Origin of the sequence: Streptomyces sp. TRM68416 (assembly GCF_014596915.1) — a bacterium.
Taxonomy (GTDB): domain Bacteria; phylum Actinomycetota; class Actinomycetes; order Streptomycetales; family Streptomycetaceae; genus Streptomyces.
On sequence record NZ_JACVWU010000001.1, the window covers coordinates 1 to 57,671 of the forward strand.

The 57,671-nt window shown below is 70.3% G+C and carries 47 protein-coding genes, 2 pseudogenes and 1 riboswitch; of the genes and pseudogenes, 15 read left to right on the forward strand and 34 right to left on the reverse strand.

The window, feature by feature from the left end; all coding sequences use genetic code 11:
• Positions 1-72: 72 nt before the first annotated feature.
• The 6 genes from ICC28_RS00005 to ICC28_RS00030 form a co-directional block, all read right to left on the reverse strand.
• Complete coding sequence (locus ICC28_RS00005) at positions 73-795, reverse strand: endonuclease/exonuclease/phosphatase family protein (RefSeq protein ID WP_188286230.1); 723 nt, start codon at positions 793-795, stop codon at positions 73-75.
• Positions 796-869: 74 nt separating this feature from the next.
• On the reverse strand, positions 870-1,823 hold the full coding sequence (locus ICC28_RS00010; RefSeq protein WP_188286231.1) for an ROK family glucokinase: 954 nt from the start codon (positions 1,821-1,823) through the stop codon (positions 870-872).
• A 54-nt stretch (positions 1,824-1,877) separates the two neighbouring features.
• Complete coding sequence (locus ICC28_RS00015) at positions 1,878-2,366, reverse strand: DUF5304 domain-containing protein (RefSeq protein ID WP_188286232.1); 489 nt, start codon at positions 2,364-2,366, stop codon at positions 1,878-1,880.
• A gap of 57 nt (positions 2,367-2,423) precedes the next feature.
• Complete coding sequence (locus ICC28_RS00020; RefSeq protein ID WP_188286233.1) at positions 2,424-3,581, reverse strand: ArsA family ATPase; 1,158 nt, start codon at positions 3,579-3,581, stop codon at positions 2,424-2,426.
• Positions 3,582-3,756: 175 nt separating this feature from the next.
• Entirely contained in the window at positions 3,757-4,203 is a 447-nt protein-coding gene (locus tag ICC28_RS00025; RefSeq protein ID WP_188286234.1) for an SRPBCC family protein, read from the reverse strand.
• A 111-nt stretch (positions 4,204-4,314) separates the two neighbouring features.
• Positions 4,315-5,112, reverse strand: a complete 798-nt coding sequence (locus ICC28_RS00030; protein ID WP_188286235.1) for a metallophosphoesterase — start codon at positions 5,110-5,112, stop codon at positions 4,315-4,317.
• 307 nt (positions 5,113-5,419) lie between these two features.
• On the opposite strand from ICC28_RS00030, the gene ICC28_RS00035 reads away from it, so the two are divergent.
• A complete protein-coding gene (locus ICC28_RS00035) occupies positions 5,420-7,216 on the forward strand; it encodes an AMP-dependent synthetase/ligase (protein ID WP_188286236.1) in 1,797 nt (598 codons plus the stop codon).
• A gap of 13 nt (positions 7,217-7,229) precedes the next feature.
• Here ICC28_RS00035 and ICC28_RS00040 read toward each other — a convergent pair whose 3' ends face one another.
• Positions 7,230-8,810 (reverse strand): GMC oxidoreductase, encoded by a 1,581-nt coding sequence (locus ICC28_RS00040; RefSeq protein ID WP_188286237.1) that lies wholly within the window; start codon positions 8,808-8,810, stop codon positions 7,230-7,232.
• Between the two features lie 213 nt (positions 8,811-9,023).
• Entirely contained in the window at positions 9,024-10,166 is a 1,143-nt protein-coding gene (locus ICC28_RS00045) for a glycosyltransferase family 4 protein (RefSeq protein WP_188286238.1), read from the reverse strand.
• 118 nt (positions 10,167-10,284) lie between these two features.
• Between ICC28_RS00045 and ICC28_RS00050 the strand changes: the two genes are divergently transcribed.
• Both ICC28_RS00050 and ICC28_RS00055 read left to right on the forward strand, forming a co-directional pair.
• Positions 10,285-11,520 carry a glycosyltransferase 87 family protein gene (locus tag ICC28_RS00050; protein WP_188286796.1) on the forward strand — a complete coding sequence of 412 codons (1,236 nt, stop codon included), beginning with the start codon at positions 10,285-10,287 and terminating at the stop codon, positions 11,518-11,520.
• Positions 11,521-11,561: 41 nt separating this feature from the next.
• Positions 11,562-11,783, forward strand: a pseudogene (locus tag ICC28_RS00055) (PadR family transcriptional regulator); the annotation flags it as partial.
• Here ICC28_RS00055 and ICC28_RS00060 read toward each other — a convergent pair.
• The 5 genes from ICC28_RS00060 to ICC28_RS00080 form a co-directional block, all read right to left on the reverse strand.
• Positions 11,771-12,955, reverse strand: coding sequence for a hypothetical protein (locus tag ICC28_RS00060; protein WP_188286239.1), 1,185 nt, complete (start codon positions 12,953-12,955; stop codon positions 11,771-11,773). The pseudogene ICC28_RS00055 and the gene ICC28_RS00060 sit on opposite strands and share 13 nt — an antisense overlap.
• 43 nt (positions 12,956-12,998) lie before the next feature.
• Positions 12,999-14,021 (reverse strand): NlpC/P60 family protein, encoded by a 1,023-nt coding sequence (locus ICC28_RS00065; protein WP_188286240.1) that lies wholly within the window; start codon positions 14,019-14,021, stop codon positions 12,999-13,001.
• Between the two features lie 214 nt (positions 14,022-14,235).
• Positions 14,236-15,270, reverse strand: coding sequence for an NlpC/P60 family protein (locus tag ICC28_RS00070; protein ID WP_188286241.1), 1,035 nt, complete (start codon positions 15,268-15,270; stop codon positions 14,236-14,238).
• 210 nt (positions 15,271-15,480) lie between these two features.
• Positions 15,481-16,824, reverse strand: coding sequence for an NYN domain-containing protein (locus tag ICC28_RS00075; RefSeq protein ID WP_188286242.1), 1,344 nt, complete (start codon positions 16,822-16,824; stop codon positions 15,481-15,483).
• 68 nt (positions 16,825-16,892) lie between these two features.
• Positions 16,893-17,132 carry a hypothetical protein gene (locus ICC28_RS00080; protein WP_055541554.1) on the reverse strand — a complete coding sequence of 80 codons (240 nt, stop codon included), beginning with the start codon at positions 17,130-17,132 and terminating at the stop codon, positions 16,893-16,895.
• Between the two features lie 155 nt (positions 17,133-17,287).
• Between ICC28_RS00080 and ICC28_RS00085 the strand changes: the two genes are divergently transcribed.
• Complete coding sequence (locus ICC28_RS00085; protein ID WP_188286243.1) at positions 17,288-18,022, forward strand: rhomboid family intramembrane serine protease; 735 nt, start codon at positions 17,288-17,290, stop codon at positions 18,020-18,022.
• Positions 18,019-18,300, forward strand: coding sequence for an Lrp/AsnC family transcriptional regulator (locus ICC28_RS00090; protein WP_188286244.1), 282 nt, complete (start codon positions 18,019-18,021; stop codon positions 18,298-18,300). The genes ICC28_RS00085 and ICC28_RS00090 overlap by 4 nt, the downstream gene beginning before the upstream one ends.
• 22 nt (positions 18,301-18,322) lie before the next feature.
• Here the strand turns inward: ICC28_RS00090 and ICC28_RS00095 are convergent, their stop codons facing one another.
• The 6 genes from ICC28_RS00095 to ICC28_RS00120 form a co-directional block, all read right to left on the reverse strand.
• Positions 18,323-19,684: an aminotransferase class V-fold PLP-dependent enzyme gene (locus ICC28_RS00095; RefSeq protein WP_188286245.1), complete on the reverse strand. Its 1,362-nt coding sequence runs from the start codon at positions 19,682-19,684 to the stop codon at positions 18,323-18,325.
• Between the two features lie 91 nt (positions 19,685-19,775).
• Positions 19,776-19,891: riboswitch (SAM riboswitch) on the reverse strand.
• Between the two features lie 75 nt (positions 19,892-19,966).
• Positions 19,967-21,031 (reverse strand): anthranilate phosphoribosyltransferase, encoded by a 1,065-nt coding sequence (gene trpD, locus ICC28_RS00100; protein WP_188286246.1) that lies wholly within the window; start codon positions 21,029-21,031, stop codon positions 19,967-19,969.
• A gap of 137 nt (positions 21,032-21,168) precedes the next feature.
• Positions 21,169-22,803 carry a cytochrome b gene (locus tag ICC28_RS00105; RefSeq protein ID WP_188286247.1) on the reverse strand — a complete coding sequence of 545 codons (1,635 nt, stop codon included), beginning with the start codon at positions 22,801-22,803 and terminating at the stop codon, positions 21,169-21,171.
• Positions 22,800-23,855: a ubiquinol-cytochrome c reductase iron-sulfur subunit gene (locus tag ICC28_RS00110; RefSeq protein WP_188286248.1), complete on the reverse strand. Its 1,056-nt coding sequence runs from the start codon at positions 23,853-23,855 to the stop codon at positions 22,800-22,802. Before ICC28_RS00110 ends, ICC28_RS00105 begins: the two co-directional genes overlap by 4 nt.
• Positions 23,852-24,664, reverse strand: a complete 813-nt coding sequence (locus ICC28_RS00115; protein ID WP_188286249.1) for a c-type cytochrome — start codon at positions 24,662-24,664, stop codon at positions 23,852-23,854. The genes ICC28_RS00110 and ICC28_RS00115 overlap by 4 nt, the downstream gene beginning before the upstream one ends.
• 92 nt (positions 24,665-24,756) lie before the next feature.
• Entirely contained in the window at positions 24,757-25,377 is a 621-nt protein-coding gene (locus tag ICC28_RS00120; protein WP_188286250.1) for a heme-copper oxidase subunit III, read from the reverse strand.
• A 145-nt stretch (positions 25,378-25,522) separates the two neighbouring features.
• Between ICC28_RS00120 and ICC28_RS00125 the strand changes: the two genes are divergently transcribed.
• Positions 25,523-25,924 carry a response regulator transcription factor gene (locus ICC28_RS00125; RefSeq protein ID WP_188286251.1) on the forward strand — a complete coding sequence of 134 codons (402 nt, stop codon included), beginning with the start codon at positions 25,523-25,525 and terminating at the stop codon, positions 25,922-25,924.
• Between the two features lie 107 nt (positions 25,925-26,031).
• Here ICC28_RS00125 and ICC28_RS00130 read toward each other — a convergent pair whose 3' ends face one another.
• The 4 genes from ICC28_RS00130 to coxB form a co-directional block, all read right to left on the reverse strand.
• Positions 26,032-27,291: an Ig-like domain-containing protein gene (locus ICC28_RS00130; protein WP_188286252.1), complete on the reverse strand. Its 1,260-nt coding sequence runs from the start codon at positions 27,289-27,291 to the stop codon at positions 26,032-26,034.
• 131 nt (positions 27,292-27,422) lie between these two features.
• Complete coding sequence (locus tag ICC28_RS00135; RefSeq protein ID WP_188286253.1) at positions 27,423-27,821, reverse strand: cytochrome c oxidase subunit 4; 399 nt, start codon at positions 27,819-27,821, stop codon at positions 27,423-27,425.
• On the reverse strand, positions 27,818-29,554 hold the full coding sequence (gene ctaD / locus ICC28_RS00140) for a cytochrome c oxidase subunit I (protein WP_188286254.1): 1,737 nt from the start codon (positions 29,552-29,554) through the stop codon (positions 27,818-27,820). The genes ICC28_RS00135 and ctaD overlap by 4 nt, the downstream gene beginning before the upstream one ends.
• Entirely contained in the window at positions 29,551-30,510 is a 960-nt protein-coding gene (coxB, locus tag ICC28_RS00145) for a cytochrome c oxidase subunit II (protein ID WP_188286255.1), read from the reverse strand. Before coxB ends, ctaD begins: the two co-directional genes overlap by 4 nt.
• Positions 30,511-30,774: 264 nt before the next feature.
• On the opposite strand from coxB, the gene ICC28_RS00150 reads away from it, so the two are divergent.
• A complete protein-coding gene (locus ICC28_RS00150; protein WP_188286256.1) occupies positions 30,775-32,151 on the forward strand; it encodes a cysteine desulfurase/sulfurtransferase TusA family protein in 1,377 nt (458 codons plus the stop codon).
• A gap of 7 nt (positions 32,152-32,158) precedes the next feature.
• Here the strand turns inward: ICC28_RS00150 and ICC28_RS00155 are convergent, their stop codons facing one another.
• The gene (locus ICC28_RS00155) at positions 32,159-33,133 is read right to left on the reverse strand and encodes a carbohydrate kinase family protein (RefSeq protein ID WP_188286257.1); all 975 of its coding nucleotides are present in this window, start codon (positions 33,131-33,133) and stop codon (positions 32,159-32,161) included.
• Between the two features lie 133 nt (positions 33,134-33,266).
• Between ICC28_RS00155 and ICC28_RS00160 the strand changes: the two genes are divergently transcribed.
• Positions 33,267-33,470 (forward strand): hypothetical protein, encoded by a 204-nt coding sequence (locus ICC28_RS00160; RefSeq protein ID WP_188286258.1) that lies wholly within the window; start codon positions 33,267-33,269, stop codon positions 33,468-33,470.
• A 94-nt stretch (positions 33,471-33,564) separates the two neighbouring features.
• Positions 33,565-35,094, forward strand: a complete 1,530-nt coding sequence (locus tag ICC28_RS00165) for a hypothetical protein (protein WP_188286259.1) — start codon at positions 33,565-33,567, stop codon at positions 35,092-35,094.
• 153 nt (positions 35,095-35,247) lie between these two features.
• Here the strand turns inward: ICC28_RS00165 and erpA are convergent, their stop codons facing one another.
• Complete coding sequence (gene erpA / locus ICC28_RS00170) at positions 35,248-35,604, reverse strand: iron-sulfur cluster insertion protein ErpA (protein WP_188286260.1); 357 nt, start codon at positions 35,602-35,604, stop codon at positions 35,248-35,250.
• Between the two features lie 325 nt (positions 35,605-35,929).
• On the opposite strand from erpA, the gene nadA reads away from it, so the two are divergent.
• Positions 35,930-37,126 carry a quinolinate synthase NadA gene (nadA, locus tag ICC28_RS00175; RefSeq protein WP_188286261.1) on the forward strand — a complete coding sequence of 399 codons (1,197 nt, stop codon included), beginning with the start codon at positions 35,930-35,932 and terminating at the stop codon, positions 37,124-37,126.
• A gap of 21 nt (positions 37,127-37,147) precedes the next feature.
• Here the strand turns inward: nadA and ICC28_RS00180 are convergent, their stop codons facing one another.
• Positions 37,148-39,358, reverse strand: coding sequence for a protein kinase domain-containing protein (locus tag ICC28_RS00180; protein ID WP_188286262.1), 2,211 nt, complete (start codon positions 39,356-39,358; stop codon positions 37,148-37,150).
• Positions 39,359-39,499: 141 nt separating this feature from the next.
• Positions 39,500-39,907, reverse strand: a pseudogene (locus ICC28_RS00185) (efflux RND transporter permease subunit); the annotation flags it as partial.
• 267 nt (positions 39,908-40,174) lie between these two features.
• Between ICC28_RS00185 and ICC28_RS00190 the strand changes: the two are divergent.
• Positions 40,175-41,257 carry a hypothetical protein gene (locus ICC28_RS00190; protein ID WP_188286263.1) on the forward strand — a complete coding sequence of 361 codons (1,083 nt, stop codon included), beginning with the start codon at positions 40,175-40,177 and terminating at the stop codon, positions 41,255-41,257.
• A 429-nt stretch (positions 41,258-41,686) separates the two neighbouring features.
• Here ICC28_RS00190 and ICC28_RS00195 read toward each other — a convergent pair whose 3' ends face one another.
• The 6 genes from ICC28_RS00195 to ICC28_RS00220 form a co-directional block, all read right to left on the reverse strand.
• Positions 41,687-42,193: a hypothetical protein gene (locus ICC28_RS00195; RefSeq protein WP_188286264.1), complete on the reverse strand. Its 507-nt coding sequence runs from the start codon at positions 42,191-42,193 to the stop codon at positions 41,687-41,689.
• Positions 42,190-48,720, reverse strand: coding sequence for an RHS repeat-associated core domain-containing protein (locus ICC28_RS00200; RefSeq protein ID WP_223188165.1), 6,531 nt, complete (start codon positions 48,718-48,720; stop codon positions 42,190-42,192). Before ICC28_RS00200 ends, ICC28_RS00195 begins: the two co-directional genes overlap by 4 nt.
• An 832-nt stretch (positions 48,721-49,552) precedes the next feature.
• The gene (locus ICC28_RS00205) at positions 49,553-50,236 is read right to left on the reverse strand and encodes a response regulator (protein ID WP_188286266.1); all 684 of its coding nucleotides are present in this window, start codon (positions 50,234-50,236) and stop codon (positions 49,553-49,555) included.
• Positions 50,233-51,453 (reverse strand): sensor histidine kinase, encoded by a 1,221-nt coding sequence (locus ICC28_RS00210; protein WP_188286267.1) that lies wholly within the window; start codon positions 51,451-51,453, stop codon positions 50,233-50,235. Before ICC28_RS00210 ends, ICC28_RS00205 begins: the two co-directional genes overlap by 4 nt.
• Positions 51,454-51,803: 350 nt before the next feature.
• Positions 51,804-52,088, reverse strand: coding sequence for a PspA-associated protein PspAA (gene pspAA, locus ICC28_RS00215; protein WP_188286268.1), 285 nt, complete (start codon positions 52,086-52,088; stop codon positions 51,804-51,806).
• Between the two features lie 30 nt (positions 52,089-52,118).
• Complete coding sequence (locus tag ICC28_RS00220) at positions 52,119-52,901, reverse strand: PspA/IM30 family protein (RefSeq protein WP_188286269.1); 783 nt, start codon at positions 52,899-52,901, stop codon at positions 52,119-52,121.
• Positions 52,902-53,206: 305 nt separating this feature from the next.
• Here ICC28_RS00220 and ICC28_RS00225 point away from each other — a divergent pair, with 305 nt between their 5' ends.
• From ICC28_RS00225 to ICC28_RS00235, 3 genes are all read left to right on the forward strand, one after another.
• Positions 53,207-53,806: a DUF3043 domain-containing protein gene (locus ICC28_RS00225; RefSeq protein WP_317453941.1), complete on the forward strand. Its 600-nt coding sequence runs from the start codon at positions 53,207-53,209 to the stop codon at positions 53,804-53,806.
• A gap of 83 nt (positions 53,807-53,889) precedes the next feature.
• Complete coding sequence (locus tag ICC28_RS00230; protein ID WP_188286271.1) at positions 53,890-54,591, forward strand: class I SAM-dependent methyltransferase; 702 nt, start codon at positions 53,890-53,892, stop codon at positions 54,589-54,591.
• Between the two features lie 228 nt (positions 54,592-54,819).
• The gene (locus ICC28_RS00235) at positions 54,820-55,917 is read left to right on the forward strand and encodes a S1C family serine protease (RefSeq protein ID WP_188286272.1); all 1,098 of its coding nucleotides are present in this window, start codon (positions 54,820-54,822) and stop codon (positions 55,915-55,917) included.
• A gap of 52 nt (positions 55,918-55,969) precedes the next feature.
• Here ICC28_RS00235 and ICC28_RS00240 read toward each other — a convergent pair whose 3' ends face one another.
• Positions 55,970-56,182, reverse strand: coding sequence for a hypothetical protein (locus tag ICC28_RS00240; protein WP_188286273.1), 213 nt, complete (start codon positions 56,180-56,182; stop codon positions 55,970-55,972).
• Between the two features lie 144 nt (positions 56,183-56,326).
• On the opposite strand from ICC28_RS00240, the gene ICC28_RS00245 reads away from it, so the two are divergent.
• On the forward strand, positions 56,327-57,529 hold the full coding sequence (locus tag ICC28_RS00245) for a bifunctional adenosylcobinamide kinase/adenosylcobinamide-phosphate guanylyltransferase (protein WP_188286274.1): 1,203 nt from the start codon (positions 56,327-56,329) through the stop codon (positions 57,527-57,529).
• Positions 57,530-57,671: the final 142 nt, after the last annotated feature.

Below are 57,671 nucleotides of genomic sequence, written 5' to 3' on the forward strand. Positions count from 1 at the left end.
GGCGGCCGGTCGGTGGAGCCGTGGCCCCCCCCCCCCCCCCCCCCCCCCCCGCAGCGCCCCCCGCAGCGCCGCCTAGTGCGCCGGGATCCGGAGGGTGGCCAGGACCGGGAGGTGGTCCGTGGCTGTTCTCAGGTCTGTGTCGGTGATGCCGGGGAGGCCGAGGGGCACCCCGCAGCCGAGTACCTCGATGCCCTTGGTGGCGAAGATCGCGTCGATGCGCTGGTGGGGGTCGGCGGGGGTCGAGGTGTACTCGCCGCCGGAGGGGGCGGTGGCCCAGCAGTCCTGGAGGTTCTCGGCGAGGCGGGTGAAGGTGCGGCCGCCGGGGCGCTCGTTGAGGTCGCCGCCGGCAACGGCGTGCTCCACGCCCATCCCGGCCAGCCGGTCCAGGAGCATGCCGCCCTGGTCGTAGCGCTCGTCCTTGTGGAGGCTGAGGTGGCAGCTCAGTACGCCCAGGCGGGCGCCGCCGAAACGGACCACGGCGGTGGAGAAGCCGCGGCGGTGGTGGCCGGGGACGAGCGGGAGGAGGACGTCCTCCGTGCGCTCCACGGTGGCTCTGAGCGAGCAGAGGATCGCCGGGCCCGCGGCCGTGGCACCGCCCGCGAGGATCACGAGGCCCGACGCGCGGGCCAGGCGGGCCAGCTTCTTGCGCCAGCGGAAGAACCGGGGGGCCTCCTGGACCAGGACCAGGTCGGGGGCGCACGCGCCGATCACCCTGGCCAGGGCGTGGGTGTCGTCGCGCATCGAGCGGATGTTGTAGCTCAGGACCCGGACGAGGGCCGAACCGTCAGACGCCATGTCGATCAATTTACGCGCAACGACGAGGGGCGCCAGGTGCAGTACACCCTCGCGCCCCTCCTCGATGACGTGTCCTACATGATCGGGTCGGGCTCCCGGGCCAGGTCGGCCGCCCCGACCATGCCCGCTTTGTTGCCGAGCTGGGCCGCGATCACGTCGGCGACCGGGCGCCAGTTGCCGCCCACCAGCCAGCGCTTGTACGACTTGCGGATCGGGTCGAGAACCAGCTCGCCCTCGTCGGAGAGCCCGCCGCCGACGATGAACGCGGAGGGGTCGAAGAGCGAGGCGAGGTCGGCGAGGCCGGCGCCCGCCCAGCGGGCCAGCTCGCGGTAGGAGTCGACGGCGACCGGGTCGCCCTGCCGGGCGGCCATGGAGATGTGCTTGCCCTCGATGCCGTCGGGGGTGCCGTCGCCCAGGCCGAGCAGGACCTCGGCGTTCTCGGGGGTGGCGTTGGCGCGCTGCTTGGCGTACCTCACCAGCGCGCGCCCCGAGGCGTACTGCTCCCAGCAGCCCTGCGAGCCGCAGCCGCACAGCAGGCCGTCGGGGACCATGCGGATGTGGCCGAACTCGGCGGCGACGCCGAAGTGGCCGCGGCGCAGCTTGTTGCCGATGATGATGCCGCCGCCGAGGCCGGTGCCGAGCGTGATGCAGATGACGTTGCGGTGGCCCTTGCCGCCGCCGAACTTGTATTCGCCCCAGGCCGCGGCGTTGGCGTCGTTCTCGACGACGACCGGGAGGCCCACGCGGGCCTCGACCTTCTCCTTCAGCGGCTCCTGACGCCAGTCGATGTTCGGCGCGAAGTAGACGGTGGAGCGCTGCCGGTTGACGTAACCGGCCGCTCCGATGCCCACGCCGACGATCTCGTGACCGGTGCTCGCGCCCTCGACGGCGGAGGCGATGGCGTCCACGATGCCCTCGGGCGTACCCGGGGTCGGCACCTTGTGGGTCGAGAGGATGTTGCCTTCCTCATCGACCACGCCGGCCGCGATCTTCGTGCCGCCGATGTCGACGCCGATGGTGAGTCCCATGAATCCCTCAGTTTCGGTCGAGCCCCGCTACGGCCAACCGTACCCGAGCAGACTTCAGTCCAAGTCGATGCGTTCGCCGGGGCCCGCGTCGTCGCCCCGGTCCCGGCGCTCTTCCAGGTCGTGGTCGTCGCGGGTCGTCCAGCGGTGTTCCTGGGCCTGGACGGCGGAGCGGTAGGCGGCGAGCAGTTCGTTGCCCGCGGCCGCCAGGTGGTCGAAGACGTCCGGGTTTCGCTCGATCACGGGTTCGACGGCCGCCTTCGCCTGCTGCACGACCTGCCTGACCACCTGCTGGGCGGCGGGTCCGGCGACCGCGCCGAGCAGCGGGGACTGCAGGGAGGACAGTTTGTCGGCGACGGCGTCGGCGAGCTTGCGCAGTTCCTCGGCGGCCGAGCCCGGGGGCGGGCCGTACGCGGCGCGGCGGCGGGCCTTCTCGGCCTCCAGGTCCTCGGCGCACGCCGTCGCCCACGCGTCGGCGTCGGTCGCCCGCACCTCGTCGAGCGCCTCCGTGTCGGTGGCGTCGGACGGGGGGAGCTCTTCGCTCATGACGGACTCCTGACTACGGTTCGTCCCTACGACGTTACCCGAACGGGCGTAGCCGGTTCACCGGGTCGTCGGCCACAGCTCCGGGTCGGGTGCGAACCGGATGCGCAGTTCCCCCTCGCGCAGCGCCGCGCCGTCGACGGTGCACCGGCGCAGGGCGGACGGCAGGGGCACGATCCTTCGGAAGGGGCCGGCCGTGAGGACGAGTTCGTCGCCGCGGCGGACGAGGTCGAGTTCGTCGCGTATCGCGCCGGGCAGGGGGATGTGCCACACCAGCACGCCGTCCTCGGTGAGGCGGTCGACGACGGGCCACTCGACGGCGGAGGGCGCCTCGCCCGCGTCCGGGACGGCGAGCGCGGCGAGGTCGTCGGCGCCGCGGGGGTCGTGGCCGAGGTGCGCGACGGTCCGTACGTCGTACGTCTCCCCCCACTCCTCCAGGATCTTGCGCTGCTGGGCGACGAGGCCGGGGGACCATGCCTCCGGTACGACGCGGTTGGCGACCAGCATGTCGGGGCGCAGGCCGCGCAGGGCGAGGGCGAGGGTCGCGGTGCGTACGGCGTCGTCGCCGGCCGGGCCGGGTTCAGCGACCAGGCGTACGGCGGTGTCGCGGTCGGCGACGACGGCCTCCACGGCGGCGAGCTCGACGTCCCAGCGGGCTGCGGTCTCGTAGAGCCACTCGGCGGGCATGGGGACGCCGGCGAGCCGGCCGAGGACGGGGCGCAGGGCGCGGGCGGCCTGTCGCTCGGGCGGGAGCAGTCGGCGCAGGTAGCGGCGCAGCTCCTCCGGGAGGGCGAGGAGGGCGAGGGCCTGCGGGGTGGCCGGGAGGTCTACGACGAGCAGGTCGTGCCGCTCGGAGAGGGCGGCGTCGCGCAGGGCGCGCAGGAGGGTGAGTTCCTCGGCGCCGGGCAGGGGGGTGAGCTCCTCGGGGTCCAGGCGGGAGGCGCCGAGGAGTTCGAGGGCGGAGGTCGCGCGTTCCTGGAAGGCGGCGAGGTCGTCGCGGAAGCCGGCGGTGGGGTCGGGGCGGCAGGCGGTGAGGTGCGGGGTGACTGCCGTCGGGGTGGGGCCGGTTTCCGTGGCCAGGGCGGCGCCGAGGGTGTCGGTGCGGTCGGCGCTGAGCACCAGGGTGCGGCGTCCGGTGCGCGCGGCGGCGAGGGCGGTGGCTGCGGCGACGGCCGTGCGGCCGCCGCCGCCGGGGCCCGTGATCAGGATGGTGCGCATGAGGGTGAACGGTAACGGACGTCTGCGTTCAGCCCTGTTGCATCGGTGCGCGAGGGGGGCGTGGGGGGTGGGTCGCGCGGCCCGGCGCTTACGGGGTGCCGCCTGCGCCCACCCGTGCCGCCCCAGCGGCACGACTGCCCGCAGGATGGCGCCAGAGGCCCCCGACGCCCGCGTGCTACTTGGCCGCGCCCGATTCCACCCGCTTCTTCAGGCCGGCCAGGGCGCGGTCGATGATGACCTTCTCCGCCTTGCGCTTGATCATGCCGAGCATGGGGATCTTGACGTCGACGGTGAGCTGGTAGGTGACCTCGGTGGAGCCGGCGCCGGCCGGCTTGAGGATGTAGGAGCCGTCGAGGGACCGGAGCATCTGGGACTTCACCAGGGTCCAGGAGACCTCGTGGTCGCCGGTCCAGGTGTAGCCCAGGACCTGGTCGTCCTTGATGGCACCCGCGTCCATCACGAGCCGTACCTGCTCGGCGCGCCCCTGGGCGTCCGTCGCCAGGACCTCCGCCTCCTTCACCTCGCCGGTCCAGTCCGGGTAGCGGGCGAAGTCGGCGATCACCGCCATGACATCAGTGGGTGCCGCCTCGATCGTGATGCTCGAACTGGTGTGTTCCGCCATCGCCGTGGCTCCTCCAGATGCGGGCCGGTTGGGTCGTCCGTGCGCACGTGTGTGCAGCGTGAAGGCTACCGCGCACCCGACCGGCCGACTTCACCGCCCGTCCACGGACGGTCACCACTCCAGCGCCCACGGCTTCCCGGTGCCCGCGAAGTGCCCCACGTTCACGCACTCCGTCGCCCCGACCCGCATCCGCCGGGCCAGCGGCTGGTGGACGTGGCCGAAGAGCGAGTACCGCGGCCGGGTCCGGCGGATCGCGTCCAGCAGCGCCCGGCTCCCCCGCTCGAAGCGGCGCGCGACGGTGTCGTAGACGAGTTCCGGCACCTCCGGCGGGATGTGGGTGCACAGCACGTCCACCTCGCCCACCGCCTCGATCTTCGCCGCGTACTCCTCGTCGCTGATCTCGTACGGGGTGCGCATGGGTGTGCGCAGACCGCCGCCGACGAAGCCGAAGACCCAGCCGCCGATCTCCACCCGCTCCCCGTCCAGCACCGTCGTGCCCGGTCCGGCGTACTCGGGCCACAGGGGCGGCATGTCGACATTGCCGTAGGTGGCGTACGTCGGTGTCGGGAACGCCGCGAACAGCTCGGCGTACTGTTTGCGTACCGCTTTCTCGATCACCGCGCCCCGGTCCGCGCCGATGCCGGCCCACAGGCGGGCCCCGAACTCGCGCGCCTCCTCGTAGCGGCGGGCGGTGCGCAGCGCGACGATGCGGTCGGCGTTCTCCGCGCCGAAGAGGTCGGGGAAGATGCCGCGCGAGTGGTCGGCGTAGTCGAGGAAGAGGACCAGGTCACCCAGGCAGATCAGGGCGTCCGCGCCGTCACCGGCTCTGGCCAGGTCGCGGACGTTTCCGTGTACGTCGCTGACCACGTGCACGCGGGTCCTGCCGTTGCCGGCTGGTGTGGATGCCATGGCGATCAAGCGTAGGCCCGTGCGGCATGCGTGAACAGTGGCGGCCGGACCTGCGGTTACTGGCTAGTCATGAAAGGGGTCGACTACTGTGCGCAAGGAAGCATCAGAAGAAGTCCCCATCGTGTGACGCAGCGAACATCTCGCCGGGACCCCCTGTCGTAGAAGCCATACCGGCGGGTAACGTCCGGGCAGTCCAGTCGTGCTCAGCATTTCAACCACCGGATGCCTGAGTACCTGCCCGAGCCTTGGACCGCACCGTCGCATCACACAACGTCGTGGCGCCGGCGCCCTATGAGGAGCAGCAGTCTTGCGCGAGTTCAGCCTTCCGGCTTTGTACGAGGTCCCCGCGGACGGAAACCTGACCGACATCGTCCGCCGAAACGCCGCGCAGCATCCCGATGTCGCCGTCATCGCCCGCAAGGTCGGCGGCGCCTGGCAGGACGTCACCGCGACGGCCTTCCTCGCCGAGGTGCGGGCCGCCGCGAAGGGGCTCGTCGCGGCCGGTATCCAGCCGGGCGACCGGGTGGGCCTGATGTCCCGCACCCGCTACGAGTGGACCCTGCTGGACTTCGCGATCTGGTCGGCGGGCGCGATCACCGTGCCGGTGTACGAGACCAGCTCGGCGGAGCAGGTGCAGTGGATCCTCGGCGACTCGGGCGCGACCGCCTGCATCGTCGAGCTGGACAACCACACGGCCGCCGTGGAGTCGGTGCGCGACTCGCTGCCCGCCCTCAAGCACGTCTGGCAGATCGAGGCCGGCGCGATCGAGGAGCTGGGGCGCCTCGGGCAGGGCGTCAGCGACGAGACGGTCGAGGAGCGCAGCTCGCTGGCGAAGGCCGACGACCCCGCGACGATCGTCTACACCTCCGGCACGACCGGGCGGCCCAAGGGCTGTGTGCTCACCCACCGCAACTTCTTCGCGGACTGCGGGAACGTCGTCGAGCGGCTGCGCCCCCTGTTCCGTACGGGCGAGTGCTCGGTGCTGCTCTTCCTGCCGCTCGCGCACGTCTTCGGCCGGCTGGTGCAGATCGCCCCGATGATGGCGCCGATCAAGCTGGGCTGTCTGCCGGACATCAAGAACCTCACCGACGAGCTGGCCGAGTTCCGGCCGACGCTGATCCTCGGTGTGCCGCGCGTCTTCGAGAAGGTCTACAACTCGGCGCGCGCCAAGGCGCAGGCGGACGGCAAGGGCAAGATCTTCGACAAGGCGGCGGACACGGCCATCGCCTACAGCCGGGCGCTGGACAACCCCTCGGGCCCGTCCCTCGGCCTGAAGATCAAGCACAAGGTGTTCGACAAGCTCGTCTACAGCAAGCTGCGCGCGGTCCTCGGCGGCCGTGGCGAGTACGCCATCTCCGGCGGCGCCCCGCTGGGCGAGCGCCTGGGGCACTTCTTCCGCGGCATCGGCTTCACGGTCCTGGAGGGCTACGGTCTGACCGAGACCTGTGCCCCGACCGCGTTCAACCCGTGGGACCGGCAGAAGATCGGCACGGTCGGCCAGCCGCTGCCCGGCTCGGTGGTGCGGATCGCCGACGACGGCGAGGTGCTGCTGCACGGCGAGCACATCTTCAAGGAGTACTGGAACAACCCGGGCGCGACCGCGGAGGCGCTGGCCGACGGCTGGTTCCACTCCGGTGACATCGGCACCCTCGACGAGGACGGCTATCTCAGGATCACCGGCCGCAAGAAGGAGATCCTGGTCACCGCGGGCGGCAAGAACGTCGCCCCGGCCGTGATCGAGGACCGTATCCGGGCGCACGCGCTGGTCGCGGAGTGCATGGTGGTGGGCGACGGGCGGCCGTTCGTGGGCGCGCTGGTCACCATCGACGAGGAGTTCCTGGGCCGTTGGGCCGCCGAGCACGGCAAGCCGTCGGGGGTCACCGCGGCGTCGCTGCGCGAGGACGCCGATCTGCTGGCCGCGATCCAGTCGGCGATCGACGACGGCAACGCCGCGGTGTCCAAGGCGGAATCGGTGCGGAAGTTCCGCATTCTGCCCTCCCAGTTCACGGAGGAGTCGGGCCACCTGACGCCGTCGCTGAAGCTCAAGCGGAACGTGGTGGCGAAGGACTTCGCGGACGAGATCGAGGCGATCTACGCGAAGTGACCGGCCGGTTCGCTCATGGCGCGGTGTCCTCGGCGAGGACCCGCGCCATCGTGCGTTCGGCGAGCGCGGTGATCGTCACGAACGGGTTCACCCCGATCGACCCGGGCACGAGCGAGCCGTCGGTGACGTAGAGCCTGGTGTATCCCTTCACCCGGCCGTACGTGTCTGTCGCCTTCCCCAGCACGCAGCCGCCCAGCGGGTGGTAGGTGAAGTCGTCGGCGAAGGCCTTGTTGGACGAGCCGAACAGGTCGTAGCGGTAGATCGTGGCGTTCGCCGCGTTGATCCGGTCGAACAGCTTCTTGGCCATGGCGACGGAGACCGCGCTCTGGGCGGCGGTCCAGCCGAGCCGCATCGTCCCGTTCGCGTACGTCAGCGCCGCCCGCTCCGGGTTCTTGGTGATCGCCAGGTAGAGGCTGACCCAGTGCTCCAGGCCCGTGGGCAGGGGCGCGATCTCGGCGAAGACGGGGTTGGCGGCGTTGGCCCAGTCGTCGATCCCGAGCACCGGCATGGTCGACTGGTTCGCCCCGACCGTGTCCCACAGGTGGTTGGCGCGGGCCAGCATCACGTTGCCGTTGGTGCCCCAGCCGGTGCCGACGCTCCCGTCGAGGGCGGGCAGGGTGCCCGTCTCCCGTGCGCGCAGCAGGAGTTCGGTGGTGCCGAGGCTGCCGCCGCCGAGGAAGAGGTAGCGGCAGCTGTACTCCTTGGTCCGGACGACCGTTCCGGTGTGGTCGATCCGCTCGGCGGACAGCAGGTAACTGCCGTCGGCGGCCCTGCTGATGGCGGTCACCCGCTCCAGGGTGTGGAGGGTGACGTTCCCGGTGCCGAGGGCCGAGGCGAGGTAGGTCTTGTCCAGGGTGCGCTTGCCGTGGTTGTTGCCGTAGACCACCTCTCCGGCGAGCGCCGACTTCGTCGCCGTACCGGCGGCCTCGCGCTGCATGTACCCGAAGTCGTAGACGTTGGGCACGAAGGTGGTCCGCAGGCCGGTGTTGGCCGCGTGCTTGCGGGAGATCCGGCTGTAGCGGTACCACTCCGTGGACTCGAACCACCTCGGGTCGACGGTGTTGACGCCGAGCATGGAGCGGGCGCGCGGGAAGTAGGTGCCGTACATCTCGTCGGCGTCGACGGTCGGGAACTGCTCGGCGAAGTACGACCGCGGGGGCGTGACCGCCATGCCGCCGTTGACCAGGGAGCCGCCGCCGACGCCGCGGCCGACGTAGACGGACATGTTGGCGAAGTGCACGCGGTCCAGGACGCCGGGGTAGGGGCTGATGTTCCTGTTGACGACGTCCAGCCACAGGAAGGTGGCGAGCGGGGCCTCGGTGCGGGTGCGGAACCACATGGAGCGGTGGTCCGGGGTGGCGGTGGAGCAGAAGATCTTGCCGTCCGGGCCGGGGGTGTTCCAGAGGCGGCCCATCTCGATGACGATCGTGCGGATGCCGGCCTGGCCGAGGCGGAGGGCGGCCACGGAGGCGCCGTAGCCGGAGCCGACGACGATGGCGGGGGCGGATTCGACTGCGTCGGGCTCAGCAGCGTGGGCGGACTGGAGACCTACGCGGGTGAAGCCGAGGGTGGCGGCCGTCTGGAGGGCGGCCATTCCTAGGATTTGACGTCTCGTCAGGTGACGTTGTATCAGTTTTGCGTTCATGCTGCGCAGCATGGGCGGATTATTGGGTTCCGCGAAGGGGGTGCGCAGGCGCCAACCGGGGTACCACGAATCGCCGTTGGCGGGTGCGGGTGCTTCGTGGCTTGTCGCGCCCACGCGGCGGAGCCGCATATCGACACAGCCCCGCGCCCCTGAAGGGCGCTTCTACAGAAGCGTCTTCAAACGTTCCGCCAGCAGGTCCCACCGCCACCTCTCCTCGACCCACGCCCTGCCCCGCTCCCCCATCCTGCGGCGCAGTTCAGCGTCCCCGAGGAGGGCCGTGATCCGGCCGGCCGCCTGTTCCGGGGAGCCGCCGCGCACCACCCACCCCGTCTCGCCGTCGAGGACCGCGTCCGGCGCCCCGCCCGAGTCGCCGGCGACGACCGGGAGCCCGGTCGCCGAAGCCTCCAGGTAGACGATGCCGAGCCCTTCCACGTCCAGGCCCCGGCGCCGCGTCCGGCACGGCATCGCGAAGACGTCGCCGGCGCCGTAGTGGGCGGGGAGTTCGGACCAGGGGACCGCGCCGGTGAAGCGGACCGAGTCGGCGACGCGGGTGTCGTGGGCGAGGCGGCGCAGTTCCTTCTCGTAGGGGCCGCCGCCGACGATCAGGAGGACGGCGTCGGGCTCCTCGGCCAGGATGCGGGGCATGGCCAGGATCAGCGTGTCCTGGCCCTTGCGCGGCACGAGCCGCGAGACGCACACGACCACGGGCCGGTCGGTCAGCCCGAGGCGGGCCCGGACCTGGTCGCCCCCCGACCCCGGGTGGAAGGTCTTCTCGTCCACGCCCGGCGGCAGTTGCGCCATCCGCGCGGCCGCGTCCGGCGTGAGGGCGGCGGCGATCCGGGAGCGCGTGTACTCGCCGAGGTAGGTGATCGTGTCGGTGGCGTCCCCGATCCGGCGCAGGAGCTGCCGCGAGGCGGGGAGCTGCGCCCATCCGGCCTCGTGCCCGTGGGTGGTGGCCACCAGCCGCTCGGCCCCGGCCTTCCGCAGCGCGGGCGCCATCAGCCCGAGCGGCGCCGCCGCCCCGAACCACACCGACGTGCACCCGTGCTCACGCAGCAGCCCGACCGCCCGCCGGGTGGCCTGGGGCGTCGGCAGCAGCATGGTCGTGGAGTCGCGTACGACGGTGAAGGGCTGTTCGGCGTCGAAGGCGGCGGTGGCCGCGGCGCCCTCCCGGCCGCGCTTCCAGGTCGAGGCGTAGACGACCAGTCGCTCCGGGTCGAGCCGCAGGGCCATGTTGTGCAGGAACGCCTGGATGCCGCCGGGACGCGGCGGGAAGTCGTTCGTCACGATCAGCGTCTTGTGCATCGCCGCCGACCCTACCGAAGGCGTCGGCCGCAGCGCGTCACGGCCGCGCCTGTGGCCCGCGCACAGCTTCCCGGGACATCATGTTCCCCTCATGGCGATGCGAACGGCAGGGAACCAGGTGGAGACGAGCGGCACACGGCGGTCCCTGGCGGGACTTCTGGGGGTCTGGTCCCTGACCAGGCTGTTCCTGCTGCTCTTCGTGTTCAAGGTGTACGTCTTCCCCGGCCCGGACGTCACCACCGACGTGTCGGTGATCTACCAGGGCTGGTACGAGGTGCTGCGCGCCGGAACGTTCCCGCAGGACGACGTGACCTGGCAGTACCCGCCCGCCGCCGCCCTCGCGATCCTCTCCCCCGGGCTACTGTTCCACCTGGACTACGCCTCCGCCTTCTTCGTCCTCGCCTTCACCGCCGACCTGGCCGTCCTCGGCCTGCTGCTGTACACCGGCGCGCGCCCCGGGCGAACCCTGCGCGGCGCCTGGGTGTGGGCGGTGGGCGTACCGCTGCTCGGCCCGACCGTCTACGCCCGCTACGACGTGATGGTGACCGCGGTGGCGGTGGCGGCGCTGCTCGCCGGTGCCGGGCGCCCGCGTGTGATGGGCGCGCTGACGGCCGTGGCCGCGATGCTGAAGGTGTGGCCGGTGCTGCTGCTGGTCGCGGCGCGGCGCCGGTCGGCGTGGGTGTCGGCGGCGGTGACGGCCGCGGTGCTGGCCGGGGTGTTCGCGATGGCCATGCCGGGCGCGTTCGCCTTCCTGACCTTCCAGCGCGACCGCGGCACCGAGGTGGAGTCGCTCGGCTCGCTGGTCTTCCACGTGGCCCGGCACTTCGGCTGGGACGGGCAGGTGCTGCTGAACTACGGCTCGGTGGAGTTCCTCGGCCCGCACGTGGGGCTGGTGAGCAAGGCCGCGCTGGCCCTGTCCGTCGTGGCCTTCGGGTGGCTGCTGCTGTGGCGGCTGAGGGCCACCCGGTTCCTGCCGCACACGCTCGCGGACGCGGCGTTCGTCGCGGTGCTGATGTTCACCACCACCAGCCGGGTGATCAGCCCGCAGTACATGCTGTGGCTGGTCGGTCTGGCGGCGGTCTGCCTGTGCTTCCGCGGCAGCCGGATGGGGCGGCCCGTGGGCGTGGTCCTGGTGGCGTGCCTGGTGACGGTGCTGGAGTTCCCGGTCTGGTTCGGTCATGTCGTCGCGAGCGATCCGCTCGGCATCACCCTGCTGTTCGTCCGCAACGGCCTGCTGGTCCTGGCCACCGTCCTCGCCGCCCGCGCACTGTGGCGCTCCACGGTGCCCGACTCGGCCCCGACCCCGTTCCCGACTCAGCCCACCCGTGCCAAGGAGACCTCGCTACCCTCCTGACGCGGAACGCGCCGGAACATCACCAGCACCGCCGAAGAAGCCAGCACAAGCCGGACCGCCGGGAGCAGGCCGCGGTGCTGCGGCGGCGCCTGGACTTCCTGGAGACCCCGGCGAGCTTCTTCTACCGGGACGGGGAGCCGGTGCGGGTGGAGGAGGCCGGTGATTTGTTTCGGCAGGGGATGTTGCGGGTGGCGCGGGCGACCGGGCGGGCGGAGCGGGCCTGGTTCAGGGAGGCCGTGGAGCTGCTTGATCAGGCGAACTGAAGCCGCAGGTAGGCGCGCCACTGCTCGGTGAAGTCGGCAAGGTTCGTGGCGAGCACCCGCTCCAGCGCGTCCTCGACCGCGCCCTCCCGTTCGTCGTGGGCTCCGACGGCCCGGTAGAACTCCCGGAGCTTCTCCTCGCCCCACCGGTCGGCGATGAGCCGGCAGGCCATCCAGCCGCTCTCGTAGGCCTGCGCCAGCTCGGCCGCGCTGCCGGTGAACCCGAAGTCCTGGTCGGTGGGCAGCGTCGCCGGCACCCGCCCGTGGCTCACCGCCCGCCACAGCTCCGGCGCGGCCTGGGGCGGCGTGCGCCCGGCGGCGAGATAGCCGACCCAGTCGGCGAACCCCTCCGACAGCCACAGCGGGGTGGCGGCGGAGGTGTGGGCGCGGGTGGCGACATGCGTGGTCTCGTGGGTGAGGACGACCTGCTTGCCGGTGCTGCCGAGGACGCCGTACGCGACGGGGTTGACGATGATCCGGTCCGCGGGCGCCCGGGCCGGGTCACCCGTCTCGCCCGTGGTGACGGCGGCGATCCCCCGGTAGGAGGAGGCGGGCGAGCCGAGCAGTCCCGCCATCCCCTCCAGCGACTGCGGGACGAGGACGACCGTGCGCCGCGGCCACTCGGTGCCCCAGGCCCGCGTCACCTCCGGCACCGCCCGGTCCGCCAGCTCGGCGTAGGAGGCCAGTTTCTCGGCGGACTGCCCGACGCCCAGCACCAGGCTGCGCTCGCCCCGGGCCAGCAGTACCTCACCCTGGTCCCACAGCTGCTCGGCGGCCTTCTCCGCGGGCCGCTCGGCGTCGACGTACCACCCGCCCCCGGCGTCCACGCTGAGCCGCAGGGTGCGGCCGACGACGACCGGCGCCCGGTCGTGGCCCTCGATGCGGTAGCGCAGGTCGGCCTCGGCGGTGGCCGTGTCCCCGATGCGCCGCAGGCCGGTCACGCGGTAGGACCACTCGGCGAAGGGCACCGCGCGCAGCCGGTCGTAGCCCGCTCCCGTCCGGGCGAAGGCCGCCGCGTCCCGGTCGACGACCGCGGCCGCCCGCCGGTCGAGCACCCGCTGCACCGCGTCCGTGGCCGCGTCCGACGCGGGCCGGCCGCCGCACGCCACCAGCGAGACGAGCAGCAGACACAGTGCCACCACCGAGCACCCCGACGCACCCCGTCGACCAGCCATGCGGCGATCGTACGGCGGCCGCGCCGCGGAGGTCAGACCCCCGTCAGACCCTGGTGACCGTCGCGCCCGGCATCATGCCCACCGGGTCGTAGCGCACGGGCGCGCCGGGATAGGGCGCGTGGACCACCTGGCCGTTGCCCATGTACATCCCGACATGGCTGGCGTCGCCCCGGTAGGTGACCAGGTCACCGGGTTGCGCCTGGGCGAGCGGCACCTGCCGGCCGGCGTACCGCTGGCCCTGCGAGGTGCGCGGCAGGGAGACCCCGGCCTGCGCGTACGACCACTGCATCAGGCCCGAGCAGTCGAAGCCGTTGGGCCCGTTGGCGCCCCAGACGTACGGCTTGCCCACGGCGGAACGGGCGGCGGCGACCGCGGCGGCGGCACGGCCCGAGGACGGGGCGGCGCTCCCGAGGTCGGGCAGGTCGGAGCGGCCGGAGCGGGAGGCGCGGTCGTAGGCGTCCCGCTCGGTGGACGGCAGGGAGTTGAGCAGTTGCCGGGCCCTGGCGAGCTTGCTCTCCACGGTCCGCTTGTGGGAGGCGACGGCCTTGCGGCTCTTCTCCAGCTCGCCGAGCTTGCGGGTGGCCTCCGCGCGCTCCTGGGCGAGTTCGCGCATGGCGCCCTGGAGGTCCTTCAGCTCACCGGCCTGGTGGGCGGTGAGCCGGTCCAGGGCGGCGGCCTTGTCGAGGTAGTCGTCCGGGTCGTCGGAGAACAGCAGGGCCAGCGACGGGTCGAGGCCGCCGGAGCGGTACTGGGCGCCGGCCAGCGAACCGAGCGCCTCCCGCATGGTGTTGATGCGCTCCTGCTGCCGGGCGATCCGGTCCTGCGCCCCGCCGACCTGCTTGCGCAGCGCGTCGGCACGTTCGTCGGCCTTGTTGTACGCCTCGGTGGCCTTCTCCGCCTCCTCGTAGAGGCGGTCCACCTCGGCCCGGGTGTCGTCGGCCGGAGCGGCGACCGCGGTGGTGGCCGGTACGGCCCCGAGAGCGGCGGCCGCCGCTGACATGACGCAGAGCGCTGCGCTGGCGCCCCGGTCGAACCCGGACGGTACAAGGCGACGATGTGACCCCACGAGAAGCCGCACCCCATCTCACTGGCGGACAGGAAACGCGGCAGACAGTAACCCCGGGACGGGTCACCGGCCAACGACCGCCGTGGGCACACAACGTGACGCCCCGCCTATGACGCAGGTCATGGGCGGGGCGCGGGGTCAGTTCAGGTCGGCGCGATTCGCCCGAACGGGCGGTGCCGTGTCCTGATCTTGAAGGGGTCCCCCGAGGGGGTGGTCAGATCCGGACGCCGAACTGGAACGGCATGTTGTTGATCGACTCGTAGCGGACGACCGTGCCGGTGCGCGGGGCGTGCAGGATCTGGCCGTTGCCCGCGTAGAAGCCGACGTGGTGCAGGTCGCCGTAGAAGATGACCAGGTCGCCGACCTTGAGGTCGGACTGGCTGTAGATGCGCGTGCCGGCGTTGGCCTGGGCCTGCGAGGTGCGCGGGATGGAGACGCCGGCCTGGGCGAAGGCCCAGGAGGTCAGGCCCGAGCAGTCGAAGGAGGAGGGGCCGGAGGCGCCGTAGACGTAGGGCGAGCCGAGCTTGCTCTGGGCGGCCTGGTAGGCGGACATCACGCGGCCGGAGCCGGCGGGGGCGTCGCCGAGCTGGACGCGGTCGGCGGAGGACCGGCTGGCCCGCTCCTCCTTGGCGGCGAGGGCGGCCTTCTCGGCGGCGGTCAGCGTGTTGAGCAGCCGCTGCGCCTCGGCCAGCTTCGCCTGGACTTCCTTCTTGTTCTTGCCCAGCTCGGTCCGGGTGGAGGCGAGGTCCTTGAGCTTCTCGGTGGCCTCGGCCCGGTCCTGGGCGAGTTCGCGCTGCTTGTCCTGGATCTTCTTCAGCGCCTCGACCTGCTGGCCGCTCAACTGGTCGAGTGTGGAGGCCTTGTCGAGGTAGTCGTCCGGATCGGAGGACAGGAAGAGCTGGAGGGAGGAGTCGATCGACCCGGTGCGGTACTGGGCGGCGGCGGCCAGGCCTATGGAGTCACGCAGCTCGTTGAGGTCTTCCTGACCGCGCGCGACGTTGTCCTGGATGGTGGAGATCTCCTTCTGGAGCTTCTCCTGCTTCTCCTTGGCGCCGTTGTACTTCTCGGTCGCGTGCTCGGCCTCTTCGTAGAGCTTGTCGACCTTGGCCTTGACCTCGTCCTTGCTCGGCTTCTCACTGGGAGCGGCGTTGGCTGCCTGCGAGCTGATGGCCACGGCGGCTGCGGCGGCGGTGGTCAGCACGGTCACACGTGCACGGCTCGGCTGCTTGGGTCGACGGTGGGACGCCACGGAGGCGAACTCCTTCTTCTGAGTGATCTCGCGATCGAAGGTTCGAAGGCAGACCCTAGTGACACAGCTGTGATCAGTTCAAACCCGTGGGCGATTTACCCCGGTTACGGTCCGCATTTTTTGCCATCAACCCACGTGCAGTGATCTCGGATTGACGCTACGTCGCGTGACACTTCCGCCAATTCGGGCAATGCGTTTGTACGTTGACCTTCAGGACAGTCGCCTGAGAAGCACCGCAGAAGCGACCGGCCGGGCGCCCGCCCGGGCGACCCCGTCCGCCACCTCGCGGTCGGTCGAGACGACGATGACCGGCCGGCCGGGCGGCTCGGCGCGCACCAGCTGGCGAATCAGCTCGTCCGCCGTGACACCGGGCTTGGAGAACAGCACCCGGACCCCGCGCGGCGGCGCGAGCAGCACCGGCGCGGCCAGTTCGGCGCCGTCGAAGACGCACGTCACCTCGGCGCCGGTCTGCGCGGCGAGCTGCGAGAGCTGCCCGAGCAGCCTCAGCCGCTGCTTCTCCAGCGGCATCTGGGGATAGCCGGTCTTGGTGACGTTGTAGCCGTCGACGACCAGATGCGCCTGGGGCAGGGCGAGCAACTGGTCGAGGATCGCGGGGTCGTTCTCGGACAGCGCCCGCGCGGCGATGTCCTTCGGTGTCATACGTCCCGGTTCGACCGCGTCCACGGTCTGCGCCGGACGCACCGACACCGGTGGCAACGCCAGCTCCCGGCGCAGCCCTTGGGTGGCGTCGAGCAGGGTGTCGAGCAGCAGCCGGACCCGCATGTCCTCCACGCTGCGCCCCTCGCGGGCGGCCCTGCGGGTGGCCTCCAGCGCCGCCTCGGCCTCACCGAGCCGCCCCTTGAGCCGCCGGGCCTCGCTCTCGGCGGCGGACACCTGTGCGTGCGCCTCGGCGCGCATGGCCTCGATCTCGCCGTGCACCTTGCGCAGCGCGGCCTCGCCGCGCTTGACGTCGCTGAGGGCGGCGCGCAGCTTGCGGTGAAGCGATTCCGCTTCCTTCTTGGCGGCCTCCAGCTCGCCGCGCAGCCGCTCGGTCTCCGTCCGGGTCTGTTCCCTGGCCTGGGCGAGTTCCTCGCGCAGCCGCTCCAGCTCGGCCCGGCTCTCCTCGTCGGCCCGCTCGGCGTCGGCCCGCTGGGCCTCCTCGCCGGCCGCGGTCACGAGCTTCACCCAACCGGTGGGCCGCAGTACATAGGCCGCGGCCGCGACGTCGAGCGGATCCGCGGCCGGGGGTGGTGCGCCGGAGTCGAGTGCGCCGGAGAGTTCCGGCTGGGCCTCTCTCAGCTTCTCCCCGATGCGCTGCCGGAACAGTGGATCGGTCTCCAGTGCGGCGGCCATCGCGTTGCCCGCGAACTTGGCCCGCCGGTTCGGTGCGAACCGGGCGTACTGCCGTAGCTGGGCGGGCAGTTCACCGACGGTCAGCCCGCCGAAGCCGTCGGAGACGATCTGTACGACTCTTCTGCGCACTCCGTCGGGCAGCGGACGGTCGAGCACCTCGGCGGCGCCGTCGCCCGGCCCCCCGCCTGTGGTCTCCACCATCCGTTGTCACCCCAATGCCTGTGCGGATCCCCCGGCGAGGGGGATCGCCCGTGCGGGGCCCGCTCCGCTCAGGAGCCGGCGCCCGGCCTGTCCACGAGTTCCACCTGGTCCACGGCGTTGCACCAGCGGCAGCGGACCGACTCGATGGTCTCACTGACCACCTCGCGCTCCTCCACCTTCGGTTCGCCGGCCAGGTCCAGGTGGACGTACTCGACGACCTTCGACGAACGCGTCACGTCGAAGCGGGTGAGGTTGCCGCAGAGGGTGCAGCGCCACCGCGTGGTGGCGGTCGGCAGGGGAACCGTCATCGCGACTGTTCTTTCCTTCCAGTGTCGGTGACTCACCGGTGTCCCCGGTGCGTGTGGCTCGTAACCCTACGGCCTGGCGGGTACTCGCCGCTCGGGCGTCCACGGCGGCGAGGCAGTCTGTTCTATTCCATCCTGTTACGTCATGCTCTGTGTTCATGATCAGCACCTGGGGTACGACGGTCCGCCGAGCGATCCGGACGCCCGCGCCGGTGACATACGGACTGATCGCCCTGTGCACGCTGATCTTCCTGATCGGCCCCGCCTCGGGCCTCAATCCGGTCTACGGCGGCGGCGAGGAACTGCTCGCCGCGCAGCGCGCCCACTTCCGCCGCTGGGGCGTCGTCCCGGCCGAGCTGTTCGAAGGCTCGGCCCGCGCCGCCCTGACCCCGGCCACCGCCCTCTTCGTCCACGGCAGCTGGGTCCACCTGCTCGGCAACATGCTCTTTCTCTACGTCTTCGGCGTACTGACCGAGGAACGGATGGGCCGCGTCCAGTTCACCCTCTTCTACCTGGGCTGCGGCTACCTGGCCCTGCTGGGCTACGCGGCCGCCAACGCAGCGTCCCAGCAGTCCCTGGTCGGCGCGTCCGGCGCGATCTCCGCGGTCCTCGGCGCCTTCCTGGCGCTGTTCCCGCGGGCCCGGGTGACCAGCCTGCTGCCCTTCCTCTTCTTCCTGCCGCTGCGCTTCCCGGCGTGGGTCGTGCTGCCGTTCTGGGCGGCCCTGCAGTGGCTGGCGGCGGGGCGGGCGGCGAGCGGGCCCGGGGTGGCGTATCTGGCGCACCTGGTGGGCTTCGGCCTCGGCCTCTGCTTCGCCTGGGTGCGGTTCGGCCGTGGGACTAGAGTGAAGGCCACCCCAGCGACGCCGGCCCCCGAGGGAGAGAACCAGCCGTGATCACCGCGATCGTCCTCATCAAGACCAGCGTGGACCGGATCCCCGAGATCGCGGAGCAGATCGCCTCACTGGACAGCGTGAGCGAGGTCTTCTCCGTCACCGGCACCTACGACCTGATCGCGATGGTCCGCGTCAAGCAGCACGAGGACCTCGCCGAGGTCATCCCCGGCCGCATCAGCAAGATCCCCGGCGTGGAGGGCACGGACACCCACGTGGCGTTCCGCACGTACTCCCAGCACGACCTGGAGGCGGCGTTCGCGCTCGGCCTGGACTCCTGACCCGGATCCGCCGCACACCCCGTCAGACGGCCGGGACGCACCGCCCGTCCTCGGTCCGGTAGGTCCACTTCGCGCCCTCGGTGACGAGTTCGCGCACCGCGGTCACGAAGCGCTCCACGTGCTCGTCCGGGGTGCCCGCGCCGAAGCTGACCCGGATCGCGTTGAGGGACTTCTCGCCGGGCGCCGCCTCGGGGGCACCGCACTCGCCCTGGGTCTGCGGGTCGCTGCCGAGCAGGGTGCGCACCAAGGGGTGGGCGCAGAACAGGCCGTCGCGGACGCCGATGCCGTACTCGGCGGAGAGCGCGGCCGCGAAGTGGGAGCTGTTCCAGCCCTCGACGACGAAGGAGATCACGCCGACCCGGGGTGCGTCGTCGCCGAAGAGGGAGAGGATCTTCGCCTCGGGGACCTCGGCGAGGCCCGCGCGGACCTTCTCGATCAGGTACTGCTCGCGGGCGACGAGGGTGTCGAAACCGGCCTCCGTCAGCGCCTTGCAGGCCGACGCGATGGAGTAGGCGCCGATGACGTTCGGGGAGCCGGCCTCGTGGCGGGCGGCGCTGTCGTGCCACTCCACGTCCACTCCCCCGTCCGCGCGCCGGGTGACCCTGCGGCTGGCGCCGCCGCCCGCGAGGTACGGCTCGGCCGCGCGCAGCCAGTCGGCGCGGCCGGCCAGCACACCGGAGCCGAAGGGCGCGTAGAGCTTGTGGCCGGAGAAGGCGACCCAGTCGACGTCGAGGTCGCGCACGGACACCGGGTGGTGCGGGGCGAGCTGGGCGGCGTCGAGGACGATCCGCGCGCCGTGCGCGTGGGCGGCGGCGGCGAGTTCCCGTACGGGCCACAGCTCGCCGGTGACGTTGGAGGCGCCGGTGACGCAGACCAGGGCCGGGCCGTAGGGGTCGCGGTCGGCGAGGGCGTGTTCCAAGGTGGCCACGGCCTGTCGCGGGCTGCGCGGGGCGTCGAGGTAGGTGACCTTCGCGTCCTGCCAGGGCAGCAGCGAGGCGTGGTGCTCGGTCTCGAAGACGAAGACCTGGCAGTCGGCGGGCAGCGCGGCGGCGAGCAGATTGAGCGAGTCGGTGGTGGACCGGGTGAAGACCAGCTGGTCGTCCGCGCGGCAGTCGAGGAACTCGGCGACGGTCCGGCGGGCGTTCTCGAAGAGGTCCGTGGAGAGCTGGGAGAGGTACCCGGCGCCCCGGTGGACGCTGCCGTAGTAGGGCGCGTAGGCGGCCACGTCGTCCCAGACCCGCTGGAGGGCGGGGGCGCTGGCGGCGTAGTCGAGGGCCGCGTAGGTCACTTCGCCACCTGTGACGAGCGGGACGGTGACATCTCGCCCCAGAACGGGCAGCGGGGCACAAACGGTCAGATCGGCGGCAGCGGTGAGCGAAGACATGGGGGAACTCCCGTGAAAGAAGGTGGAAGAGGGTGCGCGGAGGTGGGGCTCAGCGGCCCTATCGCATTCGCTTGCTCACGGGAATCTCCTGGTCACGTGCTTGCCGTAAGCCTTCTGGCTACGGCCTGGTCCTCACCCGGGGCACCCCGCCACGGACGGAGGGTTGCCGGACAGTCGGCCGGGGCCTCATGACTGTCACTCATGACCTGGTTCAGGAACGTACGTGAAGTGATCGATGTCCCGCAACCCGTGTCCGGATCGCGGGACATCCCGGCGCGGACCCTACGCGTTGCTGGCCGCCACCCAGCGCTCCAGCGTCCGCTTGGCCGCGCCCGAGTCGATGGACTCGGCGGCCTGCGCCATCCCGGCGCGGATCTGCTCCGTCAGCGGGGCCCCGGTCGGGTGCAGGGCGACCAGCGCGGCCGCCGAGTTCAGCAGCACCGCCTCGCGCACGGGCCCCGGCTCGCCGTCGAGGAGCCGCCGGGCGACCTCGGCGTTGTACGCCGCGTCCGCGCCCCGCAGCGCCTCCACCGGGACCAGCTCGACGCCGACGTCCCGCGGGTCGAAGGGCTCCTCGGTGACCTTGCCGTCGCGCACGACCCACACCCGGGAGGTGGCCGTGGTGGTCAGCTCGTCGAGGCCGTCGTCGCCGCGGAACACCAGCGCGGACGAGCCGCGTTCGGCCAGCACGCCGGCCATGAGCCCGGCCATGCGGGTGTCGAAGCAGCCGATCGCCGAGGAGGTGACCCGGGCCGGGTTGGTCAGCGGGCCGAGCAGGTTGAACGAGGTCGGGATCCCGAGGTCCCGGCGGACCGCGCCGACGAACCGCATCGAGGGGTGGAACTTGGCCGCGAAGCAGAAGGTGATCCCGGCCTGGTCCACCACCTGCGCCACCCGTTCGGGTGACAGGTCCAGGTTGATGCCGAGCTTCTCCAGTACGTCCGAGGAGCCGCTCGCCGAGGACGAGGCCCGGTTGCCGTGCTTGACGACCTTCGCGCCGGTGCCCGCGATCACGATGGCGGACATCGTCGAGATGTTGACCGTCCTGGCCCGGTCGCCGCCCGTGCCGACGATGTCGACGGCCGGTCCCGGGATGTCGAGCGGCTGCGCGTGCGCGTACATCGCCTCGACGAGACCGGTGATCTCCTCCACGGTCTCGCCCTTGGCCCGCAGCGCCACCATGAAGCCGGCGATCTGGGCGTCCGTCGCCTCGCCGCTCATGAAGCGGTTCATGGCCCACGCCGTGTCGTCGGCGCTCAGATCACGTCCGGCGAGCAGGACACTCAGGACGTCGGGCCAGGAACGGCCCGCCGCGGTGTCGCCTCCAGCGGGGGTCACAGCGCTCATAAGGCCGCTCCTGGGTGTCGTAGACAGGTGTGGGACGGAGAAGTGTGCCCCCACCCTATCCAGCCGGGGGGCATGCCAAAGGGCCCCGTCCGAAGACCGGACGGGGCCCTTTGGGTGGCGTGGCGACGCCGGAGTGATCAGTGGTGGCCGTGGCCGCTCGTGATCTCCTTGTACTCCTCGACGGTCGGCTTCGGAATCTGCGACTCCTCGCCGTAGTACGCCTGGCTGAGCTTGGCGCGCAGCTTCTCGGAGCCCTTCACCTTGCGCTCGACGCCGTTCTCGTCGACCGTCGGGCCGATCTCGGCCGGCTTGTACTGCTCGTGCGCGGTGAGCGTGTGCAGCTGCTCCTGGCTGAGCGGCTCGTGCACCTCGATGAACTCACCGTGCGGCAGGCGCTTGATGATGCCCGACTCGCGGCCGTGCAGCACCTTGTCCTTGTCACGGCGCTGGAGGCCGAGGCAGATCCGCTTGGTGGCGATGAACACCACGACCGGCACGACGAAGAAGCCGATGCGGACGAACCAGGTGATCGCGTTGATCGACAGGTGGAAGTGGGTGGCCCAGAGGTCGTTTCCACCACCGACGAGCAGCACGAAGTACCAGGAGATCCACGCGGCGCCGAAGGCGGTGCGCGTCGGCGCGTTGCGCGGGCGGTCCAGGATGTGGTGCTCGCGCTTGTCGCCGGTGACCCAGGCCTCGATGAACGGGTAGACCGCGATCGAGACCAGGACCAGCGGGAAGATCATCAGCGGGATGAACACACCCAGGACGAGCGTGTGACCCCAGAAGTTGATCTCCCAGCCCGGCATGACACGGATCAGGCCCTCGGAGAAGCCCATGTACCAGTCCGGCTGGGCGCCGGTCGACACCATGTCCGGACGGTAGGGGCCGATGGACCAGACGGGGTTGATCGTGGCGATCGCCGAGATGGCCGCGATGACACCGAAGACCAGGAAGAAGAAGCCTCCGGCCTTGGCCATGTAGACCGGCAGCAGCGGCATGCCGACGACGTTGTTGTTCGTCTTGCCGGGGCCCGCGAACTGCGTGTGCTTGTGGTAGAAGACCAGGATCAGGTGGGCGACCACCAGGCCGAGCATGATGCCCGGCAGCAGCAGGATGTGGATCGAGTAGAAGCGGGCCACGAAGTCGCCGCCCGGGAACTCGCCGCCGAAGAGGAAGAACGAGATGTACGTGCCGACGATCGGCACGGACAGGATCGCGCCCTCCATGAAGCGGACACCGGTGCCGGAGAGCAGGTCGTCCGGGAGCGAGTAACCGGTGAAGCCGGTGAACATGCCGAGGACGAACAGCAGGAAGCCGAACAGCCAGTTGACCTCACGCGGCTTGCGGAACGCGCCCGTGAAGAACACGCGCATCATGTGCACGAACATGCCCGCGAGGAAGATCAGCGCGGCCCAGTGGTGGATCTGCCGGATGAGCAGACCACCGCGCACGTCGAAGGAGATGTGCAGCGTGGAGCTGAACGCCTCCGACATGAGCTGTCCCTGCATCGGGATGTAGCTGCCGTGGTACTCCACCTCGTTCATCGACGGGTGGAAGAACAGCGTCAGGTACACACCCGTGAGGATGATGATGATGAAGCTGTAGAGGCAGACCTCGCCCAGCATGAACGACCAGTGGTCGGGGAAGATCTTGCGCATGTTGGCCTTGGCCAGGGAGTAGATCCCCAGCCGACCGTCGGCCCAGTCGGCGACGCGCTCGCCGGCCGGCGCTTTGCCGCGCCGGGTCTCGTTGGTCTCGTTGGTGCTCATCCGCGCTCCCAGAAGGCAGGACCGACCGGCTCGTCGAAGTCGCCGAGCGCCTGGAGGTAGCCCTCGTCGTTCACGCCGATGCGCAGCTGCGGCAGGGCGTGGCCGGCCGGGCCGAAGATCACTCGGGCGCCGTCGGCGAGGTCGAAGGTGGACTGGTGGCAGGGGCAGAGCGCGTGGTGCGTCTGCTGCTCGTACAGGGAGATCGGGCAACCGACGTGGGTGCAGATCTTCGAGTACGCCACGATGCCCTCGTGGGACCACTCGAGCTCGCGCTTGTCCTTGATGTTGTCCGGCTGGATCCGGACGATCATCACGGCCGCCTTGGCGATCTCCTTCTGGAAGTCGTGGTCGTGCTCCTCCAGACCCTCGGGCTTGACGAAGGTCAGGGAGCCGACCGCGATGTCCGACGGACGCAGCGGCTCGTTGGTGTTCATGTTGACCAGCAGCTTGCCCTTGCCCCACAGGGTGTGGCGCAGGGACGTGCCCGGCAGCGGGCCGAGGTCACGCAGCAGCACGACACCGGAGAGCGGGAACAGCGCCAGCGCACCGAACATCGAGTTGCGGATCAGCTTGCGGCGGCCGAGCGCGGACTCCTTGGCACCGGCCGCGAAGTCGGCCATGACCTTGGCCTTGACCTCGGGGGGCGCCTCGATCGGGTGACGCTCGTCGGCGATCTCCACGTCCGACATCAGGGTGCGGGCCCAGTGGACCGCGCCCGCGCCGATGCAGAACAGCGAGATGCCGAGCGTCATACCGAGCGCGAAGTTCAGCGCGCTGATGTGACCCAGCGGGAAGATGTAGACCGACTTGTCGACGTCGATCGCCACGTAGGAGGCGATGAAGCCGATGGTCGCCAGCATCGACACCGTGAACAGGAAGGCGACCGTGCGCTCGGACCGCTTGGCGGCCCGCTCGTCGATGTCCTGGATCCGGTGCTCGTGGGGCGGCAGGCCGGGGTCCGCGAACGGGTCCTTCTCGTCCGCGACGCTCACCGCGCCGTGTGCGTCCTGCTCAGCGGGCAGGTTCTCTTCTGGAATGTCTTGGCTACTCATGACTTCTTGGCCTTTGCGGTCCGAGCGGCGACCCACACGGCGACCGAGATCAGCGCGCCGAGTCCGAAGATCCAGGCGAACAGGCCCTCGCTGACCGGACCGAGTCCGCCCAGCGCAAGACCGCCCGGGTTCTCGGTCTCGTCACCGTTGACCGCGTTCAGGTACGCGATGATGTCCTTCTTGTTCTGCTCCGACAGCGTGGTGTCGGGGAAGGAAGGCATGTTCTGCGGGCCGGTCTGCATGGCCTCGTAGATGTGCTTCGGGTCCACGCCCTCAAGGTTGGGCGCGTACTTGCCGTGGGTCAGCGCACCGCCCTTGCCGGTGAAGTTGTGGCACTGCGCGCAGTTGTTGCGGAACAGCTCGCCACCCTTGGCGATGTCGGCGCCCTGGGGGCCGTACTCCGCCTCGGTCGGGATGGACGGGCCGGCGCCCAGCGAGGCGATGTACGCCGCGAGCTGGTCGATCTGGGCCTGCGTGTAGACGACCTTCTTCCGCGGCGCCTGGGCGCTCTGGGAGGTCGCGGCCGGCATGCGGCCGGTGCCGACCTGGAAGTCGACGGCAGCGGCGCCGACGCCCACCAGGCTCGGGCCGTCGGAGGTGCCCTGACCGCCGGTTCCGTGGCAGCTGGCGCAGCCTACGGCGTAGAGCTTCTTACCCTCGTCGATGGCGAGAGACTGGGCGGTTTCGTCTGCCTGCGCCTTGCCCGTGGGCGCGACAAAGGCGTACAGCCCCCCAGTGGCCGCCAGCGCGAGGAGTAGGACGACGACCGCCGCCAGCGGATGGCGTCGTCGTGCGGAGAGCTTTTTCACGGATTACCCCGGTGTCAGGATCTTCTGCGTCGATGCATCTGGGATGTGCGCCTGCTTGCCTGTGCGCTCGCAGGGCGCGGGAGCGGGCCCGGCTACTTGATCATGTAGATCGTGGCGAAGAGGCCGATCCAGACGACATCGACGAAGTGCCAGTAGTAGGACACGACGATCGCGGCGGTCGCCTGCTCGTGGGTGAACCTCTTGGCCGCGTACGTACGACCGAGGACCAGCAGGAAGGCGATGAGACCGCCCGTCACGTGCAGTCCGTGGAAGCCGGTGGTCAGGTAGAAGACCGAGCCGTACGCATCGGAGGAGAGCGAGAGGCCCTCGTGCTTCACCAGCTCGGTGTACTCGTAGACCTGGCCGCCGATGAAGATCGCACCCATCACGAAGGTGACGATGAACCACATCCGGAGCTTCTTCACATCACCTCGCTCGGCGGCGAACACGCCGAGCTGGCAGGTGAGGGAGGAGAGCACCAGGATCGTGGTGTTGGTCAGCGCGAAGGGGAAGTTCAGGAAGTCTGCCTTCTCCTTCCAGAAGTCGGGACCGGTCACCGATCGGAGGGTGAAGTACATCGCGAAGAGGGCCGCGAAGAACATCAGCTCGGAACTCAGCCAGATGATGGTTCCGACGCTGGTGAGGTTCGGTCGATTGACCGACGGGTGCGCGTGCCCGGTTTCTACTGTCGTTGCTGTCGCCACGACCGACATTATGTCGGTCGCTTATCCCGCCCTCACTCCGGGGGGTGCCGTTCGGAGTGTCTCCCTGCTCCATACCGGTGTTGACGTGGTGTTCATGGGAGTAGCATCCGCCTCAACGGGCCTGTCCTTACGACGCTGACGTCACGGAGGAACAATGCAGCCGACCGCCACGGTGCTGGTCTACAGCGACGATTCCAACACCCGCGAGCAAGTGCGGCTTGCCTCCGGCAGGCGGCCGGCCCCTGATGCCCCGTTGGTCGAGTTCCTGGAGTGTGCGACCCCCGCGGCCGTGCTGAAGGAGCTGGACAAGGGCGGGATCGACGTCTGTGTGCTGGACGGCGAGGCCGTGCCCATGGGGGGCATGGGGGTGTGCCGGCAGATCAAGGACGAGGTGTTCAACTGCCCGCCGGTGCTGCTGCTGATCGGGCGGCCGCAGGATGCGTGGCTGGCCACCTGGAGTCGGGCCGAGGCGGCGGTGACGCTGCCGGTGGATCCGGTGGAGTTCGCGGGGGCGCTGGCCGCGTTGTTGCGGGAGCGGAAGGTTTTGAGCGCGTAGGCGCTCCGCTGGAAGTGCGGCGATGGGCCGTCAGTCGTCTGCGGCACCGCCGTGGCTGGTCGCGCAGTTCCCCGCGCCCCTTTGGGGCGCGCCGGCCCTGACGTGCCTCAGACACTTTCCGGGCGTAGCCTTGCCCTCTCCTCGGCGCTCGGGCCCTCCGGGGTGCCGCTGAGCAGGGCGCTGCCCTTGCGCCAGTTCTTCCAGGTGAGGTTCCAGTCGCCGTAGCCGTTGCCGAACGGGGCCATCGTGTTGCCCTGGGAGTTGACGACCTTGACGACGTCGCCCTCGCGGACGTTGTCGAAGAACCACTCGGCGTTGCCGGTGCTCATGCCGGTGCAGCCGTGGCTGACGTTGGCGTACCCCTGGGAGCCCACGGACCAGGGGGCGGCGTGCACGTACTCGCCGCTCCAGGTGACCCGGGTGGCGTAGTGCACGCGCAGGTCGTACGACTCCGACGAGCCGCGCGGGATGCCGATGCTGGTGCCGCGCATCCGTACGAGGCGTTCCTTGCCCAGCACCACCTTGACGCCGTTGCGGGTCTCGAAGCCGGGCTTGCCGGTGGTGACCGGCATGGACCTGATCTCCTTGCCGTTGCGGTAGACCGTCATCCAGTGGGACGAGGCGTCCGTCACCGCGATGACGCGGTCACCCGTCGTGATCCGTAGGGGCTTGGCCCGGCCGCCCCACAGCCGGTCGCTGATCCTGACGCCGTGCAGGTTGCTGCGGACCCGGATGGTGGCCTTGGCGGGCCAGTACTCCTTGGGGCGGTAGTGGAGCTTCTTGTCGTCCACCCAGTGCCAGGCGCCTTCCGCGGCGGGCATGGAGTCGACCTTGAGGGCGCGCTCCACGACGGCCCGCTGCGCCTTGTCCTTGACGGGCCTGCTCAGTTCGGCGGTGAGGGGCTGGCCGACGCCGTACGTGCCCGCTCGGGGGCCGAAGGTGACGTTCAGTCGCTTCTTGGTGAGCGGCTTGCCGGTGTCGAAGGTGAGGACTCGGCGGCCGGGGGCGCCGTCCCGGTTCTCGGTGGACACACGGACCGTGTAGCGGGCGTTGGCGGCCAGCGGAGAGGTGCTGTGCCAGCGACCTCCGCCGGCGTCGAGTTCGCCCGCCACGTAGCGCCCTGTGGCGTCCACGGCCGTGACGTCCGTGATGCGCCCGGAGCCGTCGGCGGTGACCTCCAGGGGCTTGTCCGGGTCGGCCTTCTTCCCGTCGCCCGTGGGGCCGTTGAAGGAGATCTGGTCCGCCGCGTCGTACGGCGCGGCGGACAGCGGGTGGCCGTCGCTGCCGCATGCGGTGACGCTCGCGCTGAGGGCGATCACCAGCAGCGTGCAGCTGACGACGGTGCGGGTGGGCGGAGAGGGGTTCATGTCGCTCACGCTAGGGAGCTTCGTCAGCACCGGCGCGGCGGGTAGTCCCTCCGGGGGACGATCGTTGCGGCAAAAGAAGGAGCCCGGACGCTCCTGACGGAGTGTCCGGGCTCCAGAACGCGCGAGGCGTGTTACTGGGTGCGGTTCTCACCGCGGTAGTACTCGAAGACCCAGCCCCAGATGCCGATCAGGAGCAGCGGGGCGGAGAAGTACATCAGCCACCATCCGATGGCGACCGCGAGGAACGCGAACGCACCGCCGACGGCCAGCGACAGCGGCTGCCAGCTGTGCGGGCTGAAGAAGCCCACCTCGCCGGCGTCGTCCGCCACGTCGGCGTTCTTGTCGTCCTGCGCGCCCACGTCGACCCGCTTGGCGGTGAAGCCCAGGTAGAAGCCGACCATGATGCACAGACCGAACGACAGGAAGAGCGCCGTGGTACCGGCCGGCTCCTTCGACCAGACGCCATAGACGACCGCCATGGCGAGGACGAAGACGCTCAGCCACATGAACATCTTGCCTTGGACCTTCACTTGCCGGCCTCCTTGCCACCAGCCAGGGCCTTGTCACCGTGAGGGGCGTTCTCGAGCTGGTCGAGAGCCGCGATCTCAGGGTGGTGCAGGTCGAACGCCGGCGATTCGCTGCGGATGCGCGGCAGGGTGAGGAAGTTGTGCCGGGGCGGCGGGCAGGACGTGGCCCACTCCAGCGAGCGGCCGTAGCCCCACGGGTCGTCGACCTCGATCTTCTTGCCGTACTTGGCCGTCTTCCAGATGTTGTAGAAGAACGGCAGGATCGACGCGCCAAGCACGAACGAGCTGATCGTGGAGACCGTGTTCAGGGCGGTGAAGCCGTCGGCCGCGAGGTAGTCGGCGTACCGGCGCGGCATGCCCTCGGCGCCCAGCCAGTGCTGGACGAGGAAGGTGCCGTGGAAGCCGACGAACAGCGTCCAGAAGGTGATCTTGCCCAGCCGCTCGTCGAGCATCTTGCCGGTGAACTTCGGCCACCAGAAGTGGAAGCCGGCGAACATCGCGAACACCACGGTGCCGAACACCACGTAGTGGAAGTGGGCCACCACGAAGTACGAGTCCGAGACGTGGAAGTCCATCGGCGGCGAGGCCAGGATGACACCGGTCAGACCGCCGAAGGTGAAGGTCACCAGGAAGCCGGTCACCCAGAGCATCGGTGTCTCGAACGACAGGCTGCCCTTCCACATCGTGCCGATCCAGTTGAAGAACTTCACACCGGTCGGTACGGCGATGAGGAACGTCATGAAGGAGAAGAACGGCAGCAGCACACCGCCGGTGACGTACATGTGGTGGGCCCACACCGTCACGGACAGGCCCGCGATCGCGATGGTCGCGCCGATCAGACCCATGTAGCCGAACATCGGCTTGCGCGAGAAGACCGGGATGATCTCACTGACGATGCCGAAGAACGGCAGGGCGATGATGTACACCTCTGGGTGGCCGAAGAACCAGAAGAGGTGTTGCCACAGCAGCGCTCCGCCGTTGGCCGAGTCGAAGATGTGCGCGCCGAACTTGCGGTCCGCCTCCAGCGCGAACAGCGCCGCCGCCAGCACCGGGAAGGCGAGCAGGACCAGCACACCGGTCAGCAGCACGTTCCAGGTGAAGATCGGCATACGGAACATCGTCATGCCGGGTGCGCGCATGCAGATGATCGTGGTGATGAAGTTGACCGAGCCGAGGATGGTGCCGAAGCCGGAGAAGGCCAGACCCATGATCCACATGTCGGCGCCGACGCCCGGGGAGCGGACCGCGTCCGAGAGCGGGCTGTAGGCGAACCAGCCGAAGTTGGCCGCGCCGTCCGGGGTCAGGAAGCCGCCGACCGCGATGAGCGAGCCGAACAGGTACAGCCAGTAGGCGAACATGTTCAGACGCGGGAAGGCGACGTCCGGGGCGCCGATCTGCAGCGGCATGATCCAGTTCGCGAAGCCGGCGAACAGCGGCGTCGCGAACATCAGCAGCATGATCGTGCCGTGCATCGTGAACGCCTGGTTGAACTGCTCGTTCGACATCATCTGCAGGCCCGGACGGGCCAGCTCCGCGCGCATCAGCAGGGCCATCAGGCCACCGATGCAGAAGAACGCGAACGACGTGACGAGGTACAGCGTTCCGATCGTCTTGTGGTCGGTGGTCGTCAGCCACTTCACCACGACGTTGCCGGGCTGCTTGCGCCTGACCGGCAGCTCGTTCTCGTACGAGTCCTCAGCTGCCGCGGCACCCTGGGGTTCGTTGAGGATGCTCACAGGTTGTTCGTCTCCCGGTTCTTCTCGTGGCTCGTCTGCGCGATGCCGGCGGGAACGTAACCGGTCTGCCCCTTCTTCACGAGGTCCTGCAGGTGCTGCTCGTAGCGCTCCTGGGAGACGACCTTCACGTTGAACAGCATCCGGGAGTGGTCGACGCCGCAGAGCTCGGCGCACTTGCCCAGGAAGGTGCCTTCCTGGTTGGGGGTCACCTCGAAGGCGTTGGTGTGGCCGGGGATGACGTCCTGCTTCATCAGGAACGGCACCACCCAGAAGGAGTGGATCACGTCACGCGAGGTGAGGACGAAGCGGACCCGCTTGCCCTCCGGCAGCCACAGGGTGGGGCCCGGGTTGCCGGTCTGTTCGTTGACGGTGCCGGGGATACCGCAGTCGTAGACGCCGCCGGCGTTGGCCGGGAAGTCTTCCTTGAAGCGGTCCGGAATCGCGTCCAGTTCCTTGGCCTTGGTGGCGTCACCGGTGGAACCGTCGACGCCCTCGACGTAGTTGAAGCACCAGCTCCACTGGAAGCCGACGACGTTGATGGTCACGTCGGGCTTGTCCTTGAGCTCAAGGAGCTTCGACTCGTCGCGAGCCGTGAAGTAGAAGAGCACCGAGACGATGATCAGCGGGACCACGGTGTACAGCGCCTCGATGGGCATGTTGTACCGGGTCTGCGGAGGAACTTCGACCTTGGTGCGGCTGCGCCGGTGGAAGATGGCACTCCACAGGATCAGGCCCCACACCAGCACGCCGACGGCGAGCGCGGCAGCCCAGGAGCCCTGCCACAGGGAGAGGATCCGCGGAGCCTCTTCCGTGGTCGGGGTGGGCATACCAAGGCGGGGGAAGTCCTTGTATGTGCAACCGGTGGCGGTCGCCAGGACCAGGCCCGCGGTCATTGCCTGCAGCAGCTTCCGCCGCATCGGGCGCCGCGGCGAGCGGTCGGAGCCGTTGGGACTCACGTAGCGCCTTCCCGAGAGTCTCGCCCGCGCGGATCGGCTGCGGCCTGGCCTTCTCGCTGGTCGGTCGCCGCCCTGCGTCGGGCAGGGGTTTGGATGTTTATGCGGACCAAACCCTAGCCGACGCGATTTCGCGTCGCGCGAGGAGGGGGGCCTAGTAACTCGGGTGGTTCGCTTGTTTGGCGGGTGCGGGTGCATCGTGGCTCGTCGCGCAGTTCCCCGCGCCCCTGACGTCCGCCGCGCTGCCGGACGTCTTAGCGTTGGGGTGTGTCCTACTTTGACGCCGCCTCCGCTGCCCCTCTTCATCCCGTCGCCCGTCAGGCGCTGTTGGCGTCCCTGGATGAAGGGTGGGCCGATCCCGCGCGCCTTTATCGGGAGGGGCGGCGGGCTCGGATGCTGCTGGATGCGGCGCGGGAGGCCGCTGCCGAGGCCGTCGGTTGCCGTCCCGACGAGCTGACCTTCACCTCCTCCGGCACCACGGCCGTGCACGCCGGTGTCGCTGGGGTGTTGGCGGGGCGGCGGCGCGTCGGACGTCACCTGATCGTGTCAGCGGTGGAACATTCCTCCGTGCTCCATTCGGCGGACGTGCACGAGCGGGAGGGCGGCTCGGTCACCCAGGTCGCCGTCGGCCGGACGGGGGCGGTGGAGCCCTCCGCCTACGCGGACGCGCTGCGGCCGGACACCGCGCTGGCCTGTCTTCAGTCGGCCAACCATGAGGTGGGGACCGTGCAGCCGGTCGTGGAGGTGGCCGAGGTGTGCCGGGAGGCGGGTGTGCCGTTGCTGGTGGATGCCGCGCAGTCGCTGGGGTGGGGGCCCGTCGAAGGGGACTGGTCGGTGTTGACCGCGAGTGCACATAAATGGGGTGGTCCGTCCGGAGTAGGCCTGCTCGTGGTGCGCAAGGGGGTGCGGTTCGCGCCCCAAGGGCCCGCGGACGAGCGGGAGTCGGGGCGGGCGGCCGGGTTCGAGAACATTCCGGCGGTCGTGGCCGCGGCGGCCTCGCTGCGGGCGGTGCGGGTCGAGGCGGACCGGGAGGCGGTACGGCTGCGGGAGCTGACGGAGCGGATCCGGGCGCGGGTGCCGCGGCTGGTGCCGGATGTGGAGGTGGTCGGCGATCCGGAGCGGCGGCTGCCCGGGATCGTCACCTTCTCCTGTCTCTATGTCGACGGGGAGACACTGCTGCACGAGCTGGACCGCGCCGGTTTCTCCGTGTCGTCCGGATCGTCCTGTACGAGCAGCACGCTGACGCCCAGCCATGTGCTGAAGGCGATGGGGGTGCTGAGCGAGGGGAACGTGCGGGTGTCGTTGCCGTTCGGGGCGGCGGCGGAGGACGTGGAGCGGTTCCTGGAGGTGCTGCCGGGGGCGGTGGCGGGGGTCCGGGAGAAGCTGGGGGCGCCGGTCGCCGAGACCGTCGTACGCGAGGACGTCCTGGTGGTGGACTCCCTCGGCAAGCGCTGCCCGATCCCGGTCATCGAGCTGGCGAAGGTCATCGGGGACGTCCCGGTGGGCGGCCTGGTCCGGGTCCTGTCGGACGACGAGGCGGCCCGGCTGGACATCCCGGCGTGGTGCGAGATGCGGGGTCAGGAGTACGTGGGCGAGGAACCGGCGGAGCAGGGCGCGGCGTACCTGGTCCGCCGGGTCTCGTAGGCGTCGGTTACACCAGGTGCTTCTGGACCTCGGCGGCGGCCTCGTCGCCGTAGGCCTTGGTGAAGCGCTCCATGAAATGGGCGCGGCGCAGCTGGTACTCCTGGGTGCCGACCGTCTCGATGACGAGCGTGGCCAGCATGCAGCCGACCTGCGCGGCGCGCTCCAGCGAGACCCCCCAGGCCAGTCCCGACAGGAACCCGGCGCGGAAGGCGTCGCCGACGCCCGTGGGGTCGGCCTTGCGCTCCTCCTCGGGGCAGCCGACCTCGATCGGGTCCTCGCCGACGCGCTCGATGCGGACGCCGCGCGAGCCGAGGGTGGTGACGCGGTGGCCGACCTTGGCGAGGATCTCCTCGTCGCTCCAGCCGGTCTTGGTCTCGATCAGGCCCTTCTCGTACTCGTTGGAGAAGAGGTACGTCGAGCCGTCCAGCAGGATCCGGATCTCGTCGCCGTTCATCCGGGCGATCTGCTGGGAGAAGTCGGCGGCGAAGGGGATGGACCGGGAGCGGCACTCCTCGGTGTGTCGCAGCATCGCCTCGGGGTCGTCGGCGCCGATCAGGACGAGGTCGAGGCCGCCGACGCGGTCCGCGACGGTCTTCAGCTCGATCAGCCGGGCCTCGCTCATCGCGCCGGTGTAGAAGGAGCCGATCTGGTTGTGGTCGGCGTCCGTGGTGCACACGAAGCGGGCGGTGTGCAGGGTCTCGGAGATGCGGACCGAGCCGGTGTCGACGCCGTGCCGGTCCAGCCAGGCGCGGTACTCGTCGAAGTCGAAGCCCGCGGCGCCGACCAGCAGCGGCCTGGTGCCCAGCTGGCCCATGCCGAAGGCGATGTTCGCGCCGACGCCGCCCCGGCGTACGTCCAGGTTGTCGACCAGGAAGGAGAGCGAGACCGTGTGCAGCTGGTCCGCGACGAACTGGTCGGCGAAGCGGCCGGGGAAGGTCATGAGGTGGTCGGTGGCGATGGAGCCGGTGACTGCGATGCGCACGGCGTGGACTCTCCTGTGGGGAGAAAACTGGATTGACAGTTCACGCTACCTGCTCAACCGGGGCTCTGAAATGGCCAAAACTACCCGATAGTAGATCTTTCTTCGCCCGCTTCTTCGTGCATACGGTGCCGTCATGACGAACCTTGAGGTCCACAAGCCGTTCGAGCTCGACGGCGACCTGGCGGCGCTGCGCGGCGACTGCGCCCGAATGGCTCCCCATTGGGCGGCCCCCGAGCGGGTCACTCCCCTTCCGGTCTCCCCGTCACTCATCCACGGGGTGAGGGTCCCGGCCGCGTCCGCCCGCCTGCTCGACGCGATGTCGGACTACGGCGACTGAAACAGCGCCTTTCCGGGAACCGTGCGCTCCCCCGCCGCGTCTCATCGGCGTCCCCCGTAGAGGGGATGCGGGATACGACCCTAGGAGCGATGCGGTGAACACCGAGCGACCCGACAACGACGATTCCGTCGGGACGGACGCCGTCGGGACGGACGAGAAGAGCGCCGGGGGCGGCCGGCGCCGCTCCCCCGCGGTCGTCGCGTCCGTGGCGGCCGCCGTGCTGCTGGCCGGGGGCGGCGGGGCCTACCTCGCCGCCACGGCCTCCGGCGGCCCGGACGGCGGTACGACGTCCGGGGCGAGCGGCCGGGACACGCCCCCGCCGCTCGCGCTCGACGGTTACTCCGAGGGCGGCACCGGCGGCACGGGCGGTATCGCGCCCGGTGAGCCCAATCCGTACGGCGCCACGTTCCGGGCCGACGGCGAGCTTCCGAAGGGGCCCGGCTCGGCCGCCGTGTACCGGGCGCGGGGCAAGGTCACCGAGGAGGAGGTGGCCCGGCTGGCCGACGCGCTCGGTGTCGCCGGGACGCCGGTGCTCCAGGGGCAGGCCTGGCGGCTCGGGGCGAAGGACGGCTCGGGGCCGAGCCTCCAGGTGAACCAGAAGGCACCGGGCACCTGGACCTTCTACCGCTACGCCCCCGGCCCCGACGCCTGCCTGAGCACCACCGCCTGCCCGGGCAAGCCGGCCGGGGCGACCGACGACCCGGTGAGCGAGGCCGCCGCGAAGAAGGCCGCCGCGCCGGTGCTGAAGGCGGTGGGCCAGGACGACGCGAAGCTCGACGCGCGTCAGGTCATGGGAGCCCAGCGGGTGGTAAACGCCGATCCGGTGGTCGGCGGGCTGCCCACCTACGGCTGGACGACCGGGGTCACCGTGAACGCGCAGGGCGAGGTCGTGGGCGGCAGCGGCCAGCTGAAGGCGCCGGTGAAGGGTGACACGTATCCCGTGCTGAGCGCGGAGAAGACGCTGGGGCTGATGAACGCGGCGTCGGCGGACGCCCCGGGCTCGGGGATCGGCGGCTGCGCCAGCCCCGTACCGCTGGAGGAGCGGGATCCGTGCGGGGAGCCGGACAAGCCGGGGAAGAAGGAGGTCATCACGGTCGACAAAGCCGTGTTCGGGCTGGCCGCGCACCATGTGGACGGCCGGCAGGCGCTGGTGCCGTCCTGGCTGTTCGAGGTGCGCGCGCCGGGCGCGGAGGACTCCTTCACGGTGACGCATCCGGCGGTCGCACCGAAGTACCTGACCTCCCCCGCCCCGTCCGGCACACCGACCGAGCGGCCCAGCCCGCGGCCGACCGGTCCGGGCGACAAGCCCACCTCGGCTCCCAGCACGCGGGACGTCCAGGTGGAGGGCTACACCGCCGAGGGCCGTGAGCTGACCGTGAGCTTCACCGGCGGGGTGTGCGCCGACTACGACGTGAAGGCGAGCGAGAGCGACGACAAGGTGACGGTGGTCGTGACCGAGAAGCCGTGGCCGGACAAGGTCTGCGTCTTGATCGCCAAGGTGTACCACCGCACGGTGCCGCTGGACGAGCCGCTCGGCGACCGGAAGGTCGTGGGCTCGGACGGCCGGGCGATCCCGCTGGAGAAGGCGGGGGCGCGGCTGCCGGAGACGTCCGGGGCCCGGTAGGACCGTAGAACCCGTCCGCGGGGCCCGGTAGGACCGGAGGACCCGTCCGGGGCCCGGTAGGACCGGAGGACCCGGAGAACCCGCGGACAGCGGAAGGCGGCGGCCCCGTCGGAGGGGGCCGCCGCCTTCCGTTCGCTCGCGCCGAGCCGCGGCTCAGCTGAAGGAGTCGCCGCAGGCGCAGGAGCCCGTCGCGTTCGGGTTGTCGATCGTGAAGCCCTGCTTCTCGATGGTGTCGACGAAGTCGATGGTGGCACCGCCCAGGTAGGGGGCGCTCATGCGGTCGGTGACGACCTTGACGCCGTCGAAGTCCTTCTCCACGTCACCGTCGAGGGAACGCTCGTCGAAGAAGAGCTGGTAGCGCAGGCCGGAGCAGCCGCCGGGCTGGACGGCGACGCGCAGGGCGAGGTCGTCACGGCCTTCCTGGTCGAGCAGGGCCTTGACCTTGGCCGCTGCGGCCTCGGTCAGGACGATGCCGTCGGTGACGGTGCTGGTCTCGTCCGATACGGACATCTACATCTCTCCCGGGTTGTACGGAGACTGCTTGCCGACGGTTCCAACCGGCGGGGCCGCGGATTCATTCCGGGCCGGGCGCTTGTCTTACCGGTGCGTGCGGTTCTCTCCTCATGCTCGCACACGGCGCGGGAAGCGGAAAACGGCCCTTTCGGGAATGAACGACCGCCCGCAGGGATTCACGTCACACAGACGCTATCGCCATCGTCAAACTGACGTGAATCGCTTATGATAGATAGCGTCATTTCGACGAAAAGCCAGATGGTGACCCCGCCGACCCGGTGCCGCCGGGCCGGCGAGCCGCAGAACAGAAAGGGTGCGTGTCGTGACCACCGCCCAGACCCAGGAGCTCGACGTACAGCCGACGCCCCTCGCCCTGCTGCTCCTCGGCCGTGAGGCCGACCCCAAGAGCGAGCGCGGTGTGGAGTGCCCCGGCGACCTGCCCTCGCCGTCCGACCCGGACCTGGTCGAGCGCGCCCGCGCGGCCAAGGAGAAGCTCGGCGACAAGGTGTTCGTGCTCGGCCACCACTACCAGCGCGACGAGGTCATCCAGTTCGCGGACGTCACCGGTGACTCCTTCAAGCTGGCCCGGGACGCGGCCGCGCGCCCCGAGGCCGAGTACATCGTGTTCTGCGGCGTGCACTTCATGGCGGAGTCCGCGGACATCCTGACCTCCGACGACCAGAAGGTGGTCCTGCCCGACCTCGCCGCCGGGTGCTCCATGGCCGACATGGCCACGGCCGAGCAGGTCGCGGAGTGCTGGGACGTGCTGACCGAGGCCGGCATAGCCGAGCAGGTCGTGCCCGTCTCGTACATGAACTCCTCCGCCGACATCAAGGCGTTCACCGGCAAGCACGGCGGCCTGATCTGTACGTCGTCCAACGCCAAGCGGGCCCTGGACTGGGCGTTCGAGCAGGGGGAGCCCGATTCGACAAAGGTGCTCTTCCTGCCGGACCAGCACCTCGGCCGCAACACCGCCGTCCGCGACATGGACATGTCGCTCGACGACTGCGTCGTCTACAACCCGCACAAGCCGAACGGCGGGCTGACGGCGGACGAGCTGCGCAACGCCAAGATGATCCTGTGGCGCGGCCACTGCTCGGTGCACGGCCGTTTCTCGCTGGACTCGGTGAACGACGTGCGCGAGCGCATCCCGGGCGTCAACGTCCTGGTCCACCCCGAGTGCAAGCACGAGGTCGTGGCCGCGGCGGACTACGTCGGCTCGACCGAGTACATCATCAAGGCGCTGGAGGCCGCCCCGGCCGGCTCCAAGTGGGCCATCGGCACGGAGCTGAACCTGGTCCGCCGCCTGGCGAACCGTTTCGCGCCGGAGGGCAAGGAGATCGTCTTCCTCGACAAGACGGTCTGCTTCTGCTCGACCATGAACCGCATCGACCTCCCCCACCTGGTCTGGACCCTGGAGTCCCTGGCCGAGGGCAACCTCGTCAACCGCATCGAGGTCGACAAGGAGACGGAGTCCTTCGCGAAGCTGGCCCTGGAACGGATGCTGGCCCTGCCGTAGCCGTAGCCGTACGGCTGCCGCTCACCCCGAGACGGGCTTCCGGTCGGGGTGGGCGGGGTCGAGGGTGAAGATGTCGCCCTCGGGGGTGGCGACCACCAGGGCACCCTGGTGGAGCAGCACCTGCGTCTGGGACCCGCCCGTCACCCGCTCGGCTCGCGGCAAGGTCTCCCAGAGCAGGGTCCCCCGGCGGGCGTCGAGAGCCGCCACGCGGCCGCCGGCACTCGACAGGTAGACGACTCGGGCGCGTGGATCGTACGTGGCGGTGCCCGGCTGCTCCAGGCTCGTCGCGGTCCGCCACAGCTGCTTGCCCGTGCGGACCGACACGGCGGTCACCTGGCCGGAGGAGGTCGCGCACCACAGCGTGCCGTCCGCCAGGGCCACCGGCTTCTCGCACTTCTGCGCCAGCTCCGTCGAGTCGGCCTCACCGCTGTCCGGATCGACCAGCCGTATCCGGGAGTACAGGCCGTCGTGGTCGTTCCTGTCGACGTCGAGGAAGAGCAGGCGGCCGTCGTCGGTCCCGACCAGGGTGTCGAGACGGGGCACTGTCAGGGACCGGGAGGAGCCGTCGGACCGGTCCAGCCGCAGGAGCCGCATGGTCGGGGTGGACGTCATGCCAGGGGCACACATGAGGCGGATGTCCCTGCCCACGTCCGCCGGCGTGCAGTAGTCGCCCACCGGGAGCGGTGCCGTCCAGCGCGCGGCGCCGGTGCGCGGCGAGCGGGCGGTCACCGACCGGCCGCTCTCGTCCGGAGCGAGCACGGTGTCGCCGAAGAGGTGGGGGCGGACCTGGTCGGGTTTCACCACGCGGTGCCACAGCCGCTCCCCGGTCCGGGCGTCCAGGGCGGCGATCGTCCACGTCACCTTGTCGCCCCCCACTTCGGTCCGGTGCTCCTGCTCGACCAGCATCAGACCGTCCGTGACGCCGAGGAGCGTGAAGTCGTACGCGCCCTGACCGGTGGCGGGTGGCAGCGCCTCGGCGCGCCAGAGAGTCCGTCCGGTGAGCGCGTCGATGCGTACCGGAAGGGTCGGGCCGCCCGTGCAGTAGACCGAACGCCCGTCCGCCGTGCACTGCGTGCTCTCGAAGCCGACGTAGTTGACGGCCTCTCCCTTCTTCACTCCCTGCTCCGCTGTCGCGTACACCGAGGTCTGCCACGGCTGCCAGCCGTCCGGCACGTCGGACCACCGGGAAACAGGCGCTGCCTTGCGGCCGGCGTCGTTCTCGCCGCCGGACTGCCCCGGGCCGCTGAGCAGATGGGCCGTCAGCCCGAGGGCCAGCGCGCCTATCACGCCGGTCGCGGCCCACAGGGGGCGCAGGCGGCGCCGGCGGGCGGGTGGTGGGGGCGGTGCCGGTGGTACGGGCCGGAGGGCAGGGGCCGGTACGGTCTCGTCGAGGGCCGCCACCGTCGGCAGGTCGTCCGCCGACGCCTCCGGCAGGGCCGTCGCGAGTTCCCGGGCCAGCTCTGCCAGGGCGGGACGGTCCGCCGGGGCCTTGGCCAGGCAGCGCTCCACCATCGCGCGCAGCGGCTGCCGTACGCCGCCCAGGGCGGGTTCGGTGTGCACCACGCGGTAGGCGGTCAGGTAGGGGTTGTCCGCGTCGAACGGGCCCCGGCCGGTGAGCATGAACACCAGCAGCGAACCCAGCGAGAAGACATCGGAGGCCGGGCCCACCGAGCGGGCGTCGGTGAGCTGTTCCGGGGACATGAAGGGCGGGGTGCCGATCATCTGTCCGGTCTCGGTCAGCGCGTTGTTCTCCGCCGCGCGGGAGATGCCGAAGTCGATGACGCGGGGGCCGTCGTCGGCGATCAGGACGTTGGCCGGTTTCAGGTCACGGTGGACGACCCCCGCCCGGTGGATGTCCCGCAGGGCCTCCACCAGCCCCAGGGCCAGCCGCCGCGCCTCGTCCTCCGGCAGCGGACCGCGCTCGCGCACGCGTGCGGCGAGGGAGCTGCCGGGCACGTACTGGGTCGCCATCCACGGCCGCCCCGCCTCCGGGTCGGCGTCCACCACAGAAGCCGTGAAGGCGCCGCTGACCTTGCGGACGGCTGCGATCTCCTGGCGGAAGCGGGTGCGGAAGACGGGGTCCTCCGCGTACTGGGCGTGCACCACCTTGACGGCGACCTCGCGCCCGGAGCGGGATCTGCCCCGGTAGACGACGCCCATGCCGCCGGCTCCCAGCCGGTCCACCAGCCGGTACCCGCCGACCGACTTCGGATCGTCCTTGTGCAGCGGCACGCCCCGATCCCTCCCCCGTTACATCTGTCGAGGGCACAGGATACGGCCGGGTCCCGCACCCCGGAGGTGCGGGACCCGGCCGTCGGTCCGGTGCGTCAGACGCCGGCCGGTTCCGGCTGCGCCGGTACCTCCGTCTGCACCTTCTTCCCCCGCACCGGCGATGACCTTCGGGTCCACATCGTCCGGAAGCTGGACGCGGGCCCGGTTGACGGCCTGCTGAGCGTCGGCGTCGAACTGCTGGGTGTTGTTGCCGTAGTCGAAGGACACCATGATCAGGGCGTTGCCCTCGCTGGCGGTGGAGGTGACTTGGGTGATGCCGTCGACGCCTTCGAGGCTGTCCTCGATGGGCTCGACGACCTGTTTCTCCACCACCACGTCCGGGGACGCGCCCTGGTACGGCGCCAGCACGGACACCACGGGCAGTTCGATGCACGGCAGCAGCTGCTGCTTGAGCTGGGGTATCGCGATCGCTCCGAAGGCGAGCGCGATGATCGACATGAGCCCGATCAGGGCCCGTTGCGCGAGGCTGAATCTGGACAGCCAGGACATGGGATCAGGGTCTCTCTTCTGTTGAGCAGAGCGGCTTCTACACCCTGAGCCATCCGGAACCGCCGATACGTAGCTCGGGGGTCCCGTTCTTTATCCCGCGCATACTCCGGCTACTCCGGCCGCAATATGCCCGGTAACCACTTGCTCCACCCTTGGACGGACGAAGGCGATCCGCAGTACGTCCTCCAGCGCTTCGGCGAACGGAAAACCTGTTGGCCGGCCGTCGGCGAGCTGCAAGGATGCGTTCGACTCCCAGCCGGAGGGCATTTGTTCGTTTTCGTGTGTGCCGGATGCGGCGCCGAGTTGACCATCCCGCTGTCCCAGGTCTCACTGCCGGTCCACGCCCGCCAGAGATACGGGAACGGGGCCCAGCTTCCCGTGCTCATGCAGTCGGGGACGTTCGCCGTGGACCCGGACCCCTGGGGAGGGCCGTGGCGCAGGTGGGACGAGATCGGTCCGGGCGAGGCGGAGGCGCGCGGCATCTACGCGCCGGTCCACGCCCTGTCCGACAGCACGCCGGGGGCGAGTGTCATCGCCCCCGGCGATATCCGTGGAACCCGGCTGGTGCCTGAGAAGCGCGGCGGTGCCTGTTGCGGCCTCGACGGAGCCGACGGGCCCAACATGGCCTGCGAGGCATGTGGCCTGCTCGTGGCGACCAGGGTCGACGACTGCTCGCTCTGGCAGGCAGTGCGGCTCAGCTCGGATGCCGTGCACCGCGTCCCCGTTGACGATGTGCACGCTGCTCCCCTCTCCTGGGCGGAGCTGGCAGCGAAAGGGGAGAAAACGGCCCCGTTCGAGCCGATCGCCACATGGGGAGGGCGCTTTGGGTCGAACCACTACTGGTCGTGGAGTCCGCAGTGGGAAGCGGCAGCCGGCCAGGCTCTCGCCCACCTGCTGGTTGCCTCCCAGGGACAGTCGGTGAAGGTGCCGGACGGCCTGACCGCGGACGTGTTCCAGCACGCGCTCGACACCCTGCTGCCCGCAGGCCCCCCGCTGCGGCGCGCCGTCCTGGCCGGACCGGGACGGCCCCCCTCCGACGCGGGTGTCGACATCCTCCTTGTACCGCTCCACCCCCAGACGGGTCAGACCTGGACCCCGGCCGGCCCGACTGCGTCGGCATACCTGGTGCCCCTGCCGCTGGGGGTGTGGCTGTGGCTGGTCTCTCCCCAGCCGTACATGCCGGTTCCCGCGTCGGGCCGCATACCCCGGGACGTCCTCCGCGACGACCCGCTCCCGCCGTTGCCCAACTACACGTTCCGGGCCGACCGGGAAACGTTCCAGCACACCTTGGCCCGGCTACCAGCCGTGCGCGACTCGTGGCTGCGCACGATCCTCGAGAACCTCGCATAGGGCAGCTCGCCCGACCTCTTCTAGCCGTCCGACCATCGAACAGCGCCAGACGCCCGCGCCTCCCCCAGTGACCGACATCAGCTGACCGGCCGGCCCGGGAGCCATCGAGCACATACGCAGCCCCTCGATGCCCTCGGCTTGTGGGGGGCTCCGGCGTCCGACTGCGTTGCCGTTGAGGTGGAAGGGCGGGAGGGCAGCGGGCGTTGGGGGCGCGACGCCATCGACACCCTGAGCACCGCCCTCGGCGGACCAGAGATCACCGAGAAAGCCGGCGCCGACAGCAACGAACCGCCTCCTTGCTCCGTCCCCGTCCCCGTCCACTGACGTTGCCGTCAATTACTGCCGTCAAACACCAGGGAAGCCCCGCCAGACTACGCCTGGCGGGGCTTCGATTCGCTAGCGGGAACATCGCCACTCCGCGTTGCTACCTCAGTGCGAAATTGATGCCTGAAGCAGGCTGCACGCGGAGGACCAAGACGGCAAGGCGCCTTGAACCTTTTTCAAGTCCACGCTCAAATAGTCGGGTGGCACGTCGCCGATTCCTTCCACTTCGAGGACGTAAAACTCCGCCAGATCGCCCGCCACTGCAAGGTGCGCCTCCGGGAAGAATTCGAATCTCGCGCGAAGAGAATCGCCCAACCGGTCAGCAACACTGGATACTACCGTCAGTGCCGTGAGAGGAACCTGCTTCGTCGGTGACTTCCAGTCGAACGAGCGCAGACCCCGGATCACAAGCAGCGCAGAATTTCCCACTTCAAACTGCAAGGAGGTGCGCAGTTCGAAGAGAAGAGCCGCCGTAGAGGTCAAGTGACACACCCGAGAGTCGAGCAACTGCGCCTCTTGCAGCGCGTCCGCTTCTCGCAGGGGATCCACTTCAACCGAGCCGAGAAATTCCGGATATGGCCTGGCATGGACGAGATCATTTATCGAGATCATGGGATCGGGATGTGATTGTAGGGGTCAGCCTTGCTGACCGTCTGTCCAGTTAGGGGATTGACTGACTGACCTGCTTTGTTCATGTACACCACATAACCGTTCGGGTACTGATACTTGCCGGTGGTGACAGGGTCCATCACCCGAACTTGCACCACCCGAGGATCGAGGCCCTTAGTTCCGGCCGGAATGTCATAAGCCCAGCCCTTACCCGTGGCAACCGGCGTGCCTGCAGCCCCCTTAGGAAGTGGCAGTACCTCTCCAGCAGGCCCAGTCACCGACCCGATGGAGCAGTTGCTGTTGTGAACCAGGACCGGAGTCTGCCCCGCCAGCACATAGTACGTGTGGAGGCCGTCAACGGTGAGGTTGTGGGTCTCCTGCTCTGCGTGGAACGAGCGGGTGGCTGTGACCGTGACCTCGGTGCCCTCGTCCGTGCGGAGGGTCATGCCGGGCCGGAGGTCTCCGGCGTCGATCCAGGCTTTCCGGTTCGGAGACCAGAAGGGGTGGTGGTCGGTCGCTGTGATGGTGGCGGTGTCTTGCAGCGCCTTCACCGTGAGTTCGGTGAAGGCCTTGTCATCCTTGGTGATGATGGTGGCCAGAACAGCGTGTGCTTCGGTCTTTCCGGTCTCTGGATCGGTAGCAAGGACCTTGTCTCCTGGCTTGACGTCCTTGATGTCCTTGACCGTTCCATCTGCCAAGAGAACATCTTCCTCGGGCAGGAAGCTGTTCTTGCACGCCCTGGACAGTTTCGCCGCTTGGCCTGCGACGGCACGTGCGGATTTGAACGCGAGACCGCCGAGCAGGCCAATCCCGGCCTCTTTGGCCTGGTTAGTGAGAGCCTCGCTCGTCGACTCCTCATCGCCGTCCAGGGCATCTCTCACCGAGGCGCCGGCAGCACCGGATCCTGCCGCACAAGCGCCGCTGGCAAGAAGGCTCGCGCCGCCCGTTACGCCTACTGTGGCCACGGCTGTTCCTTCGCACAGGCTGAAGGTGACCCCAGTGACCACCAAAGCCGCGACGTTGGTCCAGAACCCGCTGTCATCGCTGCTTCCGGAGGCTCCGGGGCTCTCGATGCAGGTTCCGTACTTGATGGAGCAAACCTGGTCGCGGCCTGCGCTGTCGTCAGTGCTCTCTGCGCTGACCGTGGTGGGGGCAGGAGTCGTCGGGGTGCCGGGGCCGCATTCGTTCCAGCCTCCTTCGCAGTCAGCCTTTATCAGTCCGGTGGGGTCGGCGTAGTTGATGGGGTCGTTGTCGCTGTAGCTGTAGGCGGACAGGTTCTGCGGTTGATACGGGGTGGTGAGGGGGTCGGGGCTGAGGAAGCGTCCGAGGTGGGGGTCGTAGGCTCGGGCGCCGAGGAGGGAGAGGCCGGTGCTGGTGTCTTCGGTTTTGCCGAGGAAGCCGTTGTCGGTGCCAGTGGGCAGGGTGCCGTCGCGTTCGTCACCGAAGGGGGTGTAGCGGCGGCGGATTGTGGTGCCGGTGGTGGCGTCGACGGCAAGTTGGGTTGAGGCCTGGGTGTCGGCCATCAGGTAGGTGAGCTTGCCGTTGGTGTCGGTGGTGCCCTGCGTCGTGCGCATGGCGACGACCGAGCCGCCGCTGGTGTAGTAGCGGGTCGCGGTCACCTGGGTGCCGTCGGTGGTGCGCAGTTCCATGCCGCCGATGGACGCGACCGTCTCTTCGGGGGTGGTGCGGACCAGGAGGTTGCCGTCGGCGTCGTAGGTGTAGCGGGTCAGGCGGCTGCCGGTGGACTCGGTGGTGGTGACGGTGGAGAGCTGGCCGAGTTCGGTCCAGTCGTAGTCGGTGGTGGTGCCGGGGACGGCGCGGGTGTCCATCCGGCCGGAGTCGTCGTAGGTGAAGGTCTCCGTGCCGGTGGTGTTGCCGCCAGTGACGGTGTTGATCTTGCGGACGCCGTGCGGCCACTGGGCGTTGGCCGTGGTCCAGGTGCCCGCGTCGTCGTAGCCGGGGTAGAGGTAATCGCGCTTCGTGGCCTGGCCGGTGGCGTCGGTGTCGGTGACCGACTGGAGGTTGCCGAGGCGGTCGTAGGTGTAGCCCGTCTGGTAGGGAGCCGGCCCGGTGAAGTCCGAGCCGCTGTTCGCGGTGCAGGCGCCGGCTTCGGCGCGGGTGTAGGCGCTGCTCAGGCGGGCCTGGTCGTCGTAGCGGAAGCACTGCGACTGGGCGGTCTGGCCGTCGGCCTGTTCACGTAGTTCAGTGATCTTGCCGTCGTAGTCGTAGGTGTAGAGGTCCTCCTGCCTCTCACTGGTGAACCTGCCCACGGTGGTGTTGGTAGTGATGCTCTTCAGCCAGCGGGTGCCGTTGGCGTAGGAGTAGTCGTACGAACGCTGCGCGGCGACACCGCTCAACGGGCCGGTCGGGCCGCCGTAGGAGCGGTCAGTGAGCAGGCCGTAGGCGTCGTAGACCGTTGCGCGTACGTAGGTCTCCTGGTCGGAGGCCAGGCGGGTGGGCTGGCCGTAGCCGTTGTAGGAGGTGGTAACGGTCTCCGCGTCCAGGCCGCCGGCCTGCGGGTACGTCACGGAGGTGACGTGGTTCGCGGCGTCGTAGGTGACCGAGGAGGTGTAGTTGCCTGCAAGTCCGGTCACTGCGGCGGGGATGCTGACGGTGGTGGTCAGCGGGCGGCCCCGCTCGTCGAACGCGCCGGTCTTGACCGTGTAGGCGTTGCCGTCCGCATCCCAGCTGGTCGCCGACGTGATCTGGCCCTTGCCGCCGGTCACCCCGAGGCCGTCCCAGGTCCAGGTGGCGAGCATGTCGGTGCCGCTGCTCACGGACGTCTTGCGGCCCAGGTTGTCGTAGGCGAAGGAAAGGACTGTCCTGCCGCCGTTGCTGGTGGTCTCGCTGATCTGGCCGTTGTCGTCGTAGGCCGTGGTGGAGATGCCCGCGTCCGGGTCCTCGGTCCTGATGCGCTGTCCGGCCCAGTCGTAGGTGTACGTCGTGTCGTTGCCGCGCGCGTCGGTGATCTGCTCCAGCGCGCCACTGGCCGTGTACTCGTACCGGGTGGTGAAGGTGGCGCTGCCGTTGTGCTCCACGACCTTCGACGTCTGCCCGTACACGTCGGTGTACGTATCCACCGCGCCGGAGGCGGCGGGAGTGACGGTCGTGTAGTCGCCGTGGTAGGCGGTCCGGATCCGGCCGTACGGGGTGACCATGGCACTGGTGCCGTCACCGGCCATGATCCGGGACTCGGTGGTGCGTCCGGCCCAGTCCAGGACGAGGTCGGTGTAGGAGGGCAGGTCCTCGACCTTGGGGCTGACCGGTCCGCCCGAGCCGGCCGTTCCCTGGTTGCGGAAGACCGCGGAGGTGCCGGTGACGTTCCCGGCTGTGTCGTAGCGGGTGACGGCGACCTTCCGGTTGGGGACGTCGTCACCCGTGGAGGGGTCAGTGCTGTAGTTGGTCGGCGCCTGTGTCTCGCGTGCGCGGCCCAGGGCGTCGGTGTAGGCGTAGGTGGACAGGTAGGTGCTGCCGGACTGGAGGGTGTGGCTGGCCACGCGGGGGTAGCCGTCGACCGAGTCCGGGACGCCGCCGCTGTTGGTGGAGGTCGGGATGGTGTAGCTGAACTTCATCGACGGCGAGGTGCCGGTCTCGGTCGGCCTCCACACCTCGGTCGTCCGGCCCGCCGCGTCCAGGGTGATCCTGGTGACGTTTCCGTTGGCGTCCGTCGTCTTGTAGGGCACGCCCCAGAACCGGGACTTCCACACGGTGGTGCTCAACGCGCCGCGCAGATCAGCGAGGTCCTTGGACGGCTTGGGGGTTGTGGTGGTGACGCCGTCCAGCGGCCAGGTGTTCTCGGGGCTGTAGGTCGTGGTGGTGCGGTTGCGGTCGGCGTCCTCGGCCCAGCGCATCCGGCCCGCACCGTCGTAGCCGAACCGTGCCGTCTGATAGTCGTCGCCCGAGGTGTAGGTGCGGGTCTGGGTGGGGTTGCCGTCGACCGGGTTGTTGCTCGCCACGTCGGTGGCCCCGTCGAACAGCGTGACGGCGTAGCCGTCCTGGTTGTCCGCGGCACGGTTGGAGCAGCCGGTGGCGTAGTGGCGGGTCTCGTCGACCAGGACCATCCACCGCTGGATGCCGGTGCTGCCGAGCGGGTCGGTGTTGTACGTGCGGCCGAAGGTGGTGCACCGGTTGTCGGCGACGCCCGCCTCGCCCTGGTCGTTGACGCGCAGGGGCAGGCCGTAGGTGGCCGACGTCGCGGTGCTGGCGTCGTACTCGTTCTCGACCACGTGGGTGCGCCAGCCGGACGAGGTGCGGGTCTCGGTGGTGGTCTTCGACTCGCGTACGAAGCGGGCGTCGGGCAGGCCCACGTACTGGGAGGTGTTGTGGGTCCAGTACGAGTGGAAGACCCGCTGCTGCGAGCTGCCGGTGTCGTCCCGCTTGGAGGTCTCGATGGTGCGGCCCTGCAGCCACGGTGAGTCGGTGTACGAGGTGCCCGCGCCGTCCGACACCGTCACGGAACGCTTCTTGGACGGGTCGGACTTGGAGGTGCGGTCGCCGTCCAGGCCGCGGTAGAGCCAGTGGAAGGTGGAGTGCTTGACCGCGCCGCTGCCCGAGGTGACCTCGACCTTCTGGTAGCCGCGCCAGTCCGACCACGTTTCGTCCGCGTCGTCGGTGAGCGGGTCGTTGGTGAAGCGCCAGCCGGCGCCGCCCACGTAGTCGTAGGTGGTGGTCATCTCCGGGGCGCCGTCCTGGTTGGTGGTGACCGTCGGGTCGACGGTCACCTTCTTCACCAGGAACTTCTTGAACCAGCCGGTCTGCGCCTCGGTCTCACCCTCCGGGGTCCACTTCTGCCAGTAGCAGTCCTTGGTGTTCGACGACTGGCTGGGCAGCGCGTCGATGCTGCACGCGTTGGCCACCCCGTAGTCGACGGTCGTGGTCGCGCCCAGGTCGCCGTGGATGGTCTGGATGCGGCGGAAATTGAGCGCGGCCGGGCCGACCTGGTTGTCCAGGTCCACGCCGTTGAAGTTGATGACGGGCAGCACGATGTCCGTGCCGGTGCCGTAGGTCTTGCGCTGGACATAGTCCAGCCACAGCGTCTTGCCGATGGTGCCCTCGGGGTTGGGCAGGCCGTGCTTGGTCTGGTACTGCTGCACCAGGTCCCAGCCGTTCGCCGAGGTGTTCAGCACGAACGTCTTGATGTCCCACAGCATGTCCTTGCCGAAGAACGTGGGGTAGTACGTCTTGCCCGCGCAGTAGTAGTCCGACGACGTGCCGTCGCACATCAGGTCCACCGGCACATCCGGGTAGGACGAGGGGCTGGAGGAGATCGACGGGCAGGCGCCCGGCTCACTGCGCAGCGGGTCCTTGTCCGACATGCGCTCCACGCACCGGCCCACGTGGGACAGGTCCACCTTGCCGGTCGGCTTGGCGCCGGTGATCTGGGTGGGCCAGCCGTACTCGATCCGGCTCAGGTAGCCGCTCGCGGTGTACTTGCGGGCCTTGTCCGCATTCGCGACGGAGCGGTAGTAGTTGCTCTCCTTGTCGTAGAAGTAGACGGACTCGACCTCGTTGGCGTCCACCGTGCGGTCCAGGCTCCACCGCCAGGCCTGCGTGCACGGCTCGGGGAACTGCGCGTGGCACGGCTCCCCGGCGTCATTGCCGACCACCGGGATGGTGAACACCGAGTCGGTCGCCGTACCCGTGCGCTCCGAGCGGCCCCAGCCGAAGTAGTAGCGCCGGCCGTCCTGGGACGAGATCACCCAGTACTCGTCGTCGGCGCCGTGCCCGCCCGTCAGGTGCTGCACCCGCCAGCCCGGGTCGTTCTGCACGTGGTAGGACCCGGTTCCGGTGTTGTCCTGCACCAGCGTCGAGGTCACGCCGTTGAGGTTGATGACGTAGAGCGCCCCGTTCGGCTCGTCGGCCGTGTTGGGCGACTCCCAGCACATGTCGCCGATCGTCTTCAGCCCGTCCTGGCTGCAGTTGACGTACCGGCGCTCGATGAAGCCGACGTTCAGGTCCCAGCCCATGCCCACCCAGGAGGCCTGGTTGTTGGTCGCCGAGGTACGGCCGTCGACGGACTGGGAGTTGTACGACAGCCCGAGCGACGGCGCCGAGCCCATCGCCGGTGCGGGCAGGCTGACCGGGAGGCTGTAGGTGAAGGCTCCGGAGCCGGTCGCGACGTCCCATGAACCGGTCGGGGACAGGGGCGAGGCCCGGTAGTCGCCCTCCTTCGACGACGAACCCGTGGTCAGCGCGTAGACGGAGGCCGAGGAGTTGTCCAACTGCGTCGACAGGCCGTCCGTGTCCGGCTCGGCCACCACCGTCGCGGTCAGCGTGCCCGAGGCGGTGTCGTTCTGCGCGGGCACGACCTCACGTTCGGTGCAGTCTTCGGTCTCCGGCGTCTGCAGCGCGCACGCGGGCAGCTTCACCAGCCGAAGCCGGGCGGCGAAGTCACCGCCGTAGGCGTACTTGAAACCGGAGTAGTCGATGTCCACCTGCACTTGGCCCAGCGCGTCGACGCCGTCGGCGCGCGTGACCTGCAAGCCCAGCCCGACGCCGCCCGCCGGGGCCACCGCCTGCCTGTCCAGCAACCTGACATCGACCTGATCAGGCGATACGAGGTCCGGTGACGGCCCTGAAGTCTCTGACGGCTCCTCCGGGGCAGGGGCCGTCGCCGAAGTCTCCGACGACGGCTGCGAAGGCTGCGCAGTCTCCGCAGGTGCGGAAGCCTCCGCGGACGGCGTCGCCTCGACGGAAGGCCCAGCCGTGGGCTCCGGGGTCTCCGTCGCGGCGCTCGGATCGGCGGACGGGGTTTCCTCGCTCACCAGCCGGGACGCGCCCAACTGCGCCTCGGTGTCGGCGTCCACCGGCGCAGGGGCGACCTCCACCACCTGGCCCACCTGCGTGTCAGCCCCCGCGGCCGTGGTCGGAGACGCCGGCGACACCACACCCGGCTCCCCGGGAACGGCCCGCGACAAGTCCACCGTCGCCTCGGCAGCGCTCGGCCACACCGGCTCGGGCAGAGGCTTGCCCACCTCTTCGGCCTGCTGCTCCGGGACGGTCCCCAGAGACTGCGCCGGCACCGATGGCGTGGTGTCGTCCGACGCCGCAGCGGCCTGCTGCGGCGACACCACCGAAACCGTCGACAACAAACCGGCCAGTACCGCCCCCGCGACGGTGACAGACAGCAAACGCGCACGCCGAGCAAACACTCGAGCCCCACCCCACTTGGTGCCCCAGGCCGAACCGACCGTGCTCCCCAGCACGGTGGAGCCGACTCGACCCAGGAATTGATCAGTGAAGCGGAACGGTACGTTTCGTGAACGCGCCATGAAAAGCGCAGGCAGCGAAAAGGTTCCGGATGTACCACGTGGCCTTTCTCACGTTTGGGTGCGCCTTACATGTACGCAACCCTGCCCGGCCTCACTCCGCCCGCGGCCGCACCAGCCCCGACTCATAAGCGATCACCACGAGTTGGGCCCGGTCGCGGGCGCCCAGCTTGGCCATGGCCCGGTTGACGTGGGTCTTCACCGTCAGCGGGCTGACTTCCAGGCGTTCGGCGATCTCGTCGTTGGAGTGGCCGCCGGCGACCTGGGCGAGCACCTCGCGCTCCCGCACGGTGAGCGCGGCCAGGCGCTGTGCGCGGGCCGGGTCGCTGTCGTCGTCGGCCGTGCCGCCCTGCGCGAGGAAGCGGGCGATCAGGCCCTTGGTGGCGGCCGGGGAGAGCAGCGCGTCGCCGCCGGCGGCGACCCGGATGGCGTTGAGGAGTTCGTCGGGCTCGCTGCCCTTGCCGAGAAAGCCGGCGGCGCCGGCCCGCAGCGACTGCACGACGTAGTCGTCGACCTCGAAGGTGGTCAGGATGACGATCCGGACGTGGGCGAGAGCGGGGTCCTCGCTGATCATGCGGGTGGCGACGAGGCCGTCCGTGCCGGGCATCCGGATGTCCATCAGGACGACGTCGGGCCGGTGCTCCCCGGCCAGCCGTACCGCCTCCGCGCCGTCGGACGCCTCCCCCACCACCTCCATGTCGGGCTCGGAGTCGACAAGCACGCGGAAGGCGCTGCGCAGCAGTGCCTGGTCGTCGGCGAGCAGGACACGGATGGTCATACGGGGTCCTCCGCGGCGCGGGTCCGGGTCTTGACCGGCAGGATCGCATGCACGCGGAAACCGCCGCCGTACCGGGGACCGGTGGTGAGGGTTCCGCCCAGGGCGGTGACGCGCTCGCGCATGCCGAGCAGGCCGTGACCGCCGCCGGAGACGGGGGCGGTGTCGTCCCGGCGGCCGCTGTCGAGGACCGTGACCTCCACATTCGGTCCGACGCGTACGACACTGACCTCGGCCTTCGCGTCCGTACCGGCGTGCTTCTGCACATTGGTGAGGGCTTCCTGGATGACCCGGTAGGCGGCCAGGTCGACGGCGGCGGGGAGCGTGGTGCCCTGGTCGGTGCGGGCGACCTCGACCTGGAGTCCGGCGCTGCGGAAGGTGCCGACGAGTTCGTCGAGGAGGTCCAGGCCGGGGGCGGGCTCGGTGGGGGCCTCGGGGTCGCCGGACTGGCGCAGCAGACCGACGGTGGCGCGCAGTTCGTTGAGCGCGGAGCGGCTCGCCTCCCGTACGTGGGACAGCGCCTCCTTGGCCTGGTCGGGCCGCTTGTCCATGACGTGCGCGGCCACTCCGGCCTGCACGTTGACCAGGGCGATGTGGTGGGCGACGACGTCGTGCAGGTCGCGGGCGATGCGCAGACGCTCCTCGGCGACCCGGCGGCGGGCCTCCTCCTCGCGGGTGCGTTCGGCGCGCTCGGCGCGTTCGCGGATGGCGTCGACGAAGGCGCGGCGGCTGCGCATGGCGTCGCCGGCGGTGGCGGCCATGCCGGTCCAGGCGAAGATCGCGAGATTCTCCTGGGCGTACCAGGGCAGCGGGCCGGCGAGCATGGCGACGCCGGTCAGCAGGGTCATGGTGAGCAGGCCGAGGCGCCAGGTGGTGGAGCGGTCGGTGGCGGAGGCGACGGTGTACAGGGCGACGACCGCGGACATGGCGACGGGGGCGCGGGGGTCGCTGGTGACGCTCTCGATGACGGAGAGGGTGCCGGTGAGGGCGAGGATCGTGCGGGGGGCTCGGCGGCGGAACACCAGGGCCGCGGCGCCGAGGGTGATGAGGAGGAGGCTGGGGGTGTCCGGGGTGCGGACGCCCCAGGTGACGCCGTTCTCGCCGTGCGGGTCCACGAAGGAGCCGGCGACCATGCAGAGCAGGACGCCGGTGGCGAGGGCCGCGTCCAGCGCCATGGGGTGCGCCTTCAGATGCGCTCTGGCGCGGTCGAGGGTGTTCACGGCTGTTTACGGTAGCCGGGGTTCAGGTCCCTGCGAACGGTGCCCGGCGTTGGAGCTGGGCGGGGGTGCCGCAGCCCGGCGCTCACGGGGTGCCGCCTGCGCCCACCCGTGCCGCCCCAGCGGCACGACTGCCCGCAGGACGGACGGCGTGGCCAGGCACCGCCTGCCGGGGTGGGCGCCGCACCAGCGGCACGCATATCTGCAGGACGGACGGCGGGGTAAGGCAGCACCGGCTGCTCGGGCGGGACCCGCCCCGGGCGGCACGCATGCCCGCAGGACGGACGGGTAAGACAGCACCGGCTGCTCGGGTGGGCGCCCGAGTAGTCGGTCGGACAGCGGGAGCCCTTGGCTCAGGCGCTGCCCGGGATGAGGCCGTCGTCGCTCAGGAGGTCTCGGACCTGGTCCAGGGTGGCGTCCGGGGGCGGGAGGATCAGTTCCGACGGTTCCAGGGAGTCGTCCGGCAGTGGTTCGCCCAGGTCGCGGACCTTTGCCAGAAGGGCGTGCAGGGTCTGGCGGAAGCCTGGCCCGTCGCCGTTCTCCATCTCCTGCAGGAGCTCGTCGTCCAGTTTGTTGAGTTCGGTGAGGTGGCTGTCCGCCAGCCTCACCTGACCCTCCCCCATGATCCGTACGATCATGTCGCCCTCCTCGGCGTGGCCCCGGCCTGATTACTGCTTGTCGAAGCGCGGGGTGTCCTGCGGCTGCTGCTGGGACTGCGGCTGACCACTGCCGCCCTCGATGGCCTGCCGGTCGGACGTGCCTCCGGCCAGCTCGGCCTTCATGCGCTGCAGTTCCAGCTCTACATCCGTACCACCCGAGAGCCGGTCCAGCTCGGCCTGGATGTCGTCCTTGTGCATGCCGGACTGGTCGTCGAGCGCGCCGGAGGCGAGCAGTTCGTCGATCGCGCCCGCCCTCGCCTGGAGCTGGGCGGTCTTGTCCTCCGCCCGCTGGATGGCCATGCCGACGTCGCCCATCTCCTCGGAGATGCCGGAGAAGGCCTCGCCGATCCGGGTCTGCGCCTGGGCCGCGGTGTACGTGGCCTTGATGGTCTCCTTCTTCGTGCGGAAGGCGTCGACCTTGGCCTGGAGCCGCTGGGCCGCGAGGGTGAGCTTCTCCTCCTCACCCTGGAGGGTCGCGTGCTGCGTCTCCAGGTCGGTCACCTGCTGCTGGAGGGCGGCGCGGCGGGACAGCGCCTCGCGGGCCAGGTCCTCACGGCCCAGCGCGAGCGCCTTGCGCCCCTGGTCCTCCAGCTTCGACGACTGCGACTGCAGCTGGTTCAGCTGGAGCTCCAGCCGCTTGCGGCTGGTGGCCACGTCGGCGACGCCGCGACGGACCTTCTGGAGCAGCTCCAGCTGCTTCTGGTACGAGTAATCGAGGGTCTCGCGCGGGTCCTCGGCCCGGTCAAGGGCCTTGTTCGCCTTCGCGCGGAAGATCATCCCCATACGCTTCATGACACCGCTCATGGGCTTCGCGCGCCCCCTTCTGACGGACTCCAGCTCACAGGTCTGCGACAGAACCCACAGTACGGGCCCTGCATCCATTACCGCACTGTTCGGGGACGGATGCGCTCATCCCCGAGGACGACTGTGCACCCCCTGTATCCGGCGTAGGGAGTAGGTGCTCCCCGGGGTCCGCACCTGGACCCCCGGAAACCTGCACAACGTCCCCTCTGTACCCCTACAGGACGACTGGTGTTGCCGGATCGTTCCCCATCGGGCTGGGGTCCATGCCGGATGTACACGTACCCTTGGGTTTTGTGTTCCGTAGCCGTGCCAAGGAAGAGAAGGCCGCGGTCGCCGACAAGGCGCCGCTGACCGACTCCAAGCAGCCCCGTGACCCGCAGGCCCCCAAGGGCCGGCCCACGCCCAAGCGCAGCGTGGCCCAGTCCCAGCGCCGCAGCGTCGCCAATACGCCGATGACGCGCAAGGAGGCAGCGAAGCGTCAGCGCGAGGAGCGCCGCCAGGCCCTGGCCCGGCAGCGCGAGGCGCTGGCGAGCGGCGACGAGCGATACCTGCCCGCGCGCGACAAGGGCCCGGTGCGCCGCTTCGCGCGCGACTTCGTCGACTCGCGTTTCAACATCGCGGAGTTCTTCCTCCCGATGGCCATCCTCATCCTGGTGCTGAGCATGGTGCGGGTGGCCGAGCTCCAGAGCCTCGCGCTGCTGATGTGGCTCGTCGTGATCGTGCTGATCGTGCTGGACTCGGTCCTCAGCGGCTTCCGTCTGAAGAAGCGCCTCAACGAGCGCTTCCCCGACGACCGCAAGCGCGGTGCCGTCGCCTACGCACTGATGCGCTCCCTCCAGATGCGCCGGCTCCGGCTGCCCAAGCCGCAGGTCAAGCGCGGGGAACGGCCCTGAGCACGACGCCTTTCACCGGGGGTGCGGCGCAGGCCTGGCTGAACAAGCTGGGCGGTCTGCGTGACGTCGTACGACAGGAGCTGGTGGCCCGGCAGCTCGACGAGCAGATAGCGGGGCGCTACCCGGTCGGGCGGCGCCTGCGGGTCCTCGACGTGGGGATGGGGCAGGGCACCCAGGCCCTGCGGCTGGCCCGGGCCGGTCATCAGGTGACCGGCCTTGAGCAGGACGCCACGATGGTCGCCGCGGCGCGCGAGGCGCTGGCCTCGCAGCCGGACGGGATCCGCGAGCGGATGCGGATCGTCGAGGGCGACGGCCGGGACACCGGTGTGCACTTCCTGCCGGGCAGCTTCGACGTGGTGCTCTGCCACGGCGTGCTCATGTACGTCGAGGAGCCCGACGCCCTGCTGGCGGGGCTCGCGCGGATGCTCGCCCCGGGCGGGCTGCTGTCGCTGCTGGTCCGCAACGCCGACGCGCTCGCCATGCGGCCGGGCCTGTCCGGCGACTGGTCCGGCGCGCTGGCCGCGTTCGACACGACGGCGTACCGGAACCGGCTGGGCATGGATGTCCGGGCGGACCGGCGGGAGACCCTGACGGCGACGCTCGCCGGCATCGGCGCTCCGCTGCACGCCTGGTACGGCGTGCGGGTCTTCACGGACACGGCGGCGGACGACGCCGAGATCGCGGCCGACGTGGAGGCGTTGCTGGCGGCCGAGGAGCGGGCGGGGCGGACGGATCCGTACCGGGGTGTCGCGGCGCTGCTGCACCTGTGCGGGGTGCGGGGCTGAGCGCTCCGCTAAGCGCTCCGCTGGAGTACGGCGATGGACCGTCAGTTGTCTGCGGCACCATCGTGGCTGGTCGCGCCCCGCGGCGGAGCCGCATATCAACACAGCCCCGCGCCCCTTCGGGGCGCTGCCCGAGCGCGGTGAACATTGCCCGGCCCGCTTGGCCAGGGCCCAGACCCGTTCGGGCGTCCACCGCAAGCCGGACGCCCGTCCCGGCACAAGACTCGGGGCATGGATGCTTGCCGTACCCGCGCGCGACGGCGTGCGCTCCGCTGCGCCGTCGCACTGACCGGTTGTTCCGTCGTGCTGCTGGCCGGGTGTTCCGGATCCAGATCCGGTTCCGACTCCGGCTCGGCGAAGGACGAGGAGGGCTCCTCGACCACGCAGGCCGCCCTCCCGGCCGCCGACAGCGACCTTCAGGAGGGCTACCTGAAGGTGATCAAGGACGTACTGCCGTCGGTCGTACAGATCCAGGCCGACGGCGACCTCGGATCGGGGGTCGTCTACGACGGCCGGGGCCATGTCGTCACCAACGCGCACGTCGTCGGGGACGCGAGGACGTTCCGGGTGACGACCGCCAACAGTGAGGACGTGCTGTCCGCGAAGCTCGTCCACTCCTACCCCGAGCAGGACCTCGCCGTGATCAGGCTCGACGAGGTGCCGGACGGGCTGAAGGCCGCCGCGTTCGGGGACTCCTCCAAGGTCGAGGTCGGCCAGATCGTGCTCGCGATGGGCTCGCCGCTCGGCCTCTCCTCCAGCGTGACCCAGGGCATCGTCTCGGCGACCGGACGGACCGTCACCGAGGGCCGCACCGGGGGCGGTACGGGTGCCACCATCGGCAACATGGTGCAGACGTCGGCCGCGATCAACCCCGGCAACAGCGGGGGCGCGCTGGTGAACCTGGACGGCGAGGTGATCGGCATCCCGACGCTCGCCGCGACCGACCCCGGCATCGGGGACAGCGCGGCGCCGGGCATCGGGTTCGCGATCCCGGCGTCGATGGTGAAGACGGTCGCCGACCAGATCATCAAGGACGGCAAGGTCACCGACTCGGGGCGGGCGGCGCTCGGCATCACCGCGCGGACGGTCGTCGACGGCGACTACCGGCCCGCGGGGGTCGCCGTGGTCGAGGTCAGGGACGGCGGCGCGGCCGACGAGGCGGGCATCGAGCCCGGGGACGTCATCACCGGGCTGGGCGACGCGGACATCACCACGATCACGTCCCTCGCCGAGGCGCTCGCCTCCGAGCGGCCGGGGGAGAAGGTGGCCGTGACGTTCACCCGGGACGGCAGTGAGAAGACGGTGGACGTGACGCTGGGCGAGCAGTGAGACGAGGCAGGGGCGGCCGGTGCCGGCCGCCCCTGCCCTCACGCTCACGCGCTCACGCCTCCTCGGCGTGCAGGCTCATCGGCCCGTAGATCTCCGTGGTGTCCTCGAACAGCCGTACCTGGTCCACGCCGCCGGCGAGCAGGTCCTTCCACACCTCGCCGATCCAGGACTCGGCGTCTCCCTGCGTGGTGAACTCCTCCGGCTCCACGGGGGGCGCGGTCTCCGACCCGTCGGCCTTCTCGAAGCGCCAGGTCCATGCTGCCATGCAGGCCTCCTAGGTGAGCTCTCGTCAAGGTCAGCCTATTGGCTGAGGCGGCCGGTGCGAACAAGATCGGTTCGATCCGGCCCGCCCCTCTTTAGGTGGCTCTCCGGTACGCACGTCATGCCGTGACCGGTGAAAATCACTTCTGTGGAACTGACTCTGCTCGGCACCGGCGCCCCCGCGGGACTCCCCCGCCCCGACTGTCCCTGCGCCGCGTGCGCCACCGCGCTCGGGGAGGACGCGCGGGCCGCCACCGCGTTGCTGGTGGACGGGGCGGTACTGATCGATCTGACGCCGGGTGCGGCGTTCGCGGCGGCGCGGGCCGGGCGCTCGCTGGGCGGCGTACGGCAGGTGCTGCTGTCGCATCCGCACGAGGGGCCCGCCGTCGAGGTGCCGGCGGGGCTGCCGACGCCGGGGCGGGTGCCGGACGGGCGGGAGCTGGCGCTGCTGACGGGGCATCGGGTGCGGGCGCTGGCGATGGACGCGGGGGGTACGGGGTACGCGGTGACCGGGCCGGGCGGGCAGCGGCTGCTGTACCTGCCGCCGGGGAGCGCTCCGGCCGGGCTGGAGAACGGTGACGTCGAGGCGTACGACATGGTCGTCGTGGACGTCGTGGGGCGGCCGGACGCGCTGGCGCGGCTGCGGGCGGTGGGGGCGGTGCGGCCGACGACGGATGTCATCGCCGTACATCTGGATCACGATGTGCCGCCGGGGGGCGAGTTGCGGCGGCGGCTGGCCTCGGTGGGGGCGCGGGCCGTGCCGGACGGGACGACGGTGGTGGTGGGGGCGTACGAGGAGGTGCCGGACGTGCCGCGGCGGACGTTGGTGCTGGGTGGGGCCCGGTCGGGGAAGTCGGTGGAGGCGGAGCGGCGGCTGGAGGCGTTCCCGGACGTGCTGTACGTCGCGACGGGCGGGGTGCGGGGCGGGGACGGCGAGTGGGCGGCGCGGGTTGCGTTGCACCGGGAGCGGCGGCCGGGGTCCTGGCGTACGGCGGAGACGTGTGACCTGGTGCCGTTGCTGGCGGAGGACGGGGCGCCGTTGCTGATCGACTGTCTGTCACTGTGGCTGACCGATGCGATGGACTCCGTCGGGGCGTGGGACGACGCGGTGTGGGCGGACGGGGGGGAACGGGCGTTGCGGGCGCGGGTGCGGGAGTTGACGGGGGCGGTGCGGGCGACTCGGCGGACCGTGGTCGCCGTCTCCAACGAGGTCGGGTCCGGGATCGTCCCCGCTACGGCCTCGGGGCGGCGGTACCGGGATGAACTGGGGCGGTTGAACGCGGCGTTCGCCGCGGAGTGCGAGCAGGTGTTGCTGGTGGTGGCTGGGCAGGCGGTGCCGTTGCGGGGGTGACGGGGGCTGAGGCCGGGGGTGGGTCGCGCGGCCCGGCGCTACCGCGGTGCCGCCTGCGCCCACCCGTGCCGGCCCAGCGGCACGACTGCCCGCAGGCTGGACGGCGTGGCCAGGCACCGCCTGCCGGGGTGGGCGCCGGCCC

Coding starts and splice junctions, on each gene's coding strand:
- ICC28_RS00005 (WP_188286230.1), bottom strand. CDS start 795: ATGGCGTCTGACGGTTCGGCCCTCGTCCGGGTCCTGAGCTACAACATC.
- ICC28_RS00010 (WP_188286231.1), bottom strand. CDS start 1,823: ATGGGACTCACCATCGGCGTCGACATCGGCGGCACGAAGATCGCGGCC.
- ICC28_RS00015 (WP_188286232.1), bottom strand. CDS start 2,366: ATGAGCGAAGAGCTCCCCCCGTCCGACGCCACCGACACGGAGGCGCTC.
- ICC28_RS00020 (WP_188286233.1), bottom strand. CDS start 3,581: ATGCGCACCATCCTGATCACGGGCCCCGGCGGCGGCGGCCGCACGGCC.
- ICC28_RS00025 (WP_188286234.1), bottom strand. CDS start 4,203: ATGGCGGAACACACCAGTTCGAGCATCACGATCGAGGCGGCACCCACT.
- ICC28_RS00030 (WP_188286235.1), bottom strand. CDS start 5,112: ATGGCATCCACACCAGCCGGCAACGGCAGGACCCGCGTGCACGTGGTC.
- ICC28_RS00040 (WP_188286237.1), bottom strand. CDS start 8,810: ATGGCCGCCCTCCAGACGGCCGCCACCCTCGGCTTCACCCGCGTAGGT.
- ICC28_RS00045 (WP_188286238.1), bottom strand. CDS start 10,166: ATGCACAAGACGCTGATCGTGACGAACGACTTCCCGCCGCGTCCCGGC.
- ICC28_RS00060 (WP_188286239.1), bottom strand. CDS start 12,955: ATGGCTGGTCGACGGGGTGCGTCGGGGTGCTCGGTGGTGGCACTGTGT.
- ICC28_RS00075 (WP_188286242.1), bottom strand. CDS start 16,824: ATGGTGGAGACCACAGGCGGGGGGCCGGGCGACGGCGCCGCCGAGGTG.
- ICC28_RS00080 (WP_055541554.1), bottom strand. CDS start 17,132: ATGACGGTTCCCCTGCCGACCGCCACCACGCGGTGGCGCTGCACCCTC.
- ICC28_RS00085 (WP_188286243.1), top strand. CDS start 17,288: ATGATCAGCACCTGGGGTACGACGGTCCGCCGAGCGATCCGGACGCCC.
- ICC28_RS00095 (WP_188286245.1), bottom strand. CDS start 19,684: ATGTCTTCGCTCACCGCTGCCGCCGATCTGACCGTTTGTGCCCCGCTG.
- trpD (WP_188286246.1), bottom strand. CDS start 21,031: ATGAGCGCTGTGACCCCCGCTGGAGGCGACACCGCGGCGGGCCGTTCC.
- ICC28_RS00105 (WP_188286247.1), bottom strand. CDS start 22,803: ATGAGCACCAACGAGACCAACGAGACCCGGCGCGGCAAAGCGCCGGCC.
- ICC28_RS00110 (WP_188286248.1), bottom strand. CDS start 23,855: ATGAGTAGCCAAGACATTCCAGAAGAGAACCTGCCCGCTGAGCAGGAC.
- ICC28_RS00120 (WP_188286250.1), bottom strand. CDS start 25,377: ATGTCGGTCGTGGCGACAGCAACGACAGTAGAAACCGGGCACGCGCAC.
- ICC28_RS00125 (WP_188286251.1), top strand. CDS start 25,523: ATGCAGCCGACCGCCACGGTGCTGGTCTACAGCGACGATTCCAACACC.
- ICC28_RS00130 (WP_188286252.1), bottom strand. CDS start 27,291: ATGAACCCCTCTCCGCCCACCCGCACCGTCGTCAGCTGCACGCTGCTG.
- ICC28_RS00160 (WP_188286258.1), top strand. CDS start 33,267: ATGACGAACCTTGAGGTCCACAAGCCGTTCGAGCTCGACGGCGACCTG.
- erpA (WP_188286260.1), bottom strand. CDS start 35,604: ATGTCCGTATCGGACGAGACCAGCACCGTCACCGACGGCATCGTCCTG.
- ICC28_RS00195 (WP_188286264.1), bottom strand. CDS start 42,193: ATGATCTCGATAAATGATCTCGTCCATGCCAGGCCATATCCGGAATTT.
- ICC28_RS00205 (WP_188286266.1), bottom strand. CDS start 50,236: ATGACCATCCGTGTCCTGCTCGCCGACGACCAGGCACTGCTGCGCAGC.
- pspAA (WP_188286268.1), bottom strand. CDS start 52,088: ATGATCGTACGGATCATGGGGGAGGGTCAGGTGAGGCTGGCGGACAGC.
- ICC28_RS00220 (WP_188286269.1), bottom strand. CDS start 52,901: ATGAAGCGTATGGGGATGATCTTCCGCGCGAAGGCGAACAAGGCCCTT.
- ICC28_RS00235 (WP_188286272.1), top strand. CDS start 54,820: ATGGATGCTTGCCGTACCCGCGCGCGACGGCGTGCGCTCCGCTGCGCC.
- ICC28_RS00240 (WP_188286273.1), bottom strand. CDS start 56,182: ATGGCAGCATGGACCTGGCGCTTCGAGAAGGCCGACGGGTCGGAGACC.